Below are 55547 nucleotides of genomic sequence, written 5' to 3'. Positions count from 1 at the left end.
GATGCAGACCGTCGAGGGCGCACCCACCCGGATCACCGCGCGGAAGGGCGAGATTGTCGGGCTGGCCGGGATTGCAGGGCAAGGGCAGGAGCAGGTTCTCGACCGGCTCTGGCGCCGAAACCGCGATGTGCGGATCGAAGGCGGGCTGGCCTATGTCCCCGGCGATCGCCAGAAGTCAGGGATTCTGCCGATCTGGAGCGTTGCGCGGAACCTGTCGATCAGCGCCATGGCGGGGCTGAGCCGGTTCGGGGTGCGGCAAATGGCGGCCGAGACCGCGCTGGTGACCGATTGGGTCGCACGGCTATCGGTGCGCGGTGGCGCCGAGGCACCGATCACCTCGCTCTCGGGCGGCAACCAGCAAAAGGTCATCGTCGCGCGCGCCTTCTGCTCGGATGCAGAGACGATCCTGCTCGATGATCCTTTCCGCGGCGTCGATATCCACACGAAGGCAGAACTCTATCAGATGATAAAGGCAGAGGCGGAAGCGGGTCGGTCCATCATCTGGTACTCGAGCGAGAACGCCGAAATGCAGCATTGCGATCGAGCCTATGTGCTGCGCCGGGGCCTGGTCGCGGGCGAACTCGCGGGGGCCGAGATCTCCGACGAGCACATTATCGGGCTTTCCTTTGCCGAAGCGCGGGAATCCACGACATGACATCGCAAACCACGCGGACAAACCTGTTCGGCATCACCTTTCCCAAGGGAAGGGTCCGCCGGTTGCTTCCGGCCCTGCTGACACTTGTCGCCCTTGTGCTGATCCTGCTGATCTGCGGCACGCTGCAGCCTCGGATCTGGTCGCAGATCGGCTTTACGCTGATCTTCTCGCCGATCGTCGCACTGGCCATCGCCTCCATGGCGCAGATGGTGATGATGAGCATCGGCGACATCGATCTGGGGGTCGGATTCTTTGTCGGCATGGTGACAACGATTGCCGCCACGCTGCTCCGTGACACGCCCGTCTTCGGCGCGCTCGCCCTCATCGGGTCGGTTCTGGCCTATGCGGCGCTCGGTGCGATCGTGCAATTGCGCGGCGTGCCCTCGCTCATTGCCACGCTGGGAGCATCCTTCATCTGGCTGGGGATCGGCATGGTCATCCTGCCGGTGCCCGGCGGCACGGCGCCGGGCTGGCTGTCTGCCTACGTCTTCTGGACCCCGCCCTTCGGCATTCCGGTTCCGCTGGTCACCATGGCGGTCGCGACCGCGATCACGTGGTGGATGATGCAACGCAGTGGCCTGGGGGTACGGTTCCGGACGCTCGGCAGCAACCCGGCTGCGCTGGCACGCGCGGGCGGGTCCCTTGTGGTCACGCGTATGCTTGCCTACGGCGTCGTGGGATGCCTGGGCGTCGCGGCCGGGCTGGCGCTGACGGGCGAAATCGGCGGCGGGGATGTGAATGCGGTGCCAGGCTACACGCTGACGACGGTTGCAGCGGTGATCCTGGGCGGCGGCATGTTCACCGGAGGGCGCGCCGTCGCCTGGGGGACCCTGGCTGGCGCGGTCACTCTGGGACTGCTGACCGTGCTGCTCACCCTGCTCAACCTGTCGTCCAATCTGCAACCAGCTGTCCAGGGCGGTATCGTGATCGCGGTCCTGGCCGGGCGGCTCCTTGTCGAACGGGTGGCCCGATGAACCTGCGCGCGCTAAACGGCATGCCGCCCTGGGCGTGGTCCTTCCTGGCCGCCGTGCTTGTGCTGATCCTGACATACGGGATTTCCGGTCAGGGAGACGGACAGACCATCACGCTTGCCTTGACCGTTGCGCCATATCTGGTGCTGGTCGGACTGGGCCAGATGCTGGTGATGACCGCAGGCCCGGGCAACATCGACGTGTCGGTTGCAAAGGTGTTCTCCCTGGGGGGCCTGCTGTCGATCGCCGTAGCTGAATCGACCGGCTCCTGGCTCCTGGGCCTTGGGGCAGCCTGCGGTGTGGGGCTGTGCATGGCGAGCATATCGGTGATCGCGATCCTCCTGGTCCGCATACCGCCAATCGTGGCAACACTGGCAACCAGCCTGATTGCCTCGGCCATTTCGTTGACACTGGCGCAAGGGTTCCAGGGCTCGGCCCATCCCGACTTGCGCGCCTTCCTGAACTGGAGCCCGCTTGGCGTGCCCGCCTTTGCGGTCGTCGTGGCGGCCTTCACCCTCGCGGTGTCGTGGATACTCGCCCGCACCGTGTGGGGGGCGCAGCTGCTGGCCTTCGGTCAAGCCCGGCGCGCCGCGCAATTTGCGGGAATCCGCGCCACCCGAATACTGGTGGTCGTCTACCTCGTCTCGGGCATCCTGGCTGCGCTGGCCGGGGCCCTGCGCGCATCTTTCTCGGCGCCGAATGTCGAATTGGGAAATGATTATCTGCTCGATTCCATAGCGGTGGTGGTGATTGGCGGCACGTTGATGTCGGGCGGACGCGCCGTGCCTCTCGGGGTCTGGGGCGGCGCGTTGTTCTTTATCCTGCTGGACGGGCTCCTGAACCTGATCGGATGGAGCTATGCCGGCCAGAATATCCTGAAGGGCTTTCTGGTGCTCACGGTTCTGTTCCTGGCCAATGGTGCCCCATTGATCGCGCCGAGCGCCGCATCAGCCACGCGCAAGCAACCCCTCTCGCCGGAAACGGAACCGGACGAAGCACCTCATGAATAGCGGGAGATCGGGGCACGCGCCCTGCCCGCACCAACATACTGGCAAGCAAGGAAACTGGACATGACAAACATCGCCCTTTTTGGTGCAGGCGGCAAAATGGGATACCGCCTCGCCCTCAATTTGCAGGGCACGCGATTTGAGGTCGACCATGTAGAGATCAATCCGGCCGGAATCGACCGCCTGAAGACGAACCTGGGCATCGAGACTGTTCCGTCGTCGGAAGCCCTTTCGCGCGCGGAAGTGGTGATCCTGGCTGTCCCCGACACGCATATCGGGCAGGTGATGGGCCAGATCCATGAATCGCTGCCCGCGGGCACGATGGTCGTGGCACTGGACGCCGCCGCACCCTTTGCGGGCCATTTGCCGGATCGCCCGGATCTGACCTATTTCGTGACCCATCCATGTCACCCGCCGATATTCAACGACGAGACCGAACTGGAGGCGAAGCGGGACTTTTTCGGTGGACTCAAGGCGCGGCAGCATATCGTCAGCGCGCTGATGCAGGGCCCGGAGGAGGACTACGCCAAGGGCGAGGAAATCGCCAAGGTGATCTGGGCGCCGGTGATGCGGTCCCATCGGGTGACGGTCGAGCAGATGGCGCTGCTGGAGCCTGGCCTGTCCGAGACGGTCTGCGCCTCCCTGCTTGTCGCTATGCGCGAGGCCATGGACGAGGTCGTCCGACGCGGCGTGAACGAGGTCACGGCGCGGGATTTCCTGCTCGGGCACATGAATGTACTTGCGTCCGTCATTTTCGAAGAAACCCCGGGCGTGTTTTCGGACGCGTGCAACAAGGCGATCGAGTTCGGCAAACCGGCCCTGATGCGGGATGACTGGAAACGCGTCTTCGAGCCTCAGGAAATCGCCGACAGTATTCGGCGGATCACCTAGGCTCGGCCTGCCCGGCAGGGTTCTGATAGAGATTCCGGGATCGCTCGAGATGTCGGACCATCACCTCTTCGGCGCCCGGCGCATCCTGCCGGGCGATACGGTCGATGATCTCTTCATGCTCGACCAGCGTGATGTTCTCCTTCCCGGACCAGATCAGCAGCTCTGTATGGTATTCTTCCAGCCAGCTCAGCATGGCCTCGCTCACGGCGACAAAGATCGGATTGCTGGAAATCTGCGCGATATTCATGTGAAAGCGCATGTCGGCATGGATGAAGGCCTTGGAGTCACCAAGGGCGGCCTGCTGGGCTCTCAGCGCCGAACGAAGACGTTCCACGTCCGCGGGCGTCGCACGGATGGCCGCTTCACGCACGATGCCCCGTTCGAAAAAGACACGCGCGCTCTTGAGATGTTCCAGCGAGTCCCCGGACAAGGCGAGCATCAGCTTCGCCGTGGTATCGACCTGCCTGATGATGGACTGAGCGTTCAGTTCAAGAACCTTGGCGCGCTCCCCATGTGAAATCGAGACAAGACCCTTGCCTTCCATCGCCTGCATGGCTTCGCGAATGGCCGGCCGACCAACCTGGAACCGGTCCATGAGAGCGCGTTCCGAGGGCATGACATCACCCGGCTGCAACTCGCCCGACATGATCATGTCCTCGAGGCGCTGGAGGACTTCATGGGAGAGCTTGCGGCGCTTGATGGGCTCGGATTGGTTCATTGCAAAGTCGCCTCCGGGACGAATTCTTGTCATGTCATCATACTAGTGCCCAAACGCATGGAGCGTCAAAGCCACGGCATCACGTTGGCAGCAAAGGCGACCCTTGGCAGAAGCGACGAAACCATTCAGCCCGTCTCAGGCCAGTTTTGTCGACAACGCCCGGGTAACCGCTGCTCAGTGGGCGCCGTCGATGGTTGGTGTGGGATAGAAGCGTGAGGCGATCTCGGACAGCTTTCCTGAACGAAAGAGCTCGGGCATGGTCCATTCGGGCTCGTCTCCCGCGAAGAGATCGAGGAAAGCGATGGCCAGTGACGGATCCTGTTCCACGTTCTCGCGGAAGCTCCACCATGTGCGGATTTCGTCCATGGTGGGGCTGTTGTGCTGCTCGTGATGAAAATCGTTCTTAAGCACGGTCCCGCGCACATTCAGGCAATAGGTTACGTAAAGGTAGCCTTCGGGCCAGAAATAGGCAGGGTTCGACCGGTCCGCGCCTTCGGCGCACGATTGCAGGGTAACAGGCTTGCGCGTGATCAGGGTGCGCAGCATCAGCCCCGCGGCAAATCCGACATAGGCCTGCTTGTCATCGGCAGAGACCGGTTTCTGGGCCTCGAACGCGCGCAGCCACTCGGCGAAGACGGCCGCAAGCGCAGCGCGGTCCAGAGTAAAGCGGTTGTTGGTCTCGGCCTCGGTCTCTTCAAGTTGCGTCTCGAATGCGCGCACGAACCAGCGCAGACGCTGGGCAGACTTATGCACCAGCTCTTGGTCGGCGGATCTCGTCAGAGGAAGGCTCATGGCATGCTACTATAGATGATCCGAGGCCCGGGCGAGATAGGCCGAGAGCGTTGTCTCGCCGCGCATGGCCTCAAGCGCATCGTCGCGGGTGGCCAACACCAGCGCCGCCGCAAGATCTACAAGGCGGTCTTCCTCATCAAGACTGTCGCAGCGCTCTGACAGCAGCCAGACCGTGATGGCCAGTAGCGACAGAGATATCTCGGCCTTTTCCTCGGCGCCGAGAGGGATGAAGAGCCCCGGCGCGGCCCCGATGGCGCCGCCGTCGAGCACCCGCCGAACCAGCTGCGCCGCGTGATCCGCAGGCGTCGCCACGCCCTTGGGCAATTGGGCAAGCTGCGCCGTCAAGAGGGTTTCGCTCAGCAGATGGTGGTGCGTCTTACCATCGGGAGCATGGCTCAGGTGGTGCCAAGCGCGGCCGATCACAGTGGCACAGGTCGCGGCGGCAGCCGGGTCTTGCGCGAGACCCTGAACAACACGTCCAGCCAGCGCAATCTGCTCTAGGCTGACCGGCGTCATCACCAGGCGCTTCCCTGTCGAACGGATCGACTGGAAGGCAGTCGATAGCTCGTCGCGCAGTAGCTTGGGCAACATCCGTGCGGCCGGTTCGAGTGCCTGATGTGTGCCGTCCGCGAGACTAGCTGCCCCGCGGAACATGTCGCGCAGAGGCATCTTCGGGTCGGGAAGGAATGGCGTCGGTTTCATCATGGCGTCCTGTGGTGATGTCGTCATCATAGCCTCGAAGAGGGGCGGTCTCCATGAATTTCAGTGTCTCTTCAAGCGAGGTTACCCCGGCCTGCGATCCCAGACCCGTGGCGTTCAGCGCCGACGTGGCCTGAGCAATGCGAATGCAATCGGTCAGGCTCCGCCCCAAATGCAATCCGGTCGCGAATCCCGCGTTGAAGCAGTCACCGCAGCCACATGAACAGACCATGTCTATAGCATAGGCGGGCAGATCTATGCGGGTGCCATCCTGGCCACGATACATGGCACCGTTCGGCCCAAGTGTCAGGATAACCGCCCCGGTGCCCTGGTCCAGCAGAAAACTGGCAATGTCTTCGAGATCGGTCAGGCCAGAGAGGGCTGCGGCTTCTTCTTCGGACGGCATGAAGTAGTCCGTGTGAGGCAAAAGCGGCTGCACGCGCGCGAAGTCCTCGGGCTTGGAGGCGAAGACGTCAAGTGTTGTGGTTATGCCGCGTTTGCTGGCTTCGGCCATGATTTCGGCATTGCGGCCGCGATCCATGGCATCCATCAGGCCAACGCCGCCAACGTGCAGAATACGGGTATCGAGCACGCGGTCCACCTGCGCATCATCGACATAGAAGGCCCCTGTGGCGCCCAGCTTGTGCAGCGCAGGGCGCTGGCCGTCCGGACGGGTTGTGACAATACTTGACGAGGTGGCGACGCCGTCGCAACGCTGCATCATTTCAGTGTCGACGCCGAAATCGGCAAAACGGCGTAGCACCCAATCCCCCATGAGGTCGTTGCCGACCCCGCCGACCGCTTGCACCGAAAGCCCATGCTTGGCGGCGACAACGGCCGCAGACCCGGCGGCCCCCGAAATCGCAATGGCGAAATCCTCGACGAAAGTCGTGCTGCCGTCTGGCGAGAGGGCACTGACCGGGCGGCAGAGCGCATCAAAGGTGTGGAACCCAAGGGCCGTGTAGTCGAACGTCATGATGTCTCCTCCTGCGTCTTTCTCCTGCAGTTCCACCTCTGTACGGGGACCACCTGGGTCAGCTTAGCCTCTGCCCGGTGGCTGTGTCGAAGAGATGAATCCGCGACGGATCGAAAGCGACTGTCTCGGGTTTGTTGAGCGGGGCGCGGTAGTCTCGGTCGGCTTTGACTTCTACGAGTTTCTCACCAGCTTTGAGTGTCAGGTAGGTTATGTCGCCAGTGGGCTCAACACCATAGACCGTGCCCGACAGGTGGGACGACATGCCTGCGACGGTACAATCCTCGGGGCGTACACCCAGCGTAACAGCGCCGGAATGGCGGGTGGGCAGGTTTCCAACTTCGATTCCCGGCGCACGAAAGGTGCCGCCCTCAAGCGCGCCTTCGACCAGATTCATGGGCGGAGACCCGATGAAGCCGGCCACGAAGGTGTTGGCCGGATCGTTGTAGATCTGGTCCGGCGTGCCGATCTGCTGAATCGCCCCCTTGTCCATGATCACGATGCGGTCGGCGAGGGTCATCGCCTCAATCTGGTCATGTGTCACATAGACGGTGGTGATCTTCAGTTCGCGCTGTATGTGTTTGATCTGCACCCGCATGGCCTGCCGCAATTTCGCGTCAAGGTTCGACAGAGGTTCGTCCATCAGGAAGACCTGCGGCTGGCGCACGATCGCGCGGGCCAGCGCCGCCCGCTGCCGCTGACCTCCCGAGAGCGCCCCCGGCTTGCGATCGAGGTAGTCGGTCAGCTCCACGAGTTCGGCCGCGCGTCTCACCTTGCCCTCGTGCTGGTCGCGCGGCACACCACGCATACGCAGCGGGAAGCGGATATTCTCGTAGATGGTCATGTTGGGGTACAGCGCGTAACCCTGAAAGACCATGGCCACGTCGCGGTCACGCGCGTCTATGTCGTTCATCACCTCGCCATCCATCACGATGCGCCCCTCGGAAGGATCCTCTAGGCCGGCGATCATCCGCATGGTAGTGGTCTTGCCGCAGCCCGACGGGCCAAGGAAAACGACGAACTCCTCGTCGGCGATCTCGATATTGACATCGCGCACCCCTATTATGGGGCCCCAGCTTTTCTGGATTTCGGTCAGTTCGATACGTGCCATTGTCGTTACCCTTTCACCGCGCCCATTGTCAGCCCGCGCGACAGGTGCTTCTGGATGGCGACAACCACCAGAAAGACCGGCACGAAGGCTAGGAAGGCGACAAGTGCAATTGCGTTGTAGATGACCCCGTCAGACCCGCCGGTGAAATTCGATAGGGCGACAGACATGGTGTAGGCGTCCGGGGTCGAGGCAATGAGAAGTGTGAACAGGAACTCGTTGATCGCGAAGATCATGGCAATCACCGACGCCGTGATGATCCCCGGAAGGACGGCGGGGATGATGATTTCCCACAGAATGCGGATCTCGCCCGCTCCGTCAGTCTTGGCGGCGTCCTCGAGTTCCTTGGGGATGTCCAGCATGTAACTGCGGATAATCCAGGTGACGAAGCTCAGGTTGATCGCGGCGTAGATCAGCATCAGTGCCCAGATCGTGTCGAGCAGCCCGAGATTGCGGAACAGAAAGAAGATCGGCACGGCAACGATGGCCGGGGCCATCATCCGGGTGGACAGGATATAAAAGCCGATGTCATCGCGGCCCCTGTAGCGGAAGCGTGCCAACGAATAGGCCGCCGGGATTGCCAACACCAAGTCAATGATCACAGACCCGATGATTGCCGCGACCGAGTTGCGCAGATAGGCCGCCATCGGCCAGTCGTCCCAGATCATATGCCAGGCATCAAGAGAGAAGCTGGGGATGTAGATCGGCTGCGGCGTAATGATTTCGATCCGCGGGCGCAACCCGATGGATAGAAACCACAGCACGGGTGCGAGGCAGAACAATGCCCATCCACCAAGGATCAGGTAACGAAGCGTCAGGCTCTCGCCCTTGGATCTTTTCCGTTGGGATGCCATGGGTCAGCTCCTCGACGACACGAATGCGCGCTTCACGACAAGCTGCGCGACGAGAATGGTAATGATCAGCATGATCACCGACGCAGCCGAGGCATAGCCGAAATTGAAGAATTTGAAGCCGGTGCGATAGATGAAATAGCTGATCGTCTCAGTGCCAAAGGCAGGACCACCCTTGGTGATGATGAAGACGTTGGTGAACATCGTGGTGATGTCGATCGCCCGCAAAATCAGCGCTACGGCGATGATCGGTTTCATCATTGGCAGCGAGATATTCCAGAAGATCGCGTACCACGATGCGCCGTCCAACCTGGCGGCCTCTTCGACTTCTTCATCCTGCCCCTGAAGGCCAGCAACGAAGATGATGAACAGAAAAGGTGTCCATTGCCACACGTCGGCAAGAATCAAGATCACCCTGCTCATCCAGATAGATGACTGGAAGGCGATGTTTCCATCCACCAGCCCCAGTTTCATCAGAATGTCTGCGAACACTCGGCCATCAAGGAAGAACAGCTTGTAGATGAAGGCCACCGCCGAGGGCATGAACAGCATAGGAATAAGGAAGATGATCCTCCAGCCCTTCACCCAGGGATCCCGGTACGCGTAGAACGCCAGCGCCAGCGCCAGCACGCATTGCAACACCAAGCTGATCGAGCCGATAACAAGCGTGTTCCAGAGAGCCCCCCAGAACTGGTAGTCGGTGAGCAGCTTCTCGTAATTTCCCAAGCCGATCGGCCGCCACGGACCAAACTTCACCTGGTGGAAGCTCTGGATGATCGCGTAGACCCCCGGATAGAGCGTTATCAGCAGCAGGTAGAGAACCGCAGGCGCCACCAGCAAGTATGGCAAGGCGGCCTTCAGACGCTTGCTGCGGCGCTTGAAAGCGGGTCGCGCCGAATTGCCCGGGGCGGCTGTCGCCGCCCCGGACGCCGGCAGGGAGGAGTTGCTCATGATGAGCTCCTTTGCACTGTCCTTGGCCCAAAAGTATGCCCTCAGAAGGGCAGGTCGCGTCCTTCGCCGACGTAGAGGCCGGGCAGTACAGAGGCATATTCGACCGGGTCAGCGCCTTGATAGAACCCGTTCGAAGCCATGATGTCGCGCACCGCTGCTGCAGCGTTGTCGAGCGCTTCCTTGCCAGAGATCTGGCCGACCACGGCGCGGTTGATCTCGTTGCCAATCGCCTGCTCAATGGGGAAAGCGCCGGGAATGCGCGGGGCGCACCAGGCGTGCTCGAGGCTTTCGCCCCAGACCTTCGCAGGTTGCGACACTGCTTGCAGGTTGGGATTCCGAAGCACGGACTTATACCCCGGAGCCACGCCGTTGGCGTTGGCCTCGTTCATCGCCATGATCGACGCGGTGGTCAGAAATGCCAGCATCAGGAACGCCCCTTCCGGGTTTTGCGCCGACGCCGCCACGCAGGAGGTCGACCCCGCGACGTTAGGCGGTGCGAACCGGCCATTTGATATCCGCGGCTCGTAGATGGTGACGAAATCGCCTACGATCTGGCTCTGGTCTGGGCGCATGGCCTGGGTGCCGCTGTCCTGCCAGCTGATGTTGGTTGCGACCTGCCCGCCTAGCCAGCCCGCGCGGTTTTCCGACCAGCCGGATCCCGCAAAACCTTCGTTGGCGTTCTTGGACAAGGCCATGATGATATCCATGCCCTTTTGGCCGGCGTCGCCATTGAAGATCGGCTCCCAGTTTTCGTCGAAGAGCATCATACCTGCCTGCGCCGAGATATGTTCCCAAGTATAGGTCGACCACATGCCGGGCGCGCACATCAGGCCCACGCCCGATACGCCAGGTTCGATATTGTTCAACTCGCCGGATAGGCGGATCAGTTCGTCATAAGTCGGCACCGATTGTGCAAGGTCGATAGGGCCACCAAGAACTTGCTCGACATAGCTCTTGCGCAGGTGGACCATCTGCACGTCGCAGTCGAAGGGGATGCCGTACATTTCGCCGTTGAAGTAGCCGTAGTTGAGCCGGTAGGTGTCGTAGAAATCATCCAGCGGCAGGTTCCATTTGTCGGCAAAGTCCTGAAGCGGATGGAGGAAGCCCGGCGCAGCGAAATCGCCAATCCACGGCGAAAAGAACTGAAGCGCGTCAAAGGCGGCATTTCCCGAGATGAATTCAGCCAGCGCCTTGTCATAGAAACTGTCATCAGGAATCGGCACCAACTCGACCTTGATGCCCGAGAGTTGCTCGAACGGGACCAGCCCGTCGGCAGCTGATTCCGCATCTGCGGCACCGACCGCAAAGCGCACCGTTGTGCCCGCAAGCTGCGCGCGAACCTCTTCCCAATCGACGGTGCGAATCCAGTCCTTGGAATTGTCCCAGATCGGCCTGTCGTCGGACATGCCGTAAAGGTCCTGATAGTCCTGGCGTACGTATTTTGCGATCGAGATTTCGTTCAGGATGCTCTGCGGGTCCGGCAAAGACCCTTGGGCCAGGCCGCGCCCTGTCCAGCCCGCGCTTGCCGCAATGATGCCGCAGGCCGATGAGCTCTTCATGAACGAGCGCCGTGAGAGATTTCCGCTGATATCCATCGAGTATCCTCCCTTGATGGTCGTGTACTGGCCTCTCCCCCGTGCCCCTCCCGGGCAGGGCCCTGAGGCCGCGTGAACAAAATCATACACAAGACCATAATTGTTCTGCTTCGCGACGCAGGTCAACAAAAAACATGTATATGTCTTTGTCCGACCGGCATCGCGCCAGAACATTATGATTGACATAATAGCAAAAGTTCACTCACATTAGGCGCAAGCTAAGACGCCGGAGGAGGGTACCAATATGGCTTCGAATATCGCATTGACGGGGCTGGCCAAGGATCTAGCTGCCCGCAGTGCCGCCGGAAAACCGGTTCGCATCGGGCTTATCGGATCCGGAGAAATGGGCACCGACATCGTGACCCGCGCCGCCATGATGGATGGCGTGGACGTCGCCGCCATCTCGGAGTTGCGGACCCCCAATGCCCACAAGGCGGTCGAAATCGCCTATCGCGGCGACGGGCACAGCCGTGATGCCCTTACCTCCGACGAAATCAACGCGACCATTGAAGACGGCAAGGTGGCAATCACCGACAATGCCGACGCAATCCTCAACTCGGGGCTGATTGACGTAGTGATTGACGCCACCGGCATCCCAGCCGTTGGCGCGGAAATAGGCTTGCGCGCCATGGAGCACGGCAAGCACCTGGTCATGATGAACGTCGAGGCGGACATCACTATCGGCGCCTACCTTCGACGCGAAGCGGAACGTCTTGGCGTGGTCTACAGCCTCGGCGCGGGCGACGAACCGTCTTCCTGCATGGAACTCATCGAGTTTGTGTCTGCCATGGGCCACAAGGTCGTATGCGCGGGCAAGGGCAAGAACAACCCGCTCAACATCGACGCCACCCCAGACCTCTACTTGGACGAAGCCACGCGCCGGAACATGAACGCGCGCCTGCTGGTGGAATTCGTCGACGGCTCCAAGACAGCTGTGGAAATGACCGCCATCGGCAACGCCACCGGCCTCATCCCCGACGTAGATGGCATGCACGGCCCTGCCGCAGGCCCCAAGGAACTTGCCAAGGTGCTGATCCCCGAAAAGGACGGCGGGCTGCTTTCGGGCATCGGCCGGGTTGATTTTTCGATCGGCAAAGGTGTGAGCCCGGGAGTCTTCTGCATCGTCGAGGCGGAACACCCCCGCGTCCACGAGCGGATGAAGGATCTCAAGATGGGCGACGGCCCCTACTACGAGTTCATACGCCCCTATCACCTGACATCGCTGGAAGTACCACTGACCTGCGCCCGCGCGGTGCTCTACGGCAAGGCAGACATGGTGCCGCTGGACAAGCCCGTGGTCGAGGCCTGCGCACTGGCAAAGAAGGACCTCGCCCCCGGAGACACGCTGGACCAGATCGGGGAATACACCTACCGCGCCTGGGCGATGGAAGTCGGGCGCGCGCAGGAAGCACAGGCGCTGCCTGCAGGCATGCTGACTGGTGCGGTCGTCACCTCACCGATCCGCAAGGGCCAGCTCATCACTGCGCACAACGCGCGTCTGCCAAATTCCCGGTTGCTCGAAATGCGCAAGCGTCAGGACAAAATGATCTACGGCAAGGACCTGCTCGATGCCTGAGACGCCTCAGAATACCAACCTTCCGTATGCCATCCGCGCGTACAGCCCCGAACGGCTGCGCGAGGCCCTCAAGAAGATGTACCTTGTACGCAAATTCGAAGAAGGCGCCGAAGACAGCTATATGCGGGGGCTTATCCACGGAACCATGCATCTTAGCATCGGGCAAGAGGCTTCGGCCATCGGCTCGACCATGGCACTGACCGACGAGGACAAGATTACCTCGACCCACCGTGGCCACGGCCATTGCGTCGGCAAGGGTGCAGACCTTGGCAAGATGTTTGCCGAGTTCTTTGGCAAGGAAACCGGCTATTGCAAGGGCCGCGGTGGCTCGATGCACATCGCCGATCCCTCCAAGGGCAACCTTGGTGCCAACGGTATCGTTGGCGGCGGGCTGCCGATCGCCGTGGGTGCTGCGCTGTCGGCCAAACGACTGGGCACCGGCGCGGTTACGATCTGCTTCTTCGGAGACGGCGCGAACAACGAAGGCGCCTTTCACGAAGCTCTGAACATGGCGTCAATCTGGAAGCTGCCCGTGGTTTTCGTGTGCGAGAACAACAAATACGGCATGTCAACTTCTACCGAACGCTCCACTGCAGTAAAGAACATCGCCGAGCGGGCAGCGGCCTATTCGATGCCCGGCGTCACTGTCGATGGCAACGACTTCTCGGCAGTCACCGAAGCCGTGGACGCTGCCGTGGAACGCGCCCGTGCGGGAGACGGGCCCAGCTTGGTCGAGAACCTCACCTACCGCTGGCGCGGGCATTCCAAGTCTGACCGCAACCGCTACCGGACCAAGGAAGAGATCAACGAATGGATGGGCCGCGATCCCATCCCCGCAATGGCCAAGCTGCTGATGGAGCATCATATCATTACCGAAGACGGCGTGGCTGCCATCGAGGCCGAGGCAGAGAAAATCATCAAAGACGCCATAGAGTTTGCCACCAACGGCCCCGACCCGAAGGTCGAAGCAGTGACCCGCGACGTCTACACCACGGAGGCCACCGCATGAACGCCCAGAACGAGCCCGAGATTCGCGAATTGTCCTATGCCGAGGCTATCCGCGAAGCGATGGACATCGCTCTTGAGGCCGACCCGTCGGTGCTGCTTATGGGCGAAGACATCGGTGTCTACGGCGGCGCCTTTCAGGTGACCGGTGATCTCGTCGAGAAATACGGCACCGACCGGGTGATGGACACGCCCATTTCCGAGCTCGGCGGCGCCGGTGTGGCGGTGGGGGCCGCGTTGACCGGTCTCAAGCCGATCTTCGAATTCCAGTTCTCGGATTTTGCCGCGCTGGCAATGGAACAGATCGTCAATCAGGCCGCAAAGGTCCGCTTCATGCTGGGTGGGTCGGTGTCGGTACCGCTGGTCATGCGTTTTCCGGCCGGGTCCGGCACAGGCGCAGCCGCGCAGCATTCGCAAAGCATCGAGGCTTGGCTCGGCCACGTGCCCGGCCTGAAGGTCGTGCAGCCAAGCACGCCAGAGGATGCCAAAGGCTTGCTGCTTGCAGCGGTCGCGGATCCCGATCCGGTGATGATTTTCGAACACAAGCTCCTCTACAAGATGAAGGGCCAGGTGCCCGGAGGTCATTACACCACCCCCATCGGCAAGGCCGCGATCCGGAGGGTCGGCAAGGATGTGACCATCGTCGCCACCTCGATCATGGTACACAAAGCAATGGAGGCGGCCGAACAGCTAAGGGCAGACGACATTGATGCCGAAGTCATCGATCTGCGCACCGTGCGCCCGATGGACCGCGACACCGTGCTTTCCTCGGTTCGCAAAACCGGGCGGCTGATTTGTGTCTATGAAGGGGTGAAGACCCTTGGTGTGGGGGCCGAGATTTCGGCAATGGTCGCGGAAAGCGATGCGTTCGACTTCCTCGACGCGCCGATCGTGCGGTTGGGCGGCGCGGAGTGCCCGATCCCCTACAATCCCGAGTTGGAAAAGGCGGTTGTACCGCAGATGCCGGATATCCTTGCGGCGGCACGTGATATTGTGAAGGGGCGTGTTTGATGCCCGTCGAAGTCATTATGCCCAAGGTCGACATGGACATGGCGAGTGGCAAGATCATGTGCTGGCATGTCGCTGTTGGGAACCGAGTGGAAAAGGGCGATCCGCTCTTTGATATTGAAACCGACAAGGCCGCGATGGAGGTCGAAGCCCCCGCCAGCGGCATACTGCACCACGCCGCTCCCGAGGGCGCCGAAATTCCCATCGGCAAGGCGGTCGCCTGGCTGTATGCGGAAGGCGAAGACGTGGGAGAGCAACCCAGTTCTTTCGCCTCGGTCGGCGAACCGACGGCGGGCCCCCTGCCCGATCCAGAGGCAGCGCCGGAAGCGCTGTCCACCGATGCCGACCCCGAGCCGGAAACCGAACGCGAGATGGCCTTTGCTGATGGCGCGGGCGAAGGCATCCGTGCCACACCAGCCGCTCGCAGGCTTGCCCGAGATGAGGGCGTGCCCCTCGCCAGCCTGCACGGCACCGGCCCGCGCGGCCGGGTGCAAGCTTTCGACGTGCGCGAATATCTTAAGGGCCTCACCACACCATCGGCCCCCGCGACCTTCCGCCCGGAAACCGGCCCGCTGGTTGTCACCCGCAGCAAGGGCGGCAAGGGCACGCCGATCCTGATGATCCACGGATTCGCCAACGACACGACCTCCTGGGCCCCGCTGGAACCGTCCCTGCGGCACCGGCCGCTCATCCGCATACATCTGCCGGGCCATGGCAGGTCACCGAAACTGCGTATCCGAGATTTCGCCATGTTGGCAAGAGAGGTTCGCCAGGCCTTCGATGCGCTTCAGCTCGACAGGGCACACCTGTTGGGCCACAGTCTTGGCGGTGCGCTTTGTATCGCTCTAGCCGACACTCGCGAACGGCAGCTAGCTTCGCTCAACCTCATCGCGCCCGCGGGACTTGGTCCACAGATCAACGGCGAGGCGTTGAGTGGTATCTGCAAGGCGACACGGACCGAAAGCCTGAAGCCCTGGTTGCGCAGCCTCGTAGCCAATGAAGACCTCATCACAGACGCATACGCGCGCTTGGCGATGCAGTCCCGCAGTGACGCCAACCTGCGCGCCGCGCAGGCGGCCATGGCGGACGTGCTGTTCCCGGACGGGGTGCAGGCGTTTGATCTGCGCGCTGCGCTGGAGCGGATCCGGACACCGACCCGCATCCTGTGGGGCAAGGCCGACGCCATCATTCCCTGGAAGCACGCCCTGAGGGCGCCGGGGCGTATGGCGCTTCACCTGTTTGACGGGGTCGGCCACATGCCGCAATTCGAAGCGGCAGAGGAGGTTGGAAATATCCTCCGGTCTCATGTATGAGGCAGAGCCCATGAGCCACGGCGAAAGGCGGCACGATGCCCGACACATCCAGACCGAGCGATCCCGGCAACCGTGACAAGGCGTCCGATCCGAACAGCCAGATCCGGGTCCGGGCGGCCTGGCTTTATTATATCGAGGGGATGACCCAATCGGATGTGGCCAAGTCTCTTGGTGTCAACCGCATCATGATTACCCGCCTGCTGTCCGAGGCCAAGCGCCGCGGCGAGGTAGTGATCCGCATTCAATCGGATCTCGCCCCGATTGCCGCCATGCAAAAGCAGCTTGAAGATCAGTTTGGACTGAAACAGGCCATCGTCGCCCCCTTTTCCGACCCCGCAGGCGATCCGACCCGGGTCATTGCCTATGCCGCCGGCACCTATGTGTCTGGCATCATGCGATCGAACATCACGGTGGGCGTGGGCTGGGGACGTACGCTGCACGCCATGCTGCCCTTTATCGAGGGCCGATCGCTCGAAGGCGTGCGGGTGGTGTCTCTCCTTGGTGGGATCGCACAGGCGCGGCGTTTCAACCCGGCGGAATTCGCCTGGCAGTTTGCCGAACTTTTCGATGCCGAAGGCTACCTGATCTCTGCACCGGCTATTGTCGATTCCCCCCAGACGCGACACGCTCTGCTGGAACATTGCGGGTTGGATCAAATCCTCGAGATGGCCGAAAACTGCGACGTGGCGCTTATCTCCTGCGGCGGTATATCGTCGCTGACAACGTCATATCGGCTTGGCCACGTGACCGAAGCCGAACGACAGTCGATGATCGAAGCCGGGGCGATCGGCGATGTACTGTACAATTTCATCGACGCAGAAGGCGAGCCGGTCAAAAACCCGGTAAACGACCGCGCCATTTCGATGTCGATGGCACGCCTCAAGCGGGTGCGCGAAAAGGTGCTGATTTCGGGCGGTTCGGAAAAGGTCGGCACCATGCTGGCAACATTGAAATCGCTGAGGCCATCGGTCTTGATCACGGACGAGATGACCGGCGCCAGCCTGTTGGAGGCCGTCGACAATCCGTGATGACGGCCTGCAAAGGCTGCGTCGCGTGGCACTTCGAAGACATCGGCCATCGCGTCGCGGGCGCGCTCGCTCAGCCCGCCGAAACCAGCGATGAAAGCGCCACGACCAAGCAGATCGTCAACTGGTCCGGCCCGATTGTTGTTCCGGGCCCATTCCAGCGCCTCGCGCCTGCAATGAAGTCTGCTGGCCAGCGCACGGTCGGCATCGAGCTGAGGCAATTTCTGCAACGCCGGGCGTACGCCATTGAAGCCGGGCCCGATCCCGGCGAATATGGCGCAAAGCTTGACCGAACCCCAAATCTCGAACATTAGTATGCTAGGGAAACGATTGTTCGTCGACTTGCAGAACGACAAGCACAGAGAGTTCGATAATGTCGGGTGCCTTGCCTCTCAAAGACCTCCTGCGCGGCCTGCGCTCTGGCATGACGGCCGGGCGGGTAGCCATTGATCCCCTGAGCCGGGAGTTGCACGGTCCCTTGCGCGGCGTGGTAGATGGTCTCGATATCATAGCATCGCGGCTCGAGGCAACGACATCCCGTTTGGCGCACAGCATTTTCGATGAAGGTGAAACCTTGCAGAAGGGCCATTTCTGGACCCTTCAGGCTCTGGCAACGCATCCGAGCGGGCCGACGGTCTTTGCCCAGTTGGCCTATGGCGTCCTCGGCGCCGCTTACAAGAGATTTTCGGACCGACCCGTATTGGTCAGCGAAACCCTTGCCGCGCAGACCTTTCAAACGGCAATGGCGGCGACATACCAGGACAGAACGGAACTGCCCGCCGAGATGCTCCTCCAACTCAAGAGCGCAAGGGTCATTCGTTACGCTCCCTTTGCCCTGCCCTCCGCTCCGAAAGACCGTTCTGCCATCCTGGCCTACACCGCATTTGTGATCCTGTTGTGCATAGACCGCGACGCCGAGAGCGAACACACTGATCTTCTGGACCTATGTTGTGACACCGCTCCGCTGATCGTGCGGAAATTCGGTTTCCATCCCGACGAACGGTCCGCCATACGCACCGCCATCGCGGATTGCGCGCGGTTGATTTGAGAGGTTTGCCCATGACACTCCCCGCCCCCCAACTTCTCACTGCACCAGACACACAAGTCAGACGTGCGGTTCGGCGTTTGCGGTGGTTCCGCCGGGCCTTCCTTGAACAGATTGCTGTTGTCTCCGAGGACAGCGGCATTGCCTTCGATGTCGACACCATTCGCCTGGCAGAAGCCTTCGTCGAATGGAGCGCTGCGTTCGAAAGCAGAAAGCCAACCGCGCAGCACGACAAGCGCCGCTATGTCGATCATGTCTCAGGGCTGATGCTGGATCGTTTGTTGCGCAAGGCGCCGCTCTCTGCACGGCACCACGAAAACGTCGAGAACCCCGATAGCGCTGCCCAGTTCTGGCCGGAAGGCTATGCTTGCGTGGTCTTCTGCCTGAACGTGCGCGCCGCGGTTCTTGCCCAGGATTTCGGTGAAACGGTCGAAGACGCGCCTCAGATGAACAACCTCCGCGACTGGATGAGCTTTCGCGATAGCGTAGCCGAACGACCTGAAATCGCCATAAGCTACCTGCAGCACTTTGCGGGGCTTGAACCAGACTGGCAGTTCCCTGACCTGTTTCGGACCTCGCCCCGCACGCCCCAGCCACAGCTGACACTGGTGCACCCGTCGGAACGCCACACCGGGCCAGCACCACGGCAATCATTACCGGCTGATTTCGCCATGGCAGTGTTCGATCTGGATGCGATTTCCAACAGCCGTGAACTGGTGGCCGAGGCACTGACGCATGTCCTTGGTCTGTACGGGTACGCTCTTACGGATGACCTGATCGACCAACCGCTCGCCGCTTCAATGACATATGTGGCCATGCGGAGTGGACAGCTATGCCCCCGCGGCTTCATCGACCATTTCCGCAACGCCATCGCGAAAATTTTCGCGGATCAGCTACAGCTTGCACCCTCGGCACGTGCAACTCTTGCAAGGCTCACCACCCAGGGGGTCAAGGTCCTGATTGCTGTCAACGACGACAAGGCATCCGGGCCCGACCTGGCGAAACTGCTCGATATCGATGGTTTGGCCGAACTGTGCGGCACGGTGGAGCCGGAACAGGTGGACAAGAAGGACAAGACATCGCTCTGGGTAAGCACGGATAGTACCCGACTGCAATCGGCTGAACGCTGCGGGTTCCACGCCCTGGGCATCAAGGTGCCTGCGAGGCGCATGCCCGAATACCCCGGCGAAACCATCGCGTCATTGTCGGACTTCCCGTTCCCGTCCCGCTGATCGGCCCCGGGACGTATCTGAGCACTGCCGCAGGGCGCGCCAGGCATGAACTGGGTCGCGTATATCCCGCTCCCCGCGAGGAATTGACGGCGGCTCGACGCCGCCATGACTTGCCCCCCCCTCAGGGCATCACCAACCCTCGTGTATTTTGTCAGTCCGCCTACCCCTTTCGCGAAAGGGACGCCAACCCGTCAAGAAACTCTTTTGGCAATACCGACTCTCCAGCCCATTTTAGGCGATTGATGGCTGCGCATCCATCCGCCATCACGGAGTTCTCGTCGCCCGGTGTCGAACTGTCCTGCCGACCGCGCGGCACCATGATCTCTGTCACATCACCGTCTTCGTTCAAGACGACGCTGGAGACCCCGACCTTGTCGCGTCCGATACGGGCGGTGCGCAGGGGCGCTGGCAAACGGCATGGCAGGTTGATCGAAAGCCATTCCCCCTCGGCCACCCAATCAGCCCGCCGCCTCCAGAGCACCTCAATCATCTCGGCCAAATGGTCCGCATCACTCTCAGCGGTCTCGGCGTTCTTCACCCGGGAAAAGGCAATCGCGGGAATGCCCCAGAACGTCGCCTCGCGCGCCACGCCGAGCGTGCCCGAATAGGCAAGATCCTCACCCACGTTGCGCCCATCATTGACACCTGAAAGAACCAGATCCGGGCGTTTGTCATCCTTGAACAGCCAGGTCATTGCCGTAAGCACGCAATCGGCAGGCGTCCCGGAACAGGAATACCGCTGCTCTGCCAAACGAGTCATCGTGAGCGGGCGAGCGATGGTCAGCGAGTTTCCAGCCGCCGTACGTTTGGCGGAGGGTGCGACGACCCAGATATCATCGCTTAACCTGCGCGCGGCCTTCTCAAGCAGAGCCAGGCCAGGCGCATCTATCCCGTCGTCATTCGCAATCAAGATTTTCATGATGTTTCCAGTCAGATTTCTGTGCTGCCGCCAGTGGCGGCAGTTGTGTTCAAGGCCGGTAAGGTGCTGTGCATGGCGTCCAGCGCTCTTGCATCACAGGAATGCCCGATCAGGCGCGGGCGGCCGGCGCTTTCCCAAAGCAGCTTGTTTTGCGGCAGGGTCGGATGGGTCGGCAGGCGCAGCCAATCGGCGCTGCCTTCCCGGTACATCCGATGACCCGGAGAGCCTTCGGGCAGGTGACCGGAAAGAAGTACGGGATGCCCGATCTTCTCTGCCATTTCCATCGCCAAGGCCGCCGGTCCGGCGGACCCCATCCCGTCATGCACAAGCAGCGGACAATCGGGCAACGCGCTGCCGGGGCTCCAGCGAAGCACGGAATCAATCCGCACCGCTATACGTTCCGCAGCACCCGGCCGGAGCAGTTCTGGGTCGGAAATCTGGGCCTTGAGCGGCTCATACATCAGATCGGCAATCGCCAACCGACCCGGCAATATTGTCAATAGTTCCAGCGAGCGTCCCGACAGCGGCGTGGGCAGAACGCTTCCATCTGGCCGCGCCGCGACCCACTCGATAATCCGCTCTGCCCGCTCGGACGAGGTGGTGCGATCATCTCCATAGGAGCAATCGAGAAGCATCATGTCGCATTCAGGCATCTGGCTCATCGGAAAGACCGCGCTTTCCGGCACCACGTCCCCGCAATAAACCGTCCGCTTTCCACCGCTTTGAACCGCAAACCAAACGCCGCCAGCCACGTGACCGGTATGGCCGGTCGTGATCTTCTGACCAGAAACCGAAAGCTCGTCGCCGGGCTGGAACAGCTCTATTGCCGCCTTGGAGGCCGGATGTGCGGCAAGATCAAGGGTATTGGCATATTTCTCAAGCGTCGCGTCCATCTCTGAACGCGTCGTCGGCGTCATGAAAACCGGGCCATCGAAACCCTTCCCGATCAGCCAGCAAAGTGCGCCGATGTGGTCTTCATGGGCATGGGTGATAAAAAGCGCGTCGATCTCGTTAGCAGGGAAAGCGAGCTGAGGGTGATAGTCCTCTGGTGGAGCGCCAACCTTGATTCCGGCATCGAGCATGACGCGACTTTCGCCGTCATCAACAAGGACACTCGTGCGGCCCTTCTCTCCAAAACCTCCTTGCAAGTGCAGTCTTTGCATCAGTCAGCACTTTTCGCAGGGATCAACCAGCCGCCGGTCAGCTGAATGCGGGCCCGGTCCCCGGTTGCGAAGGGCTGTGGATCGGGTTGATCGAATTGAATCGACATTTCGGCATCGGCATCCGGCACGAACTCGATCCGGGCGGCCCCGCCCTGATAGACAACCCGCTTGATGCGACCGTCGATACCGTCACTGCCAGGTTCCGCAATGCGCACGTGCTCTGCCCGACAGCAAACCGACGCTCCATCACGCGGACCATCACCGGGCGCACAACTCAACCGGATCGGTTGGCCAAGCAGCGTCGCATTACAGAAACCGTCAACCTCGGCACTGGTCACGGTGACCGGCATTACCATGCCTTGCGAAATAAACGAGGCGACCATCTCGTTTGCCGGGCGGTGATAGATCGTTTGTGGCGTATCAAGCTGCATCAGCTTGCCGTGATCCATGACGGCAATTCGATCAGCCAGCGCCATCGCTTCGGCCTGATCGTGTGTGATGTATACAACCGTGGTACCTGTGCGTTCATGGAATGCGGCAAACTCGTCTTCCATGGAGGCGCGCAGATGCACATCTAGGTTGGCCAGCGGCTCATCAAACAGAACAAGCTTGGGCTCGGCTACCAGACAGCGCGCCAGCGCGACCCGTTGGCGTTGTCCACCAGACAGATTGGCCGGTGCACGGTCCCCCATGCCATCCAGATTGACCAAGGCCAGCGCGTCATCGACCCTGCGTTTGGCTTCTGCAGCTTCGACCTTTGCCACCCGAAGCGAATATCCGACGTTCTCTGCCACGGTCATATGAGGCCAGAGCGCGTAGTTCTGGAACACGATCCCGATACGGCGCTCGTTCGGCGGCACTTCCTTGCCTGGTCGAGAAACAATCTGACCGTCAATTTCGATTTCGCCGCCACTCACATGTTCAAAGCCCGCAATCATGCGCAAGAGCGTGGTCTTGCCGCAGCCCGACGGCCCGAGTACGGCTAGGAATTCTCCGGGCTTGACTGTAATCGACACGTCTTTCAGTGCCTCGAACTGGCCAAAAGTCTTGGACAGATTTCGGATGGTTAGTCCCGCCATGGCAGCACTCCGTCTGGTAGTTTGTCTGCGAAGGTGTTTGCACCCAGCATTATGAGGAAGGTGACAAAAACGATCACCGCAGAGAGCGCCGAGGCATATTTTGAATCGCCTCCCTGCTCGAACGAAAAGATCACGACACCGATAGTTTCAGAGCCCGAGGACCACAGCAACGCGGACACGGTAAGCTCGCTCAGCGCTGTCATGAAAATCAACAACCCGCCGGCCATCGCGGCCGGAGCCACCAATGGAAAGACGATGGTCCGCAATCGCATGAACAGGCTGGCGCCGGCGATCTCGGCCGCTTCTTCCAATGTGCGATCAAGTTGCGCGAATCCATTCACCGTAGGACGGATCGCCAGCACCAGGAACCGCGCCAGGTAGGCGAACAGGATGATCCAAACCGTGTTGTAGATCTGGACACCCAGGACCGGGATAGGCTTCAGGAAGAGCAAGAGCGACGCGATTGCCAACACCACGCCCGGCAAGGCATAGGGCAGCTCGATCGCGAAGTTCAGCCACCTTATCCATTTCTTCTTGCCCCAGGCGATCAGATAGCCAACAGGCACGGCCACGAAGACGGCAAAGACCGCAGCAGTAACCGACAACATGAGACTGTTGACGAACGCTCTTCGGGCAGCAGCGTGTTCGAACAGGATGAAACGGTAGTTCTCGAGTGTCACGGTATCCGCGCTCAGAACGACACCATAGCCGCGCACCAGAGACGTTAGAATCAGCCCACACATCGGCAAGACAAGGATCACGGCGATCAGCATCCACATCGCCACTTCCATCGGGAGGCGCCAGATGCCGAGATCGTAGCGATCAATCGGAAGCGATGTCGTCGTGATGCGGAAGTCGCGGCGACGGCTGATATAGTCCTGAAGCACGATGCCTGCCATGGCCAGCACGCCGATAAGCGCCGAAAGATAAGCCACATCTGACAAGACGGCAGGACCGCCACCAGCGAGGCGCTGAAAGATCAGCGTCGGCAGGACTAGGTAGTTGGCCGGAATACCAAGAAAAGCGGGAATTCCGAAGTTGCCGACACAGGAAACGAAGGTCAGTGCCGCGGCACCGACGATTGACGGTGTCATCAGCGGCAGAACAACCGTGCCGATGACGCGGAACGGCCCTGCTCCGCCGGCTTGTGCGGCCTCCACCAGTTCCCGCGGAAGCTTTCGCAGGCCGGCACGAAGAATGAGAAAGACCAACGGCGCATATTGAATTCCAAGGAGCGCTATGATGCCTCCGGCAGAATATAGCGGGTTCGGCGTCCCCAGCGGCGGGGCCAGACCGAATGCGTTGAGAAAGGCGCTGGACGGACCGAAGAGTTGCAACCAGGCAAGCGCGGTCACCTGCGGCGCGATCATCAGCGGCGTGACGAAGAACAGGATCAGCGTCTGCGTCATCCGAATGTTGGTGAGCGTGACGATGACCGAAACAACCACTCCCAACACGACTGCGAAGACGGTGCCACCGATCCCGACGACGATGCTATTCCACGTCGCACGCCAGACAACCGGATCGCCCAGTCCCGAACGGATTGCCTCCGTCGAGAACTTTCCGCCGGGCAGGATGACTTCCTGCAAAAGACGGATCATGGGAAGGAGGGAAAATAGGGCGATGATGCCAAATATCATCGTTGTCAGGGCCATTGACTGGCCCCGACCGTCCCTTGCAATCAGCTGCATTGTTTTGCCTTATCCGCCAAACAGCGTAGAAAAGCGTTTCTTGTTGTCGTCGATCTTGGTGACGATCTCGCCGACATTGGCATCCATCACCTTCACCTCGACGCCTTCAGGCAACCAGTCGGGGGTTCCGACACTAGCCTTGGCAGGCAGATAGCCCTGGCTCAGCGCCAGCTTCTGTCCCTCGTCGGAAAGAATGAAATCGACGAACTTCTTGGCACCGTCCACATTGGATGCGGTCGCCATGATGGCCACCGGCTCGGTCACAGCGGGGACGCCCTCTTCCGGAAAGACGAACTTGATCGGAGAGCCGTCCTTGATCGCGTTCATCGCAAGGAAATCGACCAGGATCCCATAGGCGTTTTCGCCAGTCGCCACGGATTTCAGGACAGATCCATTGCCGCGAACGGCCGACAGACCGTTTGCCTGCATATCCTCGAAATACTTCCAGCCGAGATCATCGCGCTCGACAAATGTCGACAGCAGGAAGGCCGCCGCGCCAGAATAGAGCGGGCTCGGCATGACAACGAGGTTCTTGTAGGCTTCGCCGGTCAGATCCGACCAATGCTCGGGCTGCTCACTTGCGCCGGTGTTGTAGGCGATCCCGGTGGTGATCAGTTTGCTGCCAAAATAGTACTTGTCGGGGTCGATCGCGTTCGGGTCAAAGCCCTCGGTGTTGGCCTCCGGGTATGCCATCAGCCGGTTGTCGGCTTTCAGAACTTCCATGCTGACGGCATCGGCAATCAGCAGCACGTCCGGTTGCGGGCTGTCAGCGGCAAACTCGGCCGCCAGCTTGCTGAGCAGATCGCTGGTCCCCGAGCGGAACACCTCGACGTCAATGTCGGGGTTCTGCGCCTCGAAGGCCGCCACGGTCGCTGCGGCATCGGCATCGGGCTGCGAGGTGTAGAGAACCAGTTTCTCGGCTGAAGCCGCGCTCGCAAACGTGATCGCGGCCACCATGGTGCTCGCCAGAAGTGCGCGCTTCAGTTTGAATTTGTCGATCATTCGGTAGATCCTCCCACTGTCGACGGCGGCACAGTGCCACCAGTTTTGTCCCGCTGGTGAGATCGGGACAGACAAGAGGAAATACGAACATTTGATGCAAGTCAAATACAAATGATCAATCATTCGAAGATCGGGGAACTTCCGATGAACCCTGTAGAATCGGCGCCATACGCTCTAAGACGGTTGCGAAGGGACAAAGGGCGGGAGCAATGACATCACGAATCAAGGCCACAGGCGGCCCGCTGGCGTCTTCCGACATCGATGTAAAAATCGCGTGGCTGTATCATGTCGAAGGGATGACACAAGAAGCGATCGCTGGCGAATTGCAAGTCAGCCGAATCAAAGTTGTCCGCTCACTCGCCGCAAGCATCGAGCGGAACGTGGTGGTGACGACAATCAACGCCGCCTCATCAGAACAGATTGCTCTTGAACGCCAGCTGGAAGACCGCTGGAACCTGGAAAGTGCCATCGTCGTACCCACGCCCCATGATACACGCCACATCGAACGCTATATCGGTCATGCCGTGGCGAATTTCCTTAACACGGCCATGACCGACGGCATGACCCTGGCTGTTGGCGGCGGTGCCACACTTCACTCAAGCCTCGGGTTCATGCATCGGCGCGAGTTGCGGGATGCAACTGTCGTCGGGCTCGTCGGGTCCCTGCCCCATTCGCAATGGATCAACCCGTCGATTGTCGCGTCTAGCATGGCGGCGCGGCTTGGCGTCGATAGCTATCAGATCACGGCACCGGTTCTGGTCGACAGCGCAAAACTATGCCAACGACTTTGGGACCAACCCCTTCTGAGCGACGTGCGCGCACGCGCCAAGAAAGCTGATCTCGCCCTTCTGACGGTCGGCGAGATTGCCCCGAGCGCCACCGTGTTCAACCACGGAATTGTTCCCGCGGATACCGCCGACGAACTTCGCGCAAAGCAGGCGGTCGCCAACATTTTGTGCTATTTCATCGATGCGGAAGGCAATCTGGTCGATCATGAAATCAACTCACGTGTCATGGCGCTTACCCCCCACGAAGTCGCGGCGATTCCACGGGTCGTCCTTGCAGCGGGAGGATTGCACAAGGTCGACGCCATACACGCAGCACTCAAAGCCGTAACGACCGAAATACTTGTAACCGACGCCGAAACCGCAAGTGCGCTGTTACAAGGGACTGGTTCTGTCTGACGTCAGCGCCAATGAGACAGTTTAGGGTGATTTGATAAGAGAGGGTTTCTGGCACATCGTAACCAGCAAGGAGTGGAGATGAGGCAGAAACCCGGAACACAGCAGAGCCGCGGCGAGCAGGTCGTCTAAGATTATCCATAGCGCACGTCTGTCTCGCAAATCTCCTTGATCCGTCGCTCGACGGCCGCCCGGTCTGTGCGCCGGGATTTGTCGCGGAACGTCGAGGTGTCGAAGCGAAGGATCCCACAAGCCCCGCGGATCGACACGCCGCAATCGATGCACAGCCCGCGAACCCGTACGCGCAACCGGCCAGGCTTCCGAGCTTTCGCCGGATCACGTCCTGCAACATCTCGCGGTCAAGCGTCGGCCCGCGACGATCTTCTTCGGCCGGCGCATATCGTCCGGCAGCAGACCGCCAGACTTCTTCTTCCAGTTGAAGTCGGTCGACTGGCTGATCCCGGCCGTGCGGCAAATCTCCGCAACCGGCGTGCCTTGCTCGCCCTGCTTCAGGATGGACGCCTACTGCGCTTCCGTAACCCTCGACGCCTTCATGCGTTTCCGCTCCTCTCCCCGCCAGGAAAACCTAACGGAAAACTCCAGATTCGAACGGACCGATTTTCAGCGGGCAGGGCACCCGACGCAAGATCAATCTAGTTAGCACAGTTGGTAGCTGCCAGCAGGTGCTTTCGTAACCAATTGAAATTGCGCGCGATAATTCGGGAGATTGGTGGAGCCAAGGGGGATCGAACCCCTGACCTCTTGCATGCCATGCAAGCGCTCTCCCAGCTGAGCTATGGCCCCACCGGTAACCGAACGGGCTGCCCCGTCGATCCGCGCCTATCTAGGGAAGGCCCGGGCGCCATGCAAGCAGAAAATTCTGCCCGGGGCCGGGCTTTGCGGCGCGACGGTTTCCGGGCTTCCGGGACAGGCGCGGCAAGGGCCGGGGCGCGCCTCCGGGCGGCGGATCGGCAGGCGCGGAACCGCCCGGGGCCGGACAAAAGAAAACGGGCCGGAAAACCGGCCCGCGTGGTTCACCCTGCGCCGCAGGATCGATCAGCTGTCGTCGTCGTCGCCCGGGACATCGGCGATTTCGTCCAGCGAGACGCTGTCGTCGTCGTCATCGTCTTCCAGCAGATCGTCGTCGATCTCGGCATCCGCGACGTCATCGGCGTCGTCTTCCAGGACGACTTCTTCCTCTTCCTCGGCAACCACGGCCTTCTTGTCGGCCTTGTCGGCCACCAGCACCCGGTTCCGGCCGGCCGTATCGATGTTGACGACCTCTCCGGTATAGGGGCTCACGACCGGGTCGCGGTTCATGTCGTAGAACCTCTTGCCGGTCACCGGGCAGACCCGCTTGGTGCCCCACTCTGTCTTGGGCATGCCAGAACCTCTCGTGAATCATCACTGTGTCTTTGAATCGCCGCCAGTTGCCACAGTCACCGGGGCGTGTCAAAGCCCTTTTCCCGAAAGCCCGGAATGATGCCGGGCCAAAGCCCGGACAGGACTGGCGCCCCCCGGCCGGTCTGGGCTAGTCTGCCGGCCACCGGCCCCGGCATCCTTTCGATCCCCCGGGGCGCAGAGCAAACCGGGCGAATCCCCATGGGCCAGGCCATCCTTCCCGGCGACCCGCCGATCGAGATCAGCCTCAGACGCACCGGCCGGGCGCGGCGGATTTCGCTGCGGGTGTCACGGCTGGACGGCCGGGTCACGCTGTCGCTGCCCGATCACACGCCGACATCGGAAGCGCTGGCCTTCGCCCGCGCCAAGGAGGACTGGCTGCGCCGGATGCTGGCCGGCCAGGTTGCGCCGGAACGGCCCCGCATCGGCGGCACCATCCCGGTCGAGGGGCAGCCATTGCCGATCCTTGCCGGGCCGGGACGCCGCGTCAGCCTGACCGCCGAGGGCCTGGTGCTGCCGGATGAGCCCGAGCGGGTCGGGATCCGGATCGCCGCCTGGCTCAAGCTGCTGGCCCGCGACCGGCTGGCCGCAGCCTCGGACCGCCATGCCGCCGCCCTGGGCCGCCGCTACACCGGGCTGACCCTGCGCGACACGAGGTCCCGCTGGGGCTCCTGCGCGCCGGACGGGCGTCTGATGTATTCCTGGCGGCTGGTCATGGCGCCGCCGGAGGTGCTCGACTATGTCGCCGCGCATGAGGTGGCGCATCTGGCCGAGATGAACCATTCGCCGGCCTTCTGGTCGGTGGTGGCGCAGCTGTTCCCCGACCACAAACGCCAGCGCGCCTGGCTGAAGCAGAACGGCCAGCATCTGCACCGCTGGCAGTTCACCGCCCCATGAAACGGCCCGCCCCCCTGTCGCCGCTGCCCCGCGGCCCGGAACCGGCGGCCTCGGTGGCGCATGACCGGGTCTATCGCGCCCTGCGCACCCGGATCCTGCATGGCGAGATCCCGCCCGGCGAACCGCTGACCCTGCGCGGCATCGCCGCCAGCTTCGAGGTCTCGATGACCCCGGCCCGCGAGGCGCTGCGCCGGCTGGTCGCGGAAGGGGCGCTGACCATGACCGCCTCGGGCCGGGTCTCGACCCCCGACCCGACCAACGAGCGGATCGAGGAACTTGCGGCGCTGCGGGCGCTGCTGGAACCGGAACTGGCCAGCCGCGCCCTGCCCCGCGCCCATGGCGCCCTGATCGAGCGGCTCCAGGCCATCAACAACAGCCTGTCCGAGGTCGTCGCCAAGCAGGATGCGATCGGCTACATCCGCACCAACCTCGAGTTTCACCGCACGCTCTACCTGCGCGCCCAGGCCCCGGCGATCCTGGCGATGACCGAGACGGTCTGGCTGCAGCTCGGCCCGACGATGCGCAAGCTCTATGCCCACCGCAGCCGCAGCGAGGTGCCGCAGCATCACCGCACGATCATCGCCGCGCTCAGGGCCGGCGACGAGCCCGGCCTGCGGCTGGCGGTGCGCGCCGACGTGACGCAGGGCCTGCGGATGCTGGTGGCCTGACCGGCCGCGGACCGGCGGGGCCCCGGCCCGAAGGGCTCAGTCCAGGTCGAGCCGGAAGGTCTCGTCGGACCAGCCATCGACCAGGCAGCGGGCGCGGATCGTCAGATAATCCGTGTCCGGCGGCAGGTCGATTCTCTGCGACCGGGTGAAGGGCTGCTCGGTCTCATGCGGATGCGCCAGCACCCGCGTCGCCAGCACCGTCCCGTCCGGCAATTCGGCGCGCCAGGCATCGGCATAATGATCCCACCCCGAATCGGGATGCAGCAGGGTCACAGACAGGCTGGACCCGTCGAGCCGGGCCGAAACGATCCGCGGCGGGTCGGCCAGGGCTGGAGTGCAGAGCAGAAGAAGAGCAAGGAATATACGCATGGGCCCATCCTGCCATTGACCGGCGCAAAGGTCGTGTCACGATAGTGTGCAGAGGGGCCGTGGCAGGCCGTCGCTTGCCTATGCCCGAAATTGGTTATAATTCCTGACCAATTACCCGAAAACACCAGGGGGGAAGACCGCAAATGCAGATGCCCGAGCCGAATTCCGCGCTTCTGGCCCGCAAGGCCGAGATCGTCGCCCGCCTGCGCAGCGTCCTGCCCGACGGGGTGATCGACGACCCGACCGAGACCCGGGCCTATGAATGCGACGCGCTGACCGCCTATCGCTGCCCGCCGCTGGCGGTGGTGCTGCCCGGTTCGACCGCGGAAGTCTCGACGGTGCTGCGCGAATGCCATGCGATGGGCGTGCCGGTGGTGCCGCGCGGGTCGGGCACCTCGCTGGCCGGCGGGGCCCTGCCGACGGCGGATTGCGTGATCCTCGGAGTCGCAAGGATGAACGCGGTGCTGGAGGCCGACTATCCGAACCGCGTCATCCGGGTGCAGACCGGCCGCACCAACCTGAGCGTGACCGGCGCGGTCGAGGCCGACGGCTTCTTCTACGCCCCCGACCCGTCGAGCCAGCTCGCCTGCGCCATCGCCGGCAATATCGCGATGAACTCGGGCGGCGCGCATTGCCTGAAATACGGGGTGACGACCAACAACCTGATGGGGGTCACGCTGGTCCAGATGGACGGCACCGTGGTCGAGATCGGCGGCGCCCATCTGGACGCGCCGGGCCTGGACCTGCTGGGGGTGATCTGCGGCAGCGAGGGGCAGCTGGGCGTGGTAACCGAGGCGACGCTGCGCATCCTGGCCAGGCCCGAGGGTGCCCGGCCGGTGCTGATCGGCTTCCGGTCCAACGAGGTCGCGGGGGCCTGCGTCTCGGACATCATCAAGGCTGGCGTGCTGCCGGTGGCGATCGAGTTCATGGACCGGCCCTGCATCGAGGCGACCGAGGCCTTTGCCCATGCCGGCTATCCCGATTGCGAGGCCCTGCTGATCGTCGAGGTCGAAGGGGCGCCGGACGAGATCGACCTGCAGCTCGGCCTGATCCGGCAGATCGCCGGCAAGCACGATCCGGTCGAGTTCCGCGAAAGCCGCAGCGCCGAGGAAAGCGCCAAGATCTGGCTGGGCCGGAAATCGGCCTTCGGCGCAATGGGCCAGATCTCGGATTACATCTGCCTGGACGGAACCATCCCGGTCTCGGCCCTTCCCAGGGTTCTGGGCCGGATCGGCGAGCTCTCCGACCAGTTCGGCCTGAAGGTCGCCAATGTGTTTCACGCCGGTGACGGCAACATGCATCCCCTGATCCTGTTCGACGCCAACAAGCCCGGCGACCTGGAAACCTGCGAGGCCATGGGCGCCGAGGTGCTGAAGCTCTGCGTCGAGGTCGGTGGCTGCCTGACCGGCGAACACGGTGTCGGGGTCGAGAAGCGCGAGCTGATGCAGACCCAGTTCGCGCCGGAGGACCTCGAGGCGCAGATGCGGGTCAAGGATGTCTTCGACCCGTCCTGGCTGCTGAACCCGGCCAAGGTGTTTCCGCTGACCGTCTCGGCGCCCCGGAGGGCGGCATGAGCCGCGGGTGCCGCAGGGGGGCGCTGCCCCCCTCGGCCTGCGGCCTCACCCCCCGGGATATTTGCAAGGTGAAGGGAGCCGCCGGCCCATGCTGACACCGACCGACGAAACCGAACTGGCCGAGGCCCTGCGGACGGCGCAGGCGCCGCTGTCGGTGCGCGGCGGCAATACCCGCGGCATGGCCGGCGCGGGCGAGCCGCTGTCGGTCGCCGCGATCTGCGGGGTCCGGCTCTACGAACCTGGGGCGCTGACGGTGGTGGCGGCGGCGGGAACGCCGCTGGCCGGGCTGGAGGCCGAACTGGCGGCGGAAGGGCAGCGGCTGGCCTTCGAGCCGATGGACCATCGCGGCTTGCTGGGCACCGGCGGCGAGCCGACGATCGGCGGCGTGGTGGCGGCCAATGTCTCGGGGCCGCGCCGGGTTCAGGTCGGGGCGGCGCGGGACTTCCTGCTCGGGCTGCGCTTCGTAGATGGCGCCGGAACGGTGATCAAGAACGGCGGCCGGGTGATGAAGAACGTCACCGGCTACGATCTGGCCCGGCTGGTGGCGGGCAGCCGCGGCGCCCTGGGGGTGATCACGGAAGTGGCGCTGAAGGTCCTGCCCAGGCCGGAGGCGGCGGCGACCATCACGATCGAGGTGCCGGATGCGGCGGCCGCGGTCTCGGCGCTGTCGGCGGCGCTCGGCTCTCCCTATGACGTGACCGGCGCCGCCTATTGGCCGGGCCGCGGGGCGCTGGTCCGGATCGAGGGCTTTGCCGGTTCGGTCGCCTATCGGGCCCGGGAGCTGGAGCGGTTGCTGGCCCCGGCCGGCGCGGTCTCGGTCGAAAGCGATGCCGATGCGGTGGCGGCGCTCTGGCGCGACATCCGCGACGTGGCGCCTTTCCAGGGCAAGGCAGGGGACGTCTGGCGGCTGTCGGTGAAACCCTCGGACGCGCCCGGGCTGGCGGCACGGCTCGAGGCCGAGTCGCTGCTGTTCGACTGGGGCGGCGGGCTGATCTGGGCGCTGCTGCCCGAGGGTACCGATGCCCGGGCCCGGCTGGGCCCGTTCGCCGGCCATGCGACCCTGATGCGCGCGGCGCCCGAGACCCGGGCCCGGATCGCGACGCTGCAGCCGCAGCAGCCCGCCGTCGAGGCGCTGGTGACGGGGCTGCGGGCGCGGTTCGACCCGCGCGGTCTCTTTGCCGGAGCCGCGGCGTGAGCGGCCTAGATCGACTGCCTGGTCCGGATCTCGAGGAATTTCTGCAGAATCTTCGTGCCCTGCAGGACATTGCCGCCGGCCGGATCGCTGGCCTTGGCAAAGGCGGCCTGCAGGCTGCGCAGGCCGGCCCGGGCCTCGGCCGGCTGGCTGTCGATGATCTGCGACAGATAGGGCTTCACATGCTCGTCCCAGCGTTTGCCAAGCGCGGCAAGCTGCGCTTCCTTGCGCGAGGGCTGGCCGTTCCCGGCGTCCTGCGAGGATCCGGCGACGGATTTCGACTGCGGGTCCTCGCTGTCGTAGTGATTGGCCCATTTCACCAGACCCGCGATCAGCCCCTTGACGTAATCGATGTTGATGGGCTTGTCGGAACGAAGGAGGCTTTCGACGGTGAAGATGTCCTGGCTCATCTTCGGGGTCTGGCCGCCGATGCGCTGGATCTTGTTGTAGAAGGGCTCCCAGCGAAGCAGCATGTTGGCCTTGAGCTGCTTCTGCCTGGCGGCCAGGGCGCGGTCCCGTTTCAGGGCCTCGGCCTCCTCGGCTGCGGTACGGGCCTCGAGCGCCTTGCGCTGATCCTCCGATTCATAGCTGACGGTGTCGTAGGGATTGTCGTTGTCGTCGCCGGCGCGGGCCGCCAGGGTCTCGTCATCCAGAAGCTCGCCATATTCGGTCGCGACGGACTCGGTGTCGTCGTTGTCGTCCCGGGGCTGGTCCAGGACCACGTCGTATTTCGACAGCCCGTTGTCCCTGAACGTCTTGATCAGGCCCTTGACATGGACCGGGGTCAGCCCGCGGCCCAGGACGAGAAACCTGTCGTCCGCAAAGCGGAACTCGGCGTGCTGCACGTCCCTGGCGATCACCTTCTTCTTGTCGAAGGTGACCGTCAGCGGCGGTCTTCCGGTCTTCGGGGCAATGGCCAGATGCCCCTTCTTGTGTTGCCTGGCAAATTTGATGAAGGCCAGCAGCGCGTCTTTCGCGGGATCGGGCATCTGAAATCTCACAATATGAATGTCGCACCAGCCAGCGAAGGTGACGCGGCATCATCTGTCAATCCGCAAATGACGGGGACCCCGGCGCCCGCGCCGGCAGAGACCCTGGCAGCCTAGGACATCCGATGCAGACCAATTTCACCGACGAACAGCTGCGTGACCCCGGCATCGCCCGGGCCAACGAGATCCTCCGCGCCTGTGTGCATTGCGGTTTCTGCACCGCCACTTGCCCGACCTATCAGGTGCTGGGCGACGAGCTGGACAGCCCCCGCGGCCGGATCTACCTGATCAAGGAGATGCTCGAGAACGACCGTCCGGCGGATGCCCGGACCGTCAAGCATGTGGACCGCTGCCTGTCCTGCCTGGCCTGCATGACGACCTGCCCCTCGGGGGTGCATTACATGCATCTGGTCGATCACGCCCGGGCCCATATCGAGAAGACCTACAAGCGCCCCTTGTCGGACCGGATGCTGCGCTGGATTCTGGCCAGGGTGCTGCCCTATCCGGGGCGGTTCCGGCTGGCGCTGCTGGGTGCAAAGATGGCGCGGCCGTTCCGGCGCCTGCTGCCCGACGCGCGGCTGCGCGCCATGGTGGAGATGGCGCCGAAACAGGTGCCCCCGGTCAGCCGCAACGACGATCCGCAGGTGTTTCCGGCGGAAGGCCCGCGCCGGATGCGGGTGGCGCTGATGACCGGCTGCGCGCAGAAGGCGCTGGATACCGAGATCAACGATTCGACGATCCGGCTGCTGACCCGGCTCGGCGCCGAGGTGGTGATTGCCCGGGGCCAGGGCTGCTGCGGCGCGCTGACCCATCACATGGGCCGCGAGGCCGACAGCCACCGCGCCGCCGCCCGCAACATCGCCGCCTTCATGGCCGAGGTGCGCGGCGAGGGGCTGGATGCGGTGGTGATCAACACCTCGGGTTGCGGCACGACCGTCAAGGACTACGGCCACATGTTCCGCAACGATCCGGCGCTGGCCGGGGACGCCGCGACGGTGGCGGGGCTGGCGCGGGACGTGAGCGAGGTGCTGGAACAGCTGTCCGCCGACCGCGCTCCGGCCCCGGCACGGGGCATTCGGGTCGCCTATCACGCCGCCTGCTCGCTGCAGCACGGCCAGAAGATCAAGGATGCGCCGAAGGCCCTGCTGAAGGCGGCCGGATTCGAGGTGGTCGAACCCGTCGACAGCCATCTGTGCTGCGGCTCAGCGGGAACCTACAACCTGATGCAGCCAGAGCTGTCGGGCGAGCTGCGGCGGCGCAAGGTGGCGACGCTGGAGGCGCGGCAACCACAGGTCATCGCCGCGGGAAATATCGGCTGCATGATGCAGATCGGCCAGGGCACCGGGGTGCCTGTGGTCCATACCGTGCAGCTGCTCGACTGGGCGAGCGGCGGGCCCAAGCCGCCCGCTTTGATCAAAATGCCGACATAATCCGGCCCGACTGGGCCACTATCCGGGCAAGCAACGATCCATCTGGGCAGAAGACCACATGCGGCTACTTCTCAAACTGACCGTGCTGGCGATCCTGCTGTTCGGCGGCAAGGCGCAATCGGACGCAGCGCTCAAGACGCTGCTGACCGGCGCCGACAGCCGCGGTTTCGAGGCGGTCGGGCGGATCGAATTCGGCGGCCGGGCCTTCTGCACCGGCAGCCTGATCTCGGCCGATCTGGTGCTGACCGCGGCGCATTGCCTGTTCGACGAGACCGGCAAGCCCTTTGCGACCGGCGACATCCGGTTTCTGGCCGGCTGGCGCAACGGCCGCGCCACCGCCACCCGCTCGGTCGCGCAGGCCATCGCGCATCCCGACTTCAAGGGCGAGCCCGAGGGCAACCGCCGCATCGCCCATGACCTGGCGCTGCTGAAACTGACCCAGCCGGTGTCGAACGGATCGGTCGTGCCTTTCCTGACCGAGGGGCGGCCGCACGAAGGGGATGCCGTCGGCGTGGTCTCCTATGCCTTCGACCGGGCCGATAGCCCCTCGTTGCAGGATCAGTGCCGGGTTCTGGCCCGGCAATCCGGGGTTCTGGTGCTGAGCTGCGACATCGATTTCGGGTCCTCCGGCTCACCGGTCTTCGTGCTCGAGGACGGCACCCCGCATGTCGTCTCGGTGATCTCGGCCAAGGCCGAGACCGATGGTCAGAAGGTGGCCCTGGGCACCGATCTGGAAGGTCCGCTGGCCGATCTGCGCACAATGATAGACCATGCCGACGACCGGGTTCCGACCGAGGCGCCCAATGTCCGGCGGCTGATGCTGGACAGCGACCGCACCGTGTCGGGGGCCAAGTTCGTCCGGCCCTGAGCCGCGCCGCCCCGGCATGTGCCACCGCCCTGCGACGCAGCTCGCAAGGGGTCTTGAACCGCCGCAAACCGCTTCCTATCTCGATGATGTCGGGTGCCACTGACGGGCCCGACGAAACCAGGGCCGGTCCCATTCCGGGACGGCCAAACAACGTTATCGCTCAATGGAGGATGACCACATGCGAACTTTTGACCTTGCCCCGCTTTACCGTGCCACTGTCGGCTTCGACCAGGTGGCCAACCTGATGGACCGCGTCCTTTCGAACGACGTCGGCAATCAGAGCTATCCCCCCTACAACATCGAAAAGACCGGCGAAGATGCCTGGCGAATCTCGGTTGCCGTGGCCGGATTCAGCCCCGAGGAACTCACCGTCGAACAGCGCGAGAACGCGCTCGTGATCTCGGCCCGCAAGTCCGAGGAGAAATCCGGGAAGGAAGCCGAAGGTGAACGCGTCTGGCTGCATCGCGGGATCGCCAACCGCGCCTTCGAACGCCGCTTCACCCTCGCCGACCATGTAAACGTGACCGGCGCCAGCCATGAGCACGGGCTCCTGAATGTCGATCTGGTACGTCAGGTTCCCGAGGCGCTGAAACCGCGCCGCATCGCCATTGCCGGGCCGAAGAGCACCGGCGAGACGGTGGAGGCCGAGGCGGTCGAAGAGGCTGCCAGCGTCAACTGATTCGTTCCGGATCCCCGACTGTGACAAAGGTTCAGGGCACCCCGCGGGGCGCCCTGTTCCGTTTCCGGTTGTCCGGGGATCACTGGTCGGCGGTTCCGGCCGTGAACAGCATCGTCTCGCCGCTGTGGTCATCGACTCCGTCATTGTCGGTCGCCACCCAGATCGTGCCCTCGGGGGTGATCGCCAGACCTTCGACCTTGTCGAGCACGAAGCCGCCGGTCGCCTTCAGATCGGGGATCAGGTCGCGGACCAGTTCCTTTTCGACCAGCGGCAACTCGCCGCCCGGTGCGGCGGGCACCATCTCGTCCAGCGCGACCCGGTAAATCCTCTTGGTCACCGCCAGATCACCCAGTTGGTTGTCCCTCTCGACGACATAGACCCAGTCGCCATGCACCGCGATCTCGCTGAGCCCGACCCAGCCCACGGTCGGCGCATCCAGCGGATAGCGCACCGCGCCCCATTCCTTGCTTTCGGTGTCATAGGCGACCAGCTTGACCTGGCCCTTCGGATCGTCGCCCCATTCACGCTGCACCGCCATCCACAGGGTCGAACCGACCAGGGTGATGCCTTCGAAGCCGAAGCGCTTTTCCTGGGCCAGCAACTCGGGCGGCAGGGCGACCTCTTCCGTGATCTCGCCGCCGGCGTTCAGGTGATAGAGCGCATGCGGCACCAGGCGGTCGCTACGGCCTTCCGAAGCGACCCAGAAGCCGCCCTTGCCGTCCAGGGTGACGCCTTCCATGTCCAGCTTCTGCGCCGGGCGACCGGCGCGGGTCACGTCGATCGCCTCGACGATATGGGCCGGGCTGCGGCTGGTGTCGATCCGGAACAGCCGCGGCTGGTAGCTGTAGAAGCTGTCGTTCACCGCCCAGAGCGTGTCTTCGCCCTCGGCCACCAGGCCCGAGATCGCGCCCCAGCCGGTCAGCGGCTCCATGCCTTCCGAGGTCAGCATCGGATAGGCCGGCGCCCCGTCCTGCAGGGCGTAGATCATGACATGGCTGCGCGCCGCGCCATCCTCGCCCAGATCGGTTTCATTGGCGGTGACGAAGAGCCCGCGCTCGGGGATCGCCAGCAGCCCCTCCGGCCCGATGCCCGAAGGCAGGATTTGCTTCAGCACCGGCGCGGCGGGGTCGGTCGCGTCATAGACACCGACCACGCTGGCCCGTTCGGCGCCGACGAAGATCATCGGAACACCGTCGTAATATCCGACCTCCATGCCTTCCGGCTCGATCCCCTTGGCGTCCGAGCGCCGATCGGGGTAATGGCCGATCCGGATCACCGCGCGTTCCAGGGCGCCGCCATCCTCATGCACCACGGTGCCGTCCTTGGCAAAGATCGTCCAGCTGCGCGAACCGCCCTGATAATCGCCCTCGTTGGCGGTCACCAGATGCGTGTCATCCAGCCAGCGCACCGCATCCGGCTCGCGCCGGCGCCCCGGCTGATCCTCGTCGAAGATCAGCGCGGCCTTCTCGTCGGTGGCATCGATCCCGGTCAGGTCCACGGTTCCGGCAGGAAAATGCGACAGGATCGTGCCATCGGCGCCGACGACCACGATGTGGTTGTTTTCCTGCAACGTCACGACGATCTCGCCCGACCCGTTCACATCGACGAATTCCGGCTCGGGGTCTTCGGGGGCAATCTCGGCCAGGCCGGTCAGATCGACCACCTTCATCGCGGAACATTCCGGCAGCCCGGCCGCCACCGGCAGGATCACCAGCGACCCGGCCGGCATCTGCGGCAGCGCACCACCGTTCAGATCCTCGTCGCGCTCGTTCTCGATGGCGATGGCCAGAAAGCTGCCGTCGCGGGCCCCGGCGATGGAATCCGGCTGGCCGCCCAGGTCGCAGGAGGCCAGTTCCTTGCCGCTGCCGATCTCGACCGCGACCAGCTTACCCCCGACATCGACATAGTTTTCCGAAGTGTTCACCGCGACCATGGCGGTCGCGCCGAAGACCTTGACCGACGTCGGCTCACCGCCCATTGCGACCCGGCCCAGCGGCTTCGGCGCCGCCGGATCGGTGATGTCGACCATGCCGATCACCCCCGCCGGGCTATCGGTATAGACAAGGGTCATCCCGTCCTTGCTGGCCGAGATGATTTCGGACGAGGTTTCGGCGGCCGGATCGTCACCGGGGCCGGCATTGCTGGCGACCGGGAAGGAGGAGATGCGGTTGAAGGCGGTCTCGGCAAGGCCGGCACCGCAGGCAAGTGCCAGCACCGAGACGGTGGCAAGTGACGTTCTGAACATGGGGTCCCCCGAGAGAATTGTCTGTCCGCCCGCTTTCGCCGGGCTTTGTCACAGCTCTGTGAAGCCTGTGTGAAGAAACGACGCGCGACCGGGACGGGTCGCGCGCCGGATCGGGGCGCCTGCGGGAGGAAGACGCCCCATCGGGGAGGCGTGGGAGAAACGGGATGGGAAGGCCCGCCCCCGGCCCTGCTCAGTTCCCCGAAAGGCTCTCGGCCAGCCGCATCAGCGACACCGCCTCGGCCCGGTAGCCGAATTCGTCCGCCCCCTTGGCGCCATTGGCCAAGGCGATGGCATCGGCATAGGTCCAGTCGCCCAGATAGGTCGAACCGCGCAGCAGCTGGCCAAAGCCGGCAATAGCCACCGCAAAGCGCTGTTCGTCGCCCGCCTCGGCCGCTGTCACCGGGATCGGCGTCTCGATCAGGATCGAGCTGTCCTCGCCGGGTTTCTTGTAGCGCAGCCGCAGGAAGCCCAGCTCTTCGGCATCGCCCGCCGCGACAGTCTCGGGCTGGTAGCGCAGCGGATCGTTCAGGATCGCCGGGCTGCCGACAGGTGTCACCTCGTAGATCGCGGTGACCTGCACACCGGCGCCGATCTCTCCGGCATCCACCTTGTCATTGTTGAAATCCTCGCGGCGCAGGCCGCGGGTCTCGTAGCCGATCAGCCGGTATTCGGCGACCGTGGCGGGATTCCATTCGACCTGGATCTTCACGTCATCGGCGATCGGGAACAGCGCACCGGTCAGCTCGTCGACCAGCACCTTCCGCGCCTCGCTCAGCGTGTCGATATAGGCGGCGGTGCCATTGCCGTTCTGCGCCAGAGCCTGCATCGTCGCGTCGTCCAGATTGCCGCGGCCGAAGCCCAGAACCGACAGGTAGGTGCCGCTCTCGCGCTTCCGGGCGATATAGTCTTCCAGCCCCTCGACATCCGATATCCCGACGTTGAAATCGCCATCGGTGGCCAGCAGGATGCGGCTCACCTCGCCATCCGCGGTCATGCTCTCGGCCACCGCATAGGCCTGTTCCAGCCCGGCCTGCCCGGCGGTCGAGCCTCCGGCGGTCAGATGCGTCAGGGCCGCAAGTATCTTCTCCTTGTCGGCGGCCTTGGTCGGGGCCAGCACCTGCCCGGCGGACCCGGCATAGGTGACGATCGCCACCTCGTCCTCGGGGCGCAGCTCGTTCAGCATCAGCCGGAAGGACTGGATCAGCAGCGGCAGCTTGTTGGCGTCCTGCATCGAACCCGAGGTGTCGATCAGGAACACCAGGTTCAGCGGCGGCCGGTCGGCGATGTCGGGCATCTCGCCCTGCAAGGCGATATGGACCAGCTGGGTGCCGGGGTTCCATGGCGTCGGCATGACGCTGACCGTGGGCTGGAACGGGTGCTCGCCCTCTGGCGCCGGATAGGCATAGGGGAAATAGTTCACCATCTCCTCGACCCGGACCGCGTCCGGCGGCGGCAGATAGCCGCCCATCAGGGAAGAGCGCACAACGCCCCAGGCCGCCGTATCGACGTCGATCGAGAAGGTCGAGACCGGCTCTTCGGTCACCACCTTGACCGGGTTCGGCGCCTCGTTGGCATAGGCTTCGGTGTCGGGCTCGGGGGCGATCATCGGATCGGGTGGCGCGACCGAGGCCGGGGCATAGCCCGACTCCTGCTCGCCGGGCAGCGTCACGCCACGCCGGACCGCGTCGGCGGGCGCCGGCGCAGGGGCCGGCTCGGCTGCGGCGATCTCGGTGCGGGGCTGCGGCTCGGGCGCGGCCTTCTTGGCGGCGGGCGCGGGTTTCACCAGCTCTTCGGCAAGCCGCTCGCGCCCGGCGTCGTCGGCTTCGGCCAGCACCGGTTTTTCGGCGTCGGCATCGCTGCCCGCCCCCTCGTCCCCGGATCCGCTCGCGGGGATCGGCGTCTCCTCGTCCGGCGTGGTCAGTCCGCTCAGCGGCGAGGTCAGCAGGTCGCGGGTTTCGGGGACCATCACCACCACGCCGACCGCCACCAGGGCGGTGGTCGCGGCAAGGGTGGCCTTCATCGTGCTCAGCTTGTGGATCATGGCGTCCATTCCCTTTGCGAACCACCCGACTGCCGGGCGGCTATCGGAAGTGAGACGCCCGGGGTCGGCGCTTTCTTGGTGTCGGTCGAAAATTTCCTGCGCCGCGCGCAGATGCGCGGCCTTCAGCTCCGGGTCGGGCCGGGGCGTTGCGGCTTTCATCGCCGCGCGAAGATCGTCGAGCTCGTCGCTCATGCGCCCTGCTCCTTTTCGTGCAGCGCCCGCAGGCGCTTTTTCACTTCGCTCATCCGCCAGGCCAGCGTGCCCGCGGCGATGCCCAGCACCTCGGCGGCCTGCGCCTGAGTCATCTCGCCGTCCAGCACCAGCGCCGCGGTGTCGCGCAGTTCTTCGGGCAGCGCCCGCATCGCTTCGGTCAGCCAGTCCACGGCGTCGCGCTGTTCGGCCATCGCCGCCTGCCGGTTCAACTCCCAGTCGCCCCATCCGGTTGCGGCGCGGGCCCGGGTCGCGGCGCGGCGGCGGCGGTCATGCGCGGCATTGACGACGACCCGGTAGAGCCAGGTGGTGAACCGCGCCTGACCGCGAAAGCCCGCCAGCTTGGCCGGCAGCGCGAGACAGATGTCATGGGTCAGGTCCTCGGCCTCGGCCCGGCGGCCGGTGAGGCGGAAGGCGAGACCGAACAGCCGGTCGTAATGGCGCCCGAGCAGCGCCGAGAAGGCAACTCGGTCGCCATCGGCGGCGGCCAGGGCAAGGGCTTCGTCGTCGCTGTCCATGCGCATATCAATGACTGTGACGCAGGCGGGGGGTCAATCCTTGGCGGATCGGCGGATTTTTCGGCCCGGAGCCGGTGTCCCCATGGGGACGGGGGGTCAAGCCATTGATATCAAACAGGCATCCCGTGGGGACGCCAGTATGGTTAATCAAACCTTTCGGGAATCAGCCCCGGTCCCGCCCCGCCCGGCCGCGCCACCTGCCACGCCTGAGCCGGGGACAGACATCTTGCCGAATTTGACTTCCGTTTCCACAACCGTCAGGCTTTGGGGACTGGCGACACCGAGCGCGCAGACAATGCGCTGATCGGCATCGTCGGAAAAGCGCCTGACCAACCACACAGCTGGTGCCCAATGACGAAGCAGGAAAAATGCAAGCCAGAAAAAGCGGCCGGCCAGAATCGAAAGGGCCGTGCGAGACATGATCAACGCTGGCAAACTAACCGTCACAAAGGCGGAGAAAGCGTTTAAGAAGGCAGTCAAACGTATTTCTAAGACTCAAGGCAACAAAGATGTCTAATACTGTTTCGGCATTTAGCGAAGATCAGGTTTCCAGGCTGACCGGACTGACCGTTGGTCAATTGAGAAGCTGGAACAGAACCGGTTTCATCCAACCCGAATACCTCAACAAAGGCGCACGCACGTTCTCGCGCATTTATTCGTTCAGGGATCTATTGCGCCTACGAATCCTCAATCAACTGAGGAACGTTTACCGTGTCCCCATGCATGAGCTTCGTCGGGTTTCCAAAGAGTTGGAGCACCTTGGAGACGAGAAGTGGACTTCACAGAGGCTGTGGGTTCTCAATAGAAGGGTTGTCTTTGAAGAACCAGAATCCAGCAGAAAGCGCGAGATAGCCAGCAAACAGTACATCGCAGAAATACCTCTGAGTGTCGTGACCAGCGACGCGAGATCAGATATCAGCAAGATGAATCAGCGGGATGATGTCGCCGGCGAGATTGTCAAGAAAAGGCAGCTTCATAGTTCAGAAGAGGTCTTTTCCGGCACCAGAATTCCCGTAACTGCTATTGAAGGCTACATCGAAGCGGGATTTGATGACTCGGAAATCTTGAGAAGGTTCCCAACCTTGTTGTCAGAAGATATTGATGCGGCTCGCGCTCGCCACGACCACAAGGGAGCGGCTTGACCAGCCGAAAGGCAATAATTCCTTTTTTTCACCGACAACGACGTCGATGACGCGCTCGGTGACTTCCTCAGAGATTCGGGTCACGGCTTGGTGAGGTTGCGAGACGAGATGCTCACGGATTCACCTGACCCGGTCGTGGCCGCAGCGTGTCGTGAGGCTGGATGGGTGTTGGTTACCCACAATGTTAAGCACTTCAAGGCGATTTCTCAAAAGGAAGAATACAAGACAGGTCAACCGGACAAGTTGTGCAGGATCGAGATGGAATGCCATCAAGTCGAATCTGTAGACAGAATGAAGGTTGCTCTGCCCACCATTGAGTTTGAGTGGGGGCTCTTAGGGGATAAGAAACACGGCTTGCGGGTCACTGTAGCAAATCGACTTATTCGCGTCTGCAAGTGACGGATAAGTCACCTAAAATAGCATCTTTCTAATGCGCCTCGGCCCAGTTCGCGCCGGTTCCGGCATCGACAGTCAAGGGCACGTCGAGTTTCAGGGCCGGTTCGGCGGCGTGTTCCATGACCTCGCGGACCACGGCGATCACCTGGTCCTCGGCGCCCTCCTCGACCTCGAACAGCAGTTCGTCATGCACCTGCAACAGCATCTTCGCCGGAAGGTCCGCAATCGCCGCCGGCATCCGGATCATCGCGCGGCGGATCACGTCGGCCGCCGCACCCTGGATCGGCGCGTTGATCGCGGCGCGGCGGGCGAAGCCGGCGGTCGGGCCCTTGGAATTGATCTCGGGCGTATGGATCCTGCGGCCGAACAGGGTCTGCACATAGCCTTCGCGCTTCGCGAATTCGACGGTCTGATCCATATAGGCGCGAATCCCCGGGAAACGCTCGAAATAGCGGTCGATGAAGCCCTGCGCCTCGGCCCGGGGGATGCGCAGGTTGCGGGCCAGACCAAAGCCGGAAATGCCGTAGATCACGCCGAAGTTGATCGCCTTGGCCTGGCGCCGGATATCCGGAGTCATCTGGTCCAGCGGCACGTTGAACATCTCCGAGGCGGTGATCGCATGGATGTCCTGGCCGTCGCGGAAGGCCTGTTTCAGTTCGGCCAGCCCGGCGACCTCGGCCAGCAGCCGCAGTTCGATCTGGGAATAGTCGAGCGAGATCAGCCGGGTTCCCGGCGGCGCGACGAAAGCCTCGCGGATGCGGCGGCCCTCCTCGGTGCGGACCGGGATGTTCTGCAGGTTCGGGTCGGTCGAGGCGAGCCGCCCGGTATTGGCCCCGGCGATCGAATAGGAGGTATGGACCCGGCCGGTATCGGGGTGGATATGTTCCTGCAGGGCGTCGGTATAGGTCGATTTCAGCTTCGAGACCTGGCGCCAGTCGAGCACCCTGGCCGGCAGGTCGTGGCCCTCGGCGGCGAGGTCTTCCAGCACGTCGGCCCCGGTCGCGTAGGCGCCGGTCTTGCCGGTCTTGCCGCCGGCGAGGCCCATCTTGTCGAACAGGATTTCGCCCAGCTGCTTCGGCGAGCCGACGTTGAATTTCTCGCCCGCCAGTTCGTGGATCTCTTCTTCCAGCCGGGCCATCTTCTGCGCGAAGGCGTTGGACATCCGCGACAGCACCTCGCGGTCGACCATGATGCCGGTCATCTCCATCGTCTTCAGCACGTCCACCAGCGGCCGTTCCAGGGTCTCGTAGACGGTGGTGACCTTCTTTTCGTGCAGCTGCGGCTTGAACAACCGCCAGAGCCGCAGGGTGATGTCGGCATCCTCGGCGGCGTATTTCACCGCATCCGCGATCGGCACCCGGTCGAAGGTGATCTGCGATTTCCCGGTGCCCAGCAGCGACTTGATCGGGATCGGGACATGCAGCAGATACTGCTCGCTCAAGAGGTCCATGCCGTGGTTGTGCAGCCCCGCGTTCATCGCGTAGCTCATCAGCATGGTGTCGTCGAAGGGGCCGATGTCGATGCCGTTGCGGGCGAAGATCTTGGCGTCGTACTTGATGTTCTGGCCGACCTTCAGCACCGCCGGGTCCTCCAGCAGCGGCTTCAGAAGGCCGATCGCCTCGGCGGGTTTCATCTGGCCCTCGGCCAGGGCGTCCGAGCCGAAGAGATCGTCGGCCACGCCCTTCTTGTGCAGCAGCGGAATGTAGCAGGCCTCGCCGGGAGCGGTGGCCAGCGAGATTCCGACCAGCTCGGCCCGCATCTCGTCCAGCGCCGTGGTTTCGGTATCGACCGCCACGACGCCGGTGGCGCGGGCGCGGTCGATCCAGGGTTGCAGCCCTTCGGCATCCCGGACCCAGACATAGTCCTCGGGCCGGAACGGCGGCTGCTCGGCGATCTGGCCGGGGGATTCGGGATCGGCGCCGCCGGGGGTGGTGTCGGGGATCGCCGGGCTTTCGACGCCCAGCTTGTCGGCGACACGTTTCGAGAGGGTGCGGAACTCCATCGAGGCGAGGAAGGGCAGCAGCACCTCCGGATCGGGGTCCTTCACCTCGAGCTCTTCCATGGTGACGTCGAGCGGCATGTCGCAATCGAGCTGCACCAGGCGTCTGGAGGTGCGGATCTGCTCGGCATTGTCGATCAGGGTCTGGCGGCGCTTGGGTTGCTTGATTTCCCCGGCGCGTTCCAGAAGCGTGTCGAGATCGCCGTATTCGTTGATCAGCAGCGCCGCGGTCTTGATCCCGATGCCGGGGGCGCCGGGCACGTTGTCGACCGAATCGCCGGCCAGCGCCTGCACATCGACCACCCGTTCGGGATAGACGCCGAATTTCTCGTGCACGCCCTCGCGGTCGATCACCTTGTTCTTCATCGGGTCGAACATCACCACCCCGTCGCCGACCAGCTGCATCAGGTCCTTGTCGGACGAGACGATGGTGGCGCGGCCGCCGGCGGCGCGGGCCCGGCAGGAGAGGCAGGCGATGATGTCGTCGGCCTCGTAGCCCTCGATCTCGATGCAGGCGACGTTGAAGGCGCGGGTGGCGTCGCGGGTCAGCGGGAACTGCGGCACCAGATCCTCGGGCGCCGGGGGCCGCTGAGCCTTGTAGAGCGGGTAGATGTCGTTGCGGAAGCTCTTGCCGGAATAGTCGAAGATCACCGCGCAATGGGTCGGCGCATCGTCGCCCGAGGCGTCCTCGACCAGCTTGAACAGCATGTTGACGAAGCCCGCGACGGCGCCGACCGGGAGCCCGTCGGACTTGCGGGTCAGCGGCGGCAGCGCGTGATAGGCGCGGAAGATGAAGGCCGATCCGTCGATCAGCGTCAGGTTATGGCCCTTGCCGAATGTCATGCCGCTGCCCTCGCGTCCTGGTGTCGGATGTTTTCTGACATGTTCGCGGGTCTTGCGCCACCGCCCTGCGCCCCGGCCGCCATGCCGGAGCCGCGGCCCGGCTGCGCGACACCGGCCAGCGCCGGCGCGGCGGCGGGGGCGGGAGCCTCCGGCGGGAGTATTTGGGACCCGGAGATGGGCAGGCGCGGGTCAGCCCGGGGCCTGAACCTCGTCGGCCTCGGTGTCGGCCACCGAGCTGTGGACATAGCGCTTGTCGCAATAGCCGCATTCCACCACCCCGGTGTCATGCGGGATCGAGAGCCAGACACGGGGATGGCCCAATGCGCCCTCGCCGCCGTCGCAGGCGACGCGCCATTCGGTGACGATCTGGGTTTCGGGCGGGGGAATGGGCATGCGTGTGGTCCTTGCGTTGCGGGCGCATACTAGCGGCTTCGGCGGCTGCTTCAAGCGCTGGCGTCACGGCAGCGGGCCGGCGCCGCCGGCTTATGGACTTCGCGGCGGTGGCGGCGATAGTGACAGGGTCCCGAGCCCATGTCAGGCGGTCCCATGATTGCACGGCTGATCCAACTTCCGCACGGTCTGTTCTGGGCCTTCGGCCTGTCGCTGCTGCTTGTCGTGCCGGCCTGCTGGAGCCTGCTGCGGCCGGCCGATGCGCTGCTGGTCGGCTTCGACCTGGCGGCGCTGGTCTTCCTGACCCTGACCTATCTGTCCTTCCGCAGCGCCGATCACGCCGAGATGCGACAGCGGGCGGCGCGCAACGACGCCGGACGCGGCTGGCTGATCGCCGTCACCGGATTCCTGCTGGCGGTGGTGCTGGTCGCGGTCTGGGTCGAGGTCAACTCGACCAGCGGGGCGCTGTCCACCAAGCTGCTGCCGCTGCTGAGCCTGGCCATCGCCTGGGCCTTCGGCAATCTGGTCTTCGCCCTGCACTATGCCCATCTCTATTACCGGCAGAGCGGCAACACCGATGCCAAGGGGTTGAGACTGCCGGACAATTCGGCGCCGACCTATCTGGATTTCTGCTATTTCGCCTTCACCATCGGGATGACCTTCCAGGTGTCGGACATCCTGATCGAGAGCCGCGAAATCCGCACCACGGCGCTGCTGCACGGGCTGATCGCCTTCATCTTCAATGTCGGGGTCGTGGCGCTGAGCGTGAATGTGGTCGCGGCGGGCTGACCCCGCGGCGGGGTCGGGGCCGGGTCTCAGGCATGGTGGCAGGAGACGAATCGTTCGGGTGCGACCGGGCGCAGCTTCGGCGCCTCGCTGGCGCAGATCCCGGTGGCACGGGGGCAGCGTTCGCGGAACGGGCAGCCGACCAGTTCCCGCAGGCGGCTGGGCGGTTCGCTGACATCGACGGCGCCGGTGATCCGTTTCGACGGGTCGGGGCGCGGGATCGCGGTCAGCAGCAGTTCGGTATAGGGATGGCGCGGGTCGGTGAACAGCGCCCGCGCCGGGGCCAGTTCCACCAGTTCGCCCATGTAGAGCACCGCGACCCGGTCCGAGATCTTGGCCACCACCCCCAGATCGTGGCTGATGAACATCAGCGTCAGGCCCAGCCGCGTCTTCAGATCGGCCAGCAGGTTCAGGACCTGGGCCTGGATCGACACGTCCAGCGCCGACACCGGTTCATCCGCGATCACCAGTTCCGGTTCCGGCAGGATGGCGCGGGCGATGCCGACGCGCTGGCGCTGACCGCCGGACAGCTCATGCGGATAGCTGCCCGCGAATCCGGCGCCGAGGCCGACCATGTCCAGCGCCTTGCCGACCCTTTCGGCGCGCTCCTGCCGGCTCTTGAAGATGCGGTGGATGTCGCCGGTTTCCGCCACCGAATCGCCCACCGAGCGGCGTGGATTGAGCGAGGCATAGGGGTCCTGGAACACCATGCGGACGTTGAGCCGGGTCTCGGCCATGTTGCGGCGATTGCGGCCCAGCAGGTCGGCGCCGTCCAGCGTGACGCTGCCGCCGTCGGCCCCGGTCAGCCCCAGCAGCACGCGGGCCAGGGTGGACTTGCCGCAGCCCGATTCTCCGACGATGCCGAGGGTCTCTCCGCGCCGCACCGCCAGCGAGATGCCGTTGACCGCGTGCACCGCGTGGGTCTTGCCCTTGCGCTGCACCTTGAACACCTTCCGCAGCTCGCGGATGTCCAGAATGATGTCGGTCCCGGCGCTCATGCGGTGGCTCTTTCGGTCAGCGGAAAGTGGCACAGCGCCGTCTGGCCGGCTGCGCCATGGACCAGCGGAACCGGGCCGGACCGGCACAGGTCCGTCGCCCGCGCGCAGCGCGGCGAGAACGGGCAGCCGGGCGGAATCGCGATCGGGCGCGGCGCCGATCCGGGGATCGTGGCCAGCAGCGGATCATCGGATTCCGGGTCCGGCAGGCAGGCCATCAGCGCGCCGGTATAGGGATGCAGCGGCGCCCGGAACAGGGGCCCGACATCGGCGGTCTCGACCAGCTTGCCGGCATACATCACCGCCACCCGATCGACCAGCTGCGCCACCACCCCCAGGTCATGGGTGATGAACAGCACCCCCATGTCGAGCCGGTCGCAGAGGTCGCGGATCAGGCCCAGCACCTGCAGCTGCACGGTGACATCCAGCGCCGTCGTCGGCTCGTCCGCGATCAGCACCTGCGGCCGGCAGGCCAGCGCGATGGCGATCATCACCCGCTGCCGCATGCCGCCGGACAATTCGTGCGGGAAGGCGCGCAGCTGATGCGCCGCATCGGGAATCCGCACCATGTCCAGAAGCTCCCGCGCGCGGGGGCCGGGGTCGATGTCGGGATCGTGGACCCGTACCGCCTCTTCGATCTGCTCGGCGATCCGCAGCACCGGGTTCAGCGAGGTCATCGGCTCCTGGAACACCATCGCCATCTTGCCGCACCCTTCCCGGCGCACGCGCTGATGCGGCGCCAGATGGGTGATATCGGCCCCGTCCAGCGTGACCCTGCCGCCGGTCAGGGCGAGGCCCGGCGGCAGCAGCCCCATCAGCGCCAGCGAGGTCATGCTCTTGCCCGAGCCCGATTCGCCGACCAGCCCCAGAATCTCGCCCGGCTCGATCCGGAACGAGACCCCGCGCACGATGTCGGGCCCGCCCTGCACCGATACGACGATGTCATCGACATTCAGCATCGCGGCCTCACTTCCTCACCATCTCGCGGAATCGCGGGTCCATCCGGTCGCGGATCGCATCGCCGACGAGATTCAGCGAAAAGGCCGTCAGCACGATCATCAGCCCCGGCCACAGCAGCAGCCACGAGGCGCGGGTGATGTAGATGCGCGATTCCGCCAGCATGTTGCCCCAGGACGGAATCTCGGGCGGCGCCCCCAGCCCGAGGAAGTCCAGCGAGGCGGCGCCCAGCTGGGCGAAGGCGAAGACGAAGCTGGCCTGCACCAGCAGCGGCGAGACCATGTTGGGCAGGATATGCCGGGTGATGATCCACCAGGTCCCGGCCCCGGCGCTGCGCGCGGCCTCGACATAGGGTTCGGCCCGCAGCCGCAGCGCCACGCCATAGACGATGCGGGCCGTGGTGGTCAGGTAGATCAGGCCGATGGCCAGGATGGCGTTGAACACCCCCTGCCCCAGGATGACGATCAGGCCCAGCGCCAGCAGCAGCGACGGGAAGGACATCAGCACATCGACCATCCGCATCAGCACCCGGCCCAGCGCCGGGTAGAGCGCCGACAGGATGCCGATGGGCACCCCCGAGGCCAGCGCGAAGGTGACGACGCCGACGCCGATCAGCAGCGCAAGGCGGGCGCCGTAGACCAGGCGGCTGAAGGTGTCGCGGCCGAAATGGTCGGTGCCCAGGAGATGCGCGCCGCCGGGCGGCAGCAGGCGGTTCACCGGGTCGATCTGCTCGGGCGGATAGGGGGCGATCCAGGGCGAGAAGGCCGCGAAGACGACGATCGTCAGCAGGAAGATCACCCCCAGCATGGTGAGCGGACGCGAGACCGCCAGTCGCCGCCATCCTGACAGGGCCCGCATCATTCCAGTTCCACCCTTGGATCGAGCAGCCGATAGGACAGATCGACCAGCAGATTGATGACGAGGTAGAGGCAGACGGTGATCAGGATCACGCCCTGGATTACCGGATAGTCCCGGCGCATGATCGACTGCACCACGGTGCGCCCGATGCCGGGCAGCGCAAAGACCGTCTCGGTGACGACCGCCTCGGAGATCAGCGCCGCGAAGGTGAAGCCGAAGGCCGAGACCACCGCCAGCAGCGCGTTGCGCAGGATATGCCGCAGCACGACGCGATAGGGCCGGATGCCCTTGGCCCGGGCGGTGCGCACATAGTCCTCGCGCGCGACGTCCAGCATGGAGGCGCGGGTCAGCCGCAGGATCAGCGCCGCGTTGGGCGCCGCCAGCGCGATGCTGGGCAGCAGCAGGTAGCGCAGGTTCGACAGCCCGCCCTCCTCGAAGATCGAGGGGTAGCCGGAGCTGGGAAACCAGCCCAGCCCGGCGGCGAAGATCAGGATCAGGTAGAGGCCGACCCAGAATGTCGGGACCGAGGCCATGAGCATCGCCAGCCCGGACAGGCCCTGGTCGATCCAGCTGCCCTGGCGGATCGCGGAGAGGATGCCGATCGGCACCCCGATGACGACGATCCAGATCATCGTGATCGTCGCCAGCAGGATCGAGGTTTCGGCGCCTTCCCGGATGACCTGGGTCACCGGCGTCTCGAAGAAGATCGACTGTCCCAGATCGCCCTGCAGGGCGTTGCCGACCCAGATCAGATACTGGACCACCAGCGGCTCATCCAGACCCAGCCGGTCGCGCAGCAGGGCCACCTGTTCCGGGGTCGCGCCGTCGCCCAGCATCACATAGACCGGGTCGCCCGGAATCAGATGGATGAATCCGAAGATGATGATCGACGCGGCGATCAGGGTAATGATCGCCGCGCCGGTGCGTTTGAGGAAATAGCGACCCACGCGCCAGCCCTACTTCGTCGAGGCACCCCAGAAATGGGGGAAGGCCGGGGCACGTTCCCATGGCGTCACCAGGTCCGGCGAGGCGATGTCATAGGAGAAGATGTTGCCCACCTTCACGACCGGAAGCTGCGTGTAGATCAGCTCCTGCAGCTTCGACCAGGCCGCCTGCCGGGCCGCGAGGTCCGAGGTGCCGGTGAACTCTGCCATCAGAGCGTGCTTCTCGTCGCTCTTCCACCAGCCCGGGTAGCTGTCGTTCAGCACCGTCAGCAGGACCGGGTCGGGAATGCTGCCGTGGTGGGTCATGAACATGTCCCATTGATCGGGCTGGCCGCGCAATTGCAGCAGCGTCGCCCAGTCGACCACGACCATCTGCACGTTGATCCCGGCATCCGCCAGCTGCCGGGTGAAGACGCTGGCATCGTCGAAATGCGCCTTGTAGTTGGTCGAGACCAGCAGCTTGATCGGGGTGCCGTCATAGCCGGCTTCCTCGGCCAGGGCGCGGGCCTTTTCGGGGTCGCCCTGACTGTAGAACTCGGTGCCGGCGGTGGTGTGCCAGACATTCCCGTCGGGGAAATAGGCGCCGTTGGCTTCGAACAGCTCCGGTTCACCGACCGAGACCTGCAGGGCCTGTTCCATGTTCAGCGCCGCCATGATCGCCTGGCGCAGCTTGGTGTTCGTCGCCAGCGGACCGGCGGCCGAGTTCATGAACATCAGCCCGAAGATCGGCGCGGTGCTGATCTTGACCTGGATCGCCGGGTCGTCGCGCACCTGCCCGTAGAGGTCGCCCGAGATGTATTCGGCATAGTCGTAGTCACCGGCCTGAATGCCGCTGACACGGGTGCCGACATCCGGAACCGGGATGAAGCGCAGCTTCTCGAAATTCGCGACCCGCTGGCCGGCTTCGCCATCGCTGGGGCCGGGATTGGGCGTGAAATCGTCGAACCGCACCAGCTCGACATAGCGGTTCGGACGCAGCTCGCCGAACTTGTAGGGGCCGGTGCCGACATAGTTCTCGGCGGCGATCGGCTCTCCGCCCGCGGCGGTGACGATCTCGGCCGGATAGATGACCGGGCCGCCGTTCACATAGGCGAGGATGCTTTTCCACGCGCCGTTCTTCGCATCGAGGGTCAGCGTCACTTCCAGGTCGCCGGTGGCCTCGGCGCTGACCAGGCCCAGCAGCTTGCCGCGGGAACCGAATTCGGCCCAGCGGTTGAGCGAGGCCGCCACGTCCCCGGCATCCATGATGTCGCCGTTGTGGAACTTCACCCCGTCCCGCAGGCTGATGGTGATGACCTTGCCATCCTCGGACATCGTCTCGCCAGTCGCCAGATAGGGCTGCGGCGCATTGGCCGAGTCGAAGGCGTAGAGCGTTTCGAACATGTGCTGCGAGATGGTCGAGGCCAGGGTGGCCGTGCCCATTTGCGCATCGAGGCTGGGTGGTTCGCCGATGGTGGCATAGCGCAATGTCTGCGCCGACACCGGCGCCGACGTCAGCGCCGCCAGCGCGAGTCCGGCAAAGAGGCTTCTCAGTTTCATCAGTCAGTCTCCCTGTTGTATTTCAAGTCATTGGCAGGTCTGGCCGCCGTCGATGACCAGATTGGCGCCGGTCATGAACCGGGCCGCATCCGATGCGAGATAGACGGCCAGCGCCCCCAGATCGGCGGGATCTCCCATTGTTCCCATGGGTATGTCCGCAACCAATCCGTCGATGATCTCCGGGTTGCTCTCTTTCCACTTCATGTTCGGCGCGGTCGCGAACAGGCCCGGGCTGATCGCGTTCGCGGTGATGCCGTGTCTGGCCCAGTCCACGGCGAGGGTGCGGGTGAACTGGATGACGGCGGCCTTGGCGGCCTCGTAGTGCCGCCCACCGATCCCGCGCCCGGCCACCAGGCCGTTGATCGAAGCCACGTTCAGGATTCGCCCGCCCTTCCCGGCGGCGATCATCGCGGCGCCGATTTCGCGCGAGCAGATGAAGGTCGAGGTCAGGTTCAGGTCGAAGAGCTGCTGCCAGGTCGCCAGATCCAGCGTCTCGGTCGGCACGTTCACCCGCCGACCGCCGACATTGTTGACCAGGATCTCGAAGCTGCCGACCTCGGCCAGGGCCCGGCGGCAGACCGCCTCGGCCTCGTCCGGAAGGCCCATGTCGGCCTCGAAGGTCCAGACCCGGCGGCCCAATGCGCCGATCTCTGCCGCGGTCGCCTGCAAGGCATCCGAGGGCCGGGCCACCAGCGCGATGTCGGCCCCGGCCCGGGCCAGGGCGAGCGCCATTTCCCGGCCCAGCCCGCGGCTGCCGCCGGTCAGGAACGCACGTCTTCCGGCCAGGTCGATGACAAAGCTCATGCGGCTCTCCATTCGCCGCCGACGGCGATGCCGACCGGGGTCAGGCGGCGGTCGAAGGGCACCACCTCGCCACGCACATCGACCAGATCGACGGGGCCTTCGGCTTCGCGGAACACGCTGACATCCCCCAGGGCGCCGGGGCGCAGATGGCCCCGGTCCTGCAGGCCCAGCACCCGCGCCGGGGCGGCGCTTGCGGCCTCGATCACCTCGGGCAGCGTCCAGCCGAGGGCCATGAACTTGGTCATCACATGCAGGTTGTCATGCGCCGGGCCGTCCAGGCAGAACGCATGGACATCCGAAGAGATGACGTCGGGCCGGAAGTCCTGCGCCAGCATCGCGCGGGCGGATTTCCACGAGAAGGAGCCCATGCCGTGGGCAATGTCGAAGATCACGCCGCGCTCGCGCGCTTCGCGGACCTGCGGCCGGACATTGCCTTCGCCGTCCACCGGCGCGTTCGGGAAGGGCCGGAAGCAATGGGTCAGGACATCGCCCTTGCGCAGGCGCGCGACGACCTCGCCATAGCTGGGCGGCGGCTCGTCGATATGCACCATCAGCGGCAGGCGCGTCTCTTCCGCGACGGCCATCGCCACATCCATCGGCGCGATGCCCGACGGCCCGCTGGCATTGGCGCCGATCCGCACCTTGATGCCGACGATCGTGTCGGGATTCTCCGCGACGACCCGCACCGAATCCCGGGCCGCCATCAGGCGCATGTCGTGGCTTTCGCCGACCTTCACCGTATCCGAAAAGGCGTAGATGCCGGCGAAGCTGATGTGCAGGAAGGACAGGATGCGCGGAAAGGCCGGCCCGATCACATGCCTGGAGAACCCCGCATAGTTGCCCGGCCCGGCGCTGCCGGCATCGACCAGCAGCGGGCTGGCCGATTTCAGCGCATAGGCATCGGGATCGACCCCCAGCGAGGTGCCGCCCCAGTAGACATGGGTGTGCAGGTCGATCAGGCCCGGCGTCACGATCGCTCCGGTCGCATCGACGGTCTCGGCCCCTGCCGGCGGCGCGACATCCAGGCCGGCCACCCTGCCATCCGTGATGACCACATCGGCCAGTTTGTCGATCCCCTGCGACGGGTCGATGACGCGCCCGCCGCGCAGGACCAGATTGCTGCTCATCGGTGCGTCGCTCCGGCAGTTGAAGGATGCGGGCCGGTCAGGCCCGGGATCGCGGGCCCGGGATCGGGTGTCCGCGAAGGGGAAGCCGCGCGGCACGCGACAGGCCTGCGCCGCAGCCCCGGCGCGAGACGTCGAGCGGCCCGGCGTGACAGGACGCGATGACCCATTCGGCTCTCCACCCGTGACATTCCCCCATCAAGACCGCATCCATGGAACCACCCTGCCAGAGCGGCCAAGCGGACAGGCAATCGTCACCCTTGAAGTGTGTAATTTAGCTACATAGCTGTCAACACTTTTGATGAGTTTCAAAATAGTTACTGATTTTCAATGATCTGAGCATGGGGTATTGCTGTGATATTGTAAAATACTTGACCTTCCCGGGCGGCGTGGCGACAATTGCAGCTGTATCGGGAGTCGTGAATGGCCGCCAATTCTGTCGAGTCCGCGGAGTCCATCACGCCCTCGCACGGCGCGCGGTCGCATGGCCATGTCGTGGACATCCTGGGCCGCATCAAGGATCAGCTGGATTCCCTCAGCCCGGCCGAGCGCAAGGTCGGCGCCGCGGTTCTGACCGATGTGCCGCATGCGGTCGAGGACAGCATCGCCAGCCTCGCCCAGCGTGCCGGCGTCAGTGAACCCAGCGTGACCCGGTTCTGCCGGGCGATCGGCTGCCAGGGGGTGCGCGATTTCAAGCTGAAGCTGGCGCAGAGCCTTGTGGTGGGCGAGCTGTATCTGAACGCCGACGCGGCGCCCGATGCGGCGGATTCCGATGCCCCGGCCTATTGGGGCCCGATCCTTTCCGAGGCGCATGGCGCCCTGCGCGAGGTCGAGCGGCAATTGTCGCCGTCCAAGGTCCAGCGCGCGGCCGAGGCGGTGGCCGGCGCACGGCAGGTCGTCACCTTCGGCCTGGGCGGCAGCGCCGCGATCCTGGCGGAGGAGGCGCAATACAGGCTGTTTCGCTATGGCGTGAACGTCGCCTGCTGTCCCGAAGCCTATTTCATGCGCATGACCGCCGCCACGCTGGGCTCGGAAGACGTGGTGCTGGCGATTTCGGCCTCGGGAAAGACCGCGGAACTGATCGAGGCGGTCAGCCTGGCACGCGGCTATGGCGCCACGACGATCGCGGTCACCGCGACGGCAAGCCCGCTGGCCGATGCGGTGGACCATCCGCTGACCGTGGCGGTGGCCGAGACGCATGACACGCTGACCCCGACCTCGGTCCGGTTCGCCTATCTG

General features: G+C 64.0%; 52 protein-coding genes, 1 tRNA gene and 2 pseudogenes (2 of these 55 running past the window's edge). 24 read left to right on the top strand and 31 right to left on the bottom strand.

Going from position 1 to position 55547, the window contains the following annotated elements:
• The 4 genes in view from NUW50_RS00535 to NUW50_RS00520 are tightly spaced (at most 60 nt apart) and all read left to right on the top strand, a layout consistent with a single transcriptional unit that may run on beyond the window.
• Positions 1-655, top strand: the 3' end of a protein-coding gene (locus NUW50_RS00535) for an ATP-binding cassette domain-containing protein (protein WP_258287097.1). The gene continues 809 nt to the left of window position 1, outside the view; 655 of the gene's 1464 nt are visible here — the last part of the coding sequence; its start codon lies beyond the left edge, outside the window; its stop codon occupies positions 653-655.
• A complete protein-coding gene (locus NUW50_RS00530) occupies positions 652-1629 on the top strand; it encodes an ABC transporter permease (RefSeq protein WP_258287096.1) in 978 nt (325 codons plus the stop codon). The genes NUW50_RS00535 and NUW50_RS00530 overlap by 4 nt, the downstream gene beginning before the upstream one ends.
• Positions 1626-2636 carry an ABC transporter permease gene (locus NUW50_RS00525; RefSeq protein WP_258287095.1) on the top strand — a complete coding sequence of 337 codons (1011 nt, stop codon included), beginning with the start codon at positions 1626-1628 and terminating at the stop codon, positions 2634-2636. The genes NUW50_RS00530 and NUW50_RS00525 overlap by 4 nt, the downstream gene beginning before the upstream one ends.
• Before the next feature lie 60 nt (positions 2637-2696).
• A complete protein-coding gene (locus NUW50_RS00520) occupies positions 2697-3524 on the top strand; it encodes a phosphogluconate dehydrogenase C-terminal domain-containing protein (RefSeq protein WP_258287094.1) in 828 nt (275 codons plus the stop codon).
• Here the strand turns inward: NUW50_RS00520 and NUW50_RS00515 are convergent.
• From NUW50_RS00515 to NUW50_RS00480, 8 genes are all read right to left on the bottom strand, one after another.
• Positions 3517-4242, bottom strand: coding sequence for a transcriptional regulator NanR (locus tag NUW50_RS00515; protein WP_258287093.1), 726 nt, complete (start codon positions 4240-4242; stop codon positions 3517-3519). The two genes, NUW50_RS00520 and NUW50_RS00515, sit on opposite strands and share 8 nt — an antisense overlap.
• A 174-nt stretch (positions 4243-4416) precedes the next feature.
• A complete protein-coding gene (locus NUW50_RS00510; RefSeq protein ID WP_258287092.1) occupies positions 4417-5034 on the bottom strand; it encodes a hypothetical protein in 618 nt (205 codons plus the stop codon).
• A gap of 9 nt (positions 5035-5043) precedes the next feature.
• The gene (locus tag NUW50_RS00505; protein ID WP_258287091.1) at positions 5044-5736 is read right to left on the bottom strand and encodes a hypothetical protein; all 693 of its coding nucleotides are present in this window, start codon (positions 5734-5736) and stop codon (positions 5044-5046) included.
• Positions 5669-6709 carry a carbohydrate kinase family protein gene (locus tag NUW50_RS00500; protein WP_258287090.1) on the bottom strand — a complete coding sequence of 347 codons (1041 nt, stop codon included), beginning with the start codon at positions 6707-6709 and terminating at the stop codon, positions 5669-5671. The genes NUW50_RS00505 and NUW50_RS00500 overlap by 68 nt, the downstream gene beginning before the upstream one ends.
• 58 nt (positions 6710-6767) lie before the next feature.
• Positions 6768-7817 (bottom strand): ABC transporter ATP-binding protein, encoded by a 1050-nt coding sequence (locus NUW50_RS00495; protein ID WP_258287089.1) that lies wholly within the window; start codon positions 7815-7817, stop codon positions 6768-6770.
• 5 nt (positions 7818-7822) lie between these two features.
• Positions 7823-8668 carry a carbohydrate ABC transporter permease gene (locus tag NUW50_RS00490; RefSeq protein WP_258287088.1) on the bottom strand — a complete coding sequence of 282 codons (846 nt, stop codon included), beginning with the start codon at positions 8666-8668 and terminating at the stop codon, positions 7823-7825.
• Between the two features lie 3 nt (positions 8669-8671).
• The gene (locus tag NUW50_RS00485; protein WP_258287087.1) at positions 8672-9616 is read right to left on the bottom strand and encodes a carbohydrate ABC transporter permease; all 945 of its coding nucleotides are present in this window, start codon (positions 9614-9616) and stop codon (positions 8672-8674) included.
• 41 nt (positions 9617-9657) lie between these two features.
• Positions 9658-11211 (bottom strand): ABC transporter substrate-binding protein, encoded by a 1554-nt coding sequence (locus NUW50_RS00480; protein WP_258287086.1) that lies wholly within the window; start codon positions 11209-11211, stop codon positions 9658-9660.
• A gap of 244 nt (positions 11212-11455) precedes the next feature.
• Between NUW50_RS00480 and NUW50_RS00475 the strand changes: the two genes are divergently transcribed.
• From NUW50_RS00475 to NUW50_RS00440, 8 genes are read left to right on the top strand one after another with little or no spacing between them, the layout of a single operon-like run.
• Entirely contained in the window at positions 11456-12787 is a 1332-nt protein-coding gene (locus NUW50_RS00475; protein WP_258287085.1) for an NAD(P)H-dependent oxidoreductase, read from the top strand.
• Positions 12780-13796 (top strand): thiamine pyrophosphate-dependent dehydrogenase E1 component subunit alpha, encoded by a 1017-nt coding sequence (locus tag NUW50_RS00470; RefSeq protein WP_258287084.1) that lies wholly within the window; start codon positions 12780-12782, stop codon positions 13794-13796. The genes NUW50_RS00475 and NUW50_RS00470 overlap by 8 nt, the downstream gene beginning before the upstream one ends.
• On the top strand, positions 13793-14803 hold the full coding sequence (locus NUW50_RS00465; RefSeq protein ID WP_258287083.1) for an alpha-ketoacid dehydrogenase subunit beta: 1011 nt from the start codon (positions 13793-13795) through the stop codon (positions 14801-14803). The genes NUW50_RS00470 and NUW50_RS00465 overlap by 4 nt, the downstream gene beginning before the upstream one ends.
• On the top strand, positions 14803-16113 hold the full coding sequence (locus NUW50_RS00460) for an acetoin dehydrogenase dihydrolipoyllysine-residue acetyltransferase subunit (protein ID WP_258287082.1): 1311 nt from the start codon (positions 14803-14805) through the stop codon (positions 16111-16113). Before NUW50_RS00465 ends, NUW50_RS00460 begins: the two co-directional genes overlap by 1 nt.
• Positions 16114-16148: 35 nt before the next feature.
• Positions 16149-17141, top strand: coding sequence for a sugar-binding transcriptional regulator (locus NUW50_RS00455; RefSeq protein ID WP_258287081.1), 993 nt, complete (start codon positions 16149-16151; stop codon positions 17139-17141).
• A complete protein-coding gene (locus NUW50_RS00450; protein ID WP_258287080.1) occupies positions 17141-17452 on the top strand; it encodes a hypothetical protein in 312 nt (103 codons plus the stop codon). Before NUW50_RS00455 ends, NUW50_RS00450 begins: the two co-directional genes overlap by 1 nt.
• 59 nt (positions 17453-17511) lie before the next feature.
• Entirely contained in the window at positions 17512-18186 is a 675-nt protein-coding gene (locus tag NUW50_RS00445; protein WP_258287079.1) for a hypothetical protein, read from the top strand.
• Between the two features lie 11 nt (positions 18187-18197).
• Entirely contained in the window at positions 18198-19415 is a 1218-nt protein-coding gene (locus NUW50_RS00440) for an HAD family hydrolase (RefSeq protein ID WP_258287078.1), read from the top strand.
• Positions 19416-19575: 160 nt separating this feature from the next.
• Here the strand turns inward: NUW50_RS00440 and surE are convergent, their stop codons facing one another.
• Genes surE through NUW50_RS00415 form a run of 5 tightly spaced genes read right to left on the bottom strand, consistent with a single transcriptional unit; the run spans position 19576 to position 25269 of the window.
• Positions 19576-20334, bottom strand: coding sequence for a 5'/3'-nucleotidase SurE (gene surE, locus NUW50_RS00435; protein WP_258287077.1), 759 nt, complete (start codon positions 20332-20334; stop codon positions 19576-19578).
• Positions 20335-20345: 11 nt separating this feature from the next.
• Entirely contained in the window at positions 20346-21497 is a 1152-nt protein-coding gene (locus tag NUW50_RS00430) for an MBL fold metallo-hydrolase (RefSeq protein ID WP_258287076.1), read from the bottom strand.
• The gene (locus NUW50_RS00425) at positions 21497-22576 is read right to left on the bottom strand and encodes an ABC transporter ATP-binding protein (protein WP_258287075.1); all 1080 of its coding nucleotides are present in this window, start codon (positions 22574-22576) and stop codon (positions 21497-21499) included. The genes NUW50_RS00430 and NUW50_RS00425 overlap by 1 nt, the downstream gene beginning before the upstream one ends.
• The gene (locus tag NUW50_RS00420) at positions 22564-24231 is read right to left on the bottom strand and encodes an ABC transporter permease (protein ID WP_258287074.1); all 1668 of its coding nucleotides are present in this window, start codon (positions 24229-24231) and stop codon (positions 22564-22566) included. The genes NUW50_RS00425 and NUW50_RS00420 overlap by 13 nt, the downstream gene beginning before the upstream one ends.
• 45 nt (positions 24232-24276) lie before the next feature.
• A complete protein-coding gene (locus tag NUW50_RS00415; protein WP_258287073.1) occupies positions 24277-25269 on the bottom strand; it encodes an ABC transporter substrate-binding protein in 993 nt (330 codons plus the stop codon).
• Between the two features lie 209 nt (positions 25270-25478).
• On the opposite strand from NUW50_RS00415, the gene NUW50_RS00410 reads away from it, so the two are divergent.
• On the top strand, positions 25479-26453 hold the full coding sequence (locus NUW50_RS00410) for a sugar-binding transcriptional regulator (protein WP_258287072.1): 975 nt from the start codon (positions 25479-25481) through the stop codon (positions 26451-26453).
• Positions 26454-26587: 134 nt separating this feature from the next.
• On the opposite strand, the pseudogene NUW50_RS00405 reads toward NUW50_RS00410, so the two are convergent.
• The 3 genes and pseudogenes from NUW50_RS00405 to NUW50_RS00395 all read right to left on the bottom strand — a co-directional run.
• Positions 26588-26966 (bottom strand): annotated as a pseudogene (locus NUW50_RS00405) (transposase); the annotation flags it as partial.
• Positions 26967-27178: 212 nt separating this feature from the next.
• Positions 27179-27254 (bottom strand) — tRNA-Ala (locus NUW50_RS00400).
• Positions 27255-27506: 252 nt separating this feature from the next.
• Complete coding sequence (locus NUW50_RS00395; RefSeq protein WP_258287071.1) at positions 27507-27833, bottom strand: TIGR02300 family protein; 327 nt, start codon at positions 27831-27833, stop codon at positions 27507-27509.
• A 219-nt stretch (positions 27834-28052) separates the two neighbouring features.
• On the opposite strand from NUW50_RS00395, the gene NUW50_RS00390 reads away from it, so the two are divergent.
• Positions 28053-28748 (top strand): M48 family metallopeptidase, encoded by a 696-nt coding sequence (locus tag NUW50_RS00390; protein ID WP_258287070.1) that lies wholly within the window; start codon positions 28053-28055, stop codon positions 28746-28748.
• Positions 28745-29416, top strand: coding sequence for a GntR family transcriptional regulator (locus tag NUW50_RS00385; protein WP_258287069.1), 672 nt, complete (start codon positions 28745-28747; stop codon positions 29414-29416). Before NUW50_RS00390 ends, NUW50_RS00385 begins: the two co-directional genes overlap by 4 nt.
• A 36-nt stretch (positions 29417-29452) precedes the next feature.
• Here the strand turns inward: NUW50_RS00385 and NUW50_RS00380 are convergent, their stop codons facing one another.
• Entirely contained in the window at positions 29453-29785 is a 333-nt protein-coding gene (locus NUW50_RS00380; RefSeq protein WP_258287068.1) for a hypothetical protein, read from the bottom strand.
• A gap of 143 nt (positions 29786-29928) precedes the next feature.
• Here NUW50_RS00380 and NUW50_RS00375 point away from each other — a divergent pair, with 143 nt between their 5' ends.
• Both NUW50_RS00375 and NUW50_RS00370 read left to right on the top strand, forming a co-directional pair.
• Positions 29929-31359, top strand: a complete 1431-nt coding sequence (locus NUW50_RS00375) for an FAD-linked oxidase C-terminal domain-containing protein (protein WP_258287067.1) — start codon at positions 29929-29931, stop codon at positions 31357-31359.
• 88 nt (positions 31360-31447) lie between these two features.
• Positions 31448-32554 carry an FAD-binding protein gene (locus tag NUW50_RS00370; protein ID WP_258287066.1) on the top strand — a complete coding sequence of 369 codons (1107 nt, stop codon included), beginning with the start codon at positions 31448-31450 and terminating at the stop codon, positions 32552-32554.
• A gap of 5 nt (positions 32555-32559) precedes the next feature.
• On the opposite strand, the gene NUW50_RS00365 is transcribed toward NUW50_RS00370, so the two are convergent.
• A complete protein-coding gene (locus NUW50_RS00365) occupies positions 32560-33540 on the bottom strand; it encodes a hypothetical protein (RefSeq protein ID WP_258287065.1) in 981 nt (326 codons plus the stop codon).
• Positions 33541-33665: 125 nt separating this feature from the next.
• On the opposite strand from NUW50_RS00365, the gene glcF reads away from it, so the two are divergent.
• From glcF to NUW50_RS00350, 3 genes are all read left to right on the top strand, one after another.
• Entirely contained in the window at positions 33666-34970 is a 1305-nt protein-coding gene (gene glcF, locus NUW50_RS00360; protein WP_258287064.1) for a glycolate oxidase subunit GlcF, read from the top strand.
• A gap of 58 nt (positions 34971-35028) precedes the next feature.
• Entirely contained in the window at positions 35029-35838 is an 810-nt protein-coding gene (locus NUW50_RS00355) for a trypsin-like serine peptidase (RefSeq protein ID WP_258287063.1), read from the top strand.
• A gap of 178 nt (positions 35839-36016) precedes the next feature.
• Complete coding sequence (locus NUW50_RS00350) at positions 36017-36517, top strand: Hsp20 family protein (RefSeq protein ID WP_258287062.1); 501 nt, start codon at positions 36017-36019, stop codon at positions 36515-36517.
• Positions 36518-36596: 79 nt separating this feature from the next.
• Here NUW50_RS00350 and NUW50_RS00345 read toward each other — a convergent pair whose 3' ends face one another.
• From NUW50_RS00345 to NUW50_RS21485, 4 genes are all read right to left on the bottom strand, one after another.
• Positions 36597-38762: an esterase-like activity of phytase family protein gene (locus NUW50_RS00345; RefSeq protein WP_258287061.1), complete on the bottom strand. Its 2166-nt coding sequence runs from the start codon at positions 38760-38762 to the stop codon at positions 36597-36599.
• A gap of 190 nt (positions 38763-38952) precedes the next feature.
• The gene (locus NUW50_RS00340) at positions 38953-40812 is read right to left on the bottom strand and encodes a vWA domain-containing protein (RefSeq protein WP_443135084.1); all 1860 of its coding nucleotides are present in this window, start codon (positions 40810-40812) and stop codon (positions 38953-38955) included.
• 179 nt (positions 40813-40991) lie between these two features.
• Entirely contained in the window at positions 40992-41531 is a 540-nt protein-coding gene (locus NUW50_RS00335) for an RNA polymerase sigma factor (RefSeq protein WP_258287059.1), read from the bottom strand.
• 147 nt (positions 41532-41678) lie between these two features.
• Positions 41679-41951, bottom strand: a complete 273-nt coding sequence (locus NUW50_RS21485; RefSeq protein ID WP_443135065.1) for a hypothetical protein — start codon at positions 41949-41951, stop codon at positions 41679-41681.
• 89 nt (positions 41952-42040) lie between these two features.
• On the opposite strand from NUW50_RS21485, the gene NUW50_RS00325 reads away from it, so the two are divergent.
• Both NUW50_RS00325 and NUW50_RS21480 read left to right on the top strand, forming a co-directional pair.
• Positions 42041-42673 (top strand): DUF433 domain-containing protein, encoded by a 633-nt coding sequence (locus tag NUW50_RS00325; protein WP_258287058.1) that lies wholly within the window; start codon positions 42041-42043, stop codon positions 42671-42673.
• A 36-nt stretch (positions 42674-42709) separates the two neighbouring features.
• Positions 42710-43072: pseudogene (locus NUW50_RS21480) on the top strand (DUF5615 family PIN-like protein); the annotation flags it as partial.
• A 28-nt stretch (positions 43073-43100) separates the two neighbouring features.
• Here the strand turns inward: NUW50_RS21480 and polA are convergent.
• Complete coding sequence (polA, locus tag NUW50_RS00320) at positions 43101-45911, bottom strand: DNA polymerase I (protein WP_258287057.1); 2811 nt, start codon at positions 45909-45911, stop codon at positions 43101-43103.
• A 189-nt stretch (positions 45912-46100) separates the two neighbouring features.
• A complete protein-coding gene (locus tag NUW50_RS00315; RefSeq protein WP_258287056.1) occupies positions 46101-46304 on the bottom strand; it encodes a zinc-finger domain-containing protein in 204 nt (67 codons plus the stop codon).
• A 153-nt stretch (positions 46305-46457) separates the two neighbouring features.
• Here NUW50_RS00315 and NUW50_RS00310 point away from each other — a divergent pair, with 153 nt between their 5' ends.
• Positions 46458-47090: a DUF1345 domain-containing protein gene (locus NUW50_RS00310; protein WP_258287055.1), complete on the top strand. Its 633-nt coding sequence runs from the start codon at positions 46458-46460 to the stop codon at positions 47088-47090.
• A 26-nt stretch (positions 47091-47116) separates the two neighbouring features.
• Here NUW50_RS00310 and NUW50_RS00305 read toward each other — a convergent pair whose 3' ends face one another.
• The 7 genes from NUW50_RS00305 to NUW50_RS00275 are packed head-to-tail and all read right to left on the bottom strand — an operon-like array spanning position 47117 to position 54311.
• Positions 47117-48085: an ABC transporter ATP-binding protein gene (locus tag NUW50_RS00305; RefSeq protein WP_258287054.1), complete on the bottom strand. Its 969-nt coding sequence runs from the start codon at positions 48083-48085 to the stop codon at positions 47117-47119.
• Positions 48082-49041, bottom strand: a complete 960-nt coding sequence (locus tag NUW50_RS00300) for an ABC transporter ATP-binding protein (protein ID WP_258287053.1) — start codon at positions 49039-49041, stop codon at positions 48082-48084. Before NUW50_RS00300 ends, NUW50_RS00305 begins: the two co-directional genes overlap by 4 nt.
• Before the next feature lie 7 nt (positions 49042-49048).
• Entirely contained in the window at positions 49049-49900 is an 852-nt protein-coding gene (locus NUW50_RS00295) for an ABC transporter permease (protein WP_258287052.1), read from the bottom strand.
• The gene (locus NUW50_RS00290) at positions 49897-50844 is read right to left on the bottom strand and encodes an ABC transporter permease (protein WP_258287051.1); all 948 of its coding nucleotides are present in this window, start codon (positions 50842-50844) and stop codon (positions 49897-49899) included. Before NUW50_RS00290 ends, NUW50_RS00295 begins: the two co-directional genes overlap by 4 nt.
• Positions 50845-50853: 9 nt before the next feature.
• A complete protein-coding gene (locus NUW50_RS00285) occupies positions 50854-52380 on the bottom strand; it encodes an ABC transporter substrate-binding protein (protein WP_258287050.1) in 1527 nt (508 codons plus the stop codon).
• Between the two features lie 27 nt (positions 52381-52407).
• Positions 52408-53184 (bottom strand): SDR family NAD(P)-dependent oxidoreductase, encoded by a 777-nt coding sequence (locus NUW50_RS00280; RefSeq protein WP_258287049.1) that lies wholly within the window; start codon positions 53182-53184, stop codon positions 52408-52410.
• Positions 53181-54311 carry an amidohydrolase/deacetylase family metallohydrolase gene (locus NUW50_RS00275; protein WP_258287048.1) on the bottom strand — a complete coding sequence of 377 codons (1131 nt, stop codon included), beginning with the start codon at positions 54309-54311 and terminating at the stop codon, positions 53181-53183. The genes NUW50_RS00280 and NUW50_RS00275 overlap by 4 nt, the downstream gene beginning before the upstream one ends.
• Positions 54312-54731: 420 nt before the next feature.
• On the opposite strand from NUW50_RS00275, the gene NUW50_RS00270 reads away from it, so the two are divergent.
• Positions 54732-55547 carry the 5' portion of a MurR/RpiR family transcriptional regulator gene (locus tag NUW50_RS00270; RefSeq protein WP_258287047.1) on the top strand. It continues 132 nt past the right edge of the window, so the window shows 816 of its 948 coding nt (coding positions 1-816); its start codon is at positions 54732-54734; its stop codon lies beyond the right edge, outside the window.

This window comes from Frigidibacter sp. ROC022, assembly GCF_024723735.1.
GTDB lineage: Bacteria > Pseudomonadota > Alphaproteobacteria > Rhodobacterales > Rhodobacteraceae > SLM-1.
Note: the sequence above shows the minus strand (reverse complement) of the source record. Positions and strands in the feature narration are given on the sequence as shown.

What these genes read in the sequence shown, in the direction of transcription:
- NUW50_RS00530 (WP_258287096.1), top strand. Translation starts at nt 652, where the DNA reads ATGACATCGCAAACCACGCGGACAAACCTGTTCGGCATCACCTTTCCC.
- NUW50_RS00525 (WP_258287095.1), top strand. Translation starts at nt 1,626, where the DNA reads ATGAACCTGCGCGCGCTAAACGGCATGCCGCCCTGGGCGTGGTCCTTC.
- NUW50_RS00520 (WP_258287094.1), top strand. Translation starts at nt 2,697, where the DNA reads ATGACAAACATCGCCCTTTTTGGTGCAGGCGGCAAAATGGGATACCGC.
- NUW50_RS00515 (WP_258287093.1), bottom strand. Translation starts at nt 4,242, where the DNA reads ATGAACCAATCCGAGCCCATCAAGCGCCGCAAGCTCTCCCATGAAGTC.
- NUW50_RS00510 (WP_258287092.1), bottom strand. Translation starts at nt 5,034, where the DNA reads ATGAGCCTTCCTCTGACGAGATCCGCCGACCAAGAGCTGGTGCATAAG.
- NUW50_RS00505 (WP_258287091.1), bottom strand. Translation starts at nt 5,736, where the DNA reads ATGAAACCGACGCCATTCCTTCCCGACCCGAAGATGCCTCTGCGCGAC.
- NUW50_RS00500 (WP_258287090.1), bottom strand. Translation starts at nt 6,709, where the DNA reads ATGACGTTCGACTACACGGCCCTTGGGTTCCACACCTTTGATGCGCTC.
- NUW50_RS00495 (WP_258287089.1), bottom strand. Translation starts at nt 7,817, where the DNA reads ATGGCACGTATCGAACTGACCGAAATCCAGAAAAGCTGGGGCCCCATA.
- NUW50_RS00490 (WP_258287088.1), bottom strand. Translation starts at nt 8,668, where the DNA reads ATGGCATCCCAACGGAAAAGATCCAAGGGCGAGAGCCTGACGCTTCGT.
- NUW50_RS00485 (WP_258287087.1), bottom strand. Translation starts at nt 9,616, where the DNA reads ATGAGCAACTCCTCCCTGCCGGCGTCCGGGGCGGCGACAGCCGCCCCG.
- NUW50_RS00480 (WP_258287086.1), bottom strand. Translation starts at nt 11,211, where the DNA reads ATGGATATCAGCGGAAATCTCTCACGGCGCTCGTTCATGAAGAGCTCA.
- NUW50_RS00475 (WP_258287085.1), top strand. Translation starts at nt 11,456, where the DNA reads ATGGCTTCGAATATCGCATTGACGGGGCTGGCCAAGGATCTAGCTGCC.
- NUW50_RS00470 (WP_258287084.1), top strand. Translation starts at nt 12,780, where the DNA reads ATGCCTGAGACGCCTCAGAATACCAACCTTCCGTATGCCATCCGCGCG.
- NUW50_RS00465 (WP_258287083.1), top strand. Translation starts at nt 13,793, where the DNA reads ATGAACGCCCAGAACGAGCCCGAGATTCGCGAATTGTCCTATGCCGAG.
- NUW50_RS00460 (WP_258287082.1), top strand. Translation starts at nt 14,803, where the DNA reads ATGCCCGTCGAAGTCATTATGCCCAAGGTCGACATGGACATGGCGAGT.
- NUW50_RS00455 (WP_258287081.1), top strand. Translation starts at nt 16,149, where the DNA reads ATGCCCGACACATCCAGACCGAGCGATCCCGGCAACCGTGACAAGGCG.
- NUW50_RS00450 (WP_258287080.1), top strand. Translation starts at nt 17,141, where the DNA reads ATGACGGCCTGCAAAGGCTGCGTCGCGTGGCACTTCGAAGACATCGGC.
- NUW50_RS00445 (WP_258287079.1), top strand. Translation starts at nt 17,512, where the DNA reads ATGTCGGGTGCCTTGCCTCTCAAAGACCTCCTGCGCGGCCTGCGCTCT.
- NUW50_RS00440 (WP_258287078.1), top strand. Translation starts at nt 18,198, where the DNA reads ATGACACTCCCCGCCCCCCAACTTCTCACTGCACCAGACACACAAGTC.
- surE (WP_258287077.1), bottom strand. Translation starts at nt 20,334, where the DNA reads ATGAAAATCTTGATTGCGAATGACGACGGGATAGATGCGCCTGGCCTG.
- NUW50_RS00430 (WP_258287076.1), bottom strand. Translation starts at nt 21,497, where the DNA reads ATGCAAAGACTGCACTTGCAAGGAGGTTTTGGAGAGAAGGGCCGCACG.
- NUW50_RS00425 (WP_258287075.1), bottom strand. Translation starts at nt 22,576, where the DNA reads ATGGCGGGACTAACCATCCGAAATCTGTCCAAGACTTTTGGCCAGTTC.
- NUW50_RS00420 (WP_258287074.1), bottom strand. Translation starts at nt 24,231, where the DNA reads ATGGCCCTGACAACGATGATATTTGGCATCATCGCCCTATTTTCCCTC.
- NUW50_RS00415 (WP_258287073.1), bottom strand. Translation starts at nt 25,269, where the DNA reads ATGATCGACAAATTCAAACTGAAGCGCGCACTTCTGGCGAGCACCATG.
- NUW50_RS00410 (WP_258287072.1), top strand. Translation starts at nt 25,479, where the DNA reads ATGACATCACGAATCAAGGCCACAGGCGGCCCGCTGGCGTCTTCCGAC.
- NUW50_RS00395 (WP_258287071.1), bottom strand. Translation starts at nt 27,833, where the DNA reads ATGCCCAAGACAGAGTGGGGCACCAAGCGGGTCTGCCCGGTGACCGGC.
- NUW50_RS00390 (WP_258287070.1), top strand. Translation starts at nt 28,053, where the DNA reads ATGGGCCAGGCCATCCTTCCCGGCGACCCGCCGATCGAGATCAGCCTC.
- NUW50_RS00385 (WP_258287069.1), top strand. Translation starts at nt 28,745, where the DNA reads ATGAAACGGCCCGCCCCCCTGTCGCCGCTGCCCCGCGGCCCGGAACCG.
- NUW50_RS00380 (WP_258287068.1), bottom strand. Translation starts at nt 29,785, where the DNA reads ATGCGTATATTCCTTGCTCTTCTTCTGCTCTGCACTCCAGCCCTGGCC.
- NUW50_RS00375 (WP_258287067.1), top strand. Translation starts at nt 29,929, where the DNA reads ATGCAGATGCCCGAGCCGAATTCCGCGCTTCTGGCCCGCAAGGCCGAG.
- NUW50_RS00370 (WP_258287066.1), top strand. Translation starts at nt 31,448, where the DNA reads ATGCTGACACCGACCGACGAAACCGAACTGGCCGAGGCCCTGCGGACG.
- NUW50_RS00365 (WP_258287065.1), bottom strand. Translation starts at nt 33,540, where the DNA reads ATGCCCGATCCCGCGAAAGACGCGCTGCTGGCCTTCATCAAATTTGCC.
- glcF (WP_258287064.1), top strand. Translation starts at nt 33,666, where the DNA reads ATGCAGACCAATTTCACCGACGAACAGCTGCGTGACCCCGGCATCGCC.
- NUW50_RS00355 (WP_258287063.1), top strand. Translation starts at nt 35,029, where the DNA reads ATGCGGCTACTTCTCAAACTGACCGTGCTGGCGATCCTGCTGTTCGGC.
- NUW50_RS00350 (WP_258287062.1), top strand. Translation starts at nt 36,017, where the DNA reads ATGCGAACTTTTGACCTTGCCCCGCTTTACCGTGCCACTGTCGGCTTC.
- NUW50_RS00345 (WP_258287061.1), bottom strand. Translation starts at nt 38,762, where the DNA reads ATGTTCAGAACGTCACTTGCCACCGTCTCGGTGCTGGCACTTGCCTGC.
- NUW50_RS00340 (WP_443135084.1), bottom strand. Translation starts at nt 40,812, where the DNA reads ATGGACGCCATGATCCACAAGCTGAGCACGATGAAGGCCACCCTTGCC.
- NUW50_RS00335 (WP_258287059.1), bottom strand. Translation starts at nt 41,531, where the DNA reads ATGGACAGCGACGACGAAGCCCTTGCCCTGGCCGCCGCCGATGGCGAC.
- NUW50_RS21485 (WP_443135065.1), bottom strand. Translation starts at nt 41,951, where the DNA reads ATGTCTCGCACGGCCCTTTCGATTCTGGCCGGCCGCTTTTTCTGGCTT.
- NUW50_RS00325 (WP_258287058.1), top strand. Translation starts at nt 42,041, where the DNA reads ATGTCTAATACTGTTTCGGCATTTAGCGAAGATCAGGTTTCCAGGCTG.
- polA (WP_258287057.1), bottom strand. Translation starts at nt 45,911, where the DNA reads ATGACATTCGGCAAGGGCCATAACCTGACGCTGATCGACGGATCGGCC.
- NUW50_RS00315 (WP_258287056.1), bottom strand. Translation starts at nt 46,304, where the DNA reads ATGCCCATTCCCCCGCCCGAAACCCAGATCGTCACCGAATGGCGCGTC.
- NUW50_RS00310 (WP_258287055.1), top strand. Translation starts at nt 46,458, where the DNA reads ATGATTGCACGGCTGATCCAACTTCCGCACGGTCTGTTCTGGGCCTTC.
- NUW50_RS00305 (WP_258287054.1), bottom strand. Translation starts at nt 48,085, where the DNA reads ATGAGCGCCGGGACCGACATCATTCTGGACATCCGCGAGCTGCGGAAG.
- NUW50_RS00300 (WP_258287053.1), bottom strand. Translation starts at nt 49,041, where the DNA reads ATGCTGAATGTCGATGACATCGTCGTATCGGTGCAGGGCGGGCCCGAC.
- NUW50_RS00295 (WP_258287052.1), bottom strand. Translation starts at nt 49,900, where the DNA reads ATGATGCGGGCCCTGTCAGGATGGCGGCGACTGGCGGTCTCGCGTCCG.
- NUW50_RS00285 (WP_258287050.1), bottom strand. Translation starts at nt 52,380, where the DNA reads ATGAAACTGAGAAGCCTCTTTGCCGGACTCGCGCTGGCGGCGCTGACG.
- NUW50_RS00280 (WP_258287049.1), bottom strand. Translation starts at nt 53,184, where the DNA reads ATGAGCTTTGTCATCGACCTGGCCGGAAGACGTGCGTTCCTGACCGGC.
- NUW50_RS00275 (WP_258287048.1), bottom strand. Translation starts at nt 54,311, where the DNA reads ATGAGCAGCAATCTGGTCCTGCGCGGCGGGCGCGTCATCGACCCGTCG.